Below are 56,052 nucleotides of genomic sequence, written 5' to 3'. Positions count from 1 at the left end.
CGAGGCCGGCTGGGGCGGCGTGGTCTGGAAGACCCTGGGCGAGGACCCGCACGTGGTCAACGTGAACGGCCCGCGCTATTCCACGCTCATGTCGCAGGACCGGCGCGTGATCGGCCTGAACAACATCGAGCTCATCACCGACCGGCCGCTGGCCGTGAACCTGGAGGAGATCCGCCGCGTCAAGCGCAACTGGCCCGACCGCGCCATGATCGTCTCGCTGATGGTGCCCTGCGTGGAAGAGAGCTGGAAGCGCATCCTGCCCATGGTGGAGGACACGGGCGCCGACGGCATCGAGCTGAACTTCGGCTGCCCGCACGGCATGAGCGAGCGCGGCATGGGCGCGGCCGTGGGCCAGGTGCCCGAATACATCCAGATGGTCACGCAGTGGTGCAAGCAGTACAGCCGCCTGCCGGTGATCGTGAAGCTCACGCCCAACATCACCGACGTGCGCCAGCCGGCGCGCGCGGCCAAGGCCGGCGGGGCGGACGCGGTCTCGCTCATCAACACCATCAACTCCATCATGGGCGTGGACCTGGAGCGCATGGCGATGAGCCCGCACACCGGCGGCTGGGGCTCGCACGGCGGCTACTGCGGCCCGGCCGTCAAGCCCATCGCGCTGAACATGGTGGCCGAGATCGCGCGCGACGCGCAGACCGCCGGCCTGCCCATCAGCGGCATCGGCGGCGTGACCACCTGGCGCGACGCGGCCGAATACATCGCCCTGGGCTGCGGCACGGTGCAGGTCTGCACGGCGGCCATGGTCTATGGCTTCAGGATCGTGCAGGACCTGTGCGACGGCCTCTCCAACTTCATGGACGCGCACGGCTACGAATGCATCGACGACTTCCGCGGCCAGGCGGTGCCCACCGTCAAGGACTGGAAGCAGCTCGACCTCAACCACATCGAGAAGGCCGTGATCGACCAGGACGCCTGCATCGGCTGCGGCCGCTGCCACGTGGTGTGCGAAGACACCTCGCACCAGGCCATCACCTTCGACAAGCAGGGCGGCGTGCGCCGCTTCGAGGTGAACGAGGCCGAGTGCGTGGGCTGCAACCTGTGCGCCTCGATCTGCCCGGTGCCCGAGTGCATCAGCATGCGCAGCCTGGCGCCGGGCGAGGTCGATGCGCGCACCGGCCGCACGGTGAGCGGCGAATACGCCAACTGGACCACGCATGCCAACAACCCGCAGCGCGTGCCGGCCTGAGCCTTGCTTGCCTGCCGTGCGTTCCGTCCTGCCCCTGCGTCTGCAACGTTGAGGAGAGCTTTCCATGAACAGCCTGCAAGCTCCTGGCTCCCACACCGAGCTATGGAATGAAGACCTCGCGCCCACCCAGGCGCACCAGCGCACCTGGCGCTGGTACCACTTCGCTGCCCTGTGGGTGGGCATGGTGATGTGCATACCGGCCTACACCCTGGCGGCCAGCCTGATCGAAAGCGGCATGTCCTGGGGCCAGGCCGTGGGCACGGTGTTCCTGGGCAACCTGATCGTGCTGGTGCCCATGCTGCTCATCGGCCATGCGGGCGCCAAGCACGGCATTCCCTACGCGGTGCTGGCGCGGGCCTCTTTCGGCACGCGCGGCGCCAGGCTGCCGGCGTTGCTGCGGGCCCTGGTGGCCTGCGGCTGGTACGGCATCCAGACCTGGTTCGGCGGGATGATGATCTACACCCTGGCGGGCGTGCTCATCGGCCACCCGCTGGAGGGCGAGAAGATCGCCGGCTTAGGGATCAACCTGGGCCAGCTTGTCTGCTTCCTGCTCTTCTGGGCGATCCAGTTCTACTTCGTGGTGCATGGCATCGAGTCCATCCGCAAGCTGGAGACCTGGACGGCCCCCATCAAGATCGTGATCTGTTTCGTGCTGCTCTGGTGGGCGTGGGACAAGGCCGGCGGCTTCGGGCCCATCCTGCACCAGCCCTCGCAGTTCGCGCCGGGCGGCCCGAAGGCCGGGCAGTTCCATGCCGTGTTCTGGCCCTCGCTCACCGCCATGGTGGGCTTCTGGGCCACGCTGGCCCTCAACATTCCCGACTTCACCCGCTTCGCCAAGTCGCAGCGTGACCAGGTGGTGGGACAGGCCATCGGCCTGCCCGTGCCCATGGGCCTGCTGGCCGCGCTGGCGGTGATCGTCACCTCCGCCACGGTGGTCATCTACGGCAAGGCGCTGTGGGACCCGGTGGACCTGGCCAGCCGCATGACCGGCGCGGCCGTGCTGGTCGGGCTCATCATCCTGCTGATCGACACGGTGAGCGTGAATCTCGCAGCCAACCTGGTCGGCCCGGCCTACGACTTTTCCGCGCTCAGCCCCTCGCGCATCAGCTACCGCACGGGCGGCTACATCACCGTGGGCATCGCCATCGCGATGATGCCCTGGAAGATCCTCGAATCCACCCAGGGCTACATCTTCACCTGGCTCATCGGCTATTCGGCGCTGCTGGGGCCGGTGGCCGGCATCCTGATGGTGGACTACTACCTCGTGCGCCGCACCGAGCTGGACGTGGATGCGCTCTATGCCGAAACCGGCCCCTACCGCTACAGCGGCGGCTGGAACTTCGTGGCCGTGGCGGCCTTCGTGCTGGGCGTGGCGCCCAACATCCCCGGCTTCCTGAACGCGGCCTTCCCGGCCACCTTCCCGGGCGTGGGCGAGGTCTTCAAGCAGATCTACGCCTATGCCTGGTTCATCGGCCTCGCCATCGCCGCCGTCGTGTACCGGCTGGGCATGGCGGGCCGCCGGCAGCCCGGGGCAGCCGCCGCGCTGCGCCGCGCATGACCCCACCCCCCCATTCCAGGAGACACGCCATGACCCAGACCCCTTCGCAAGCCCTGCTGATCCGCGGCGGCACCGTGGTGAATGCCGACCGCGAGGAGCGCGCCGACGTGCTCTGCGTGGATGGCCGCATCGCCGCCGTCGGCGAGGCCGCCGCAGCCCAGGCGCCCGCCGGCGCGCAAACGCTGGACGCGAGCGGCCAGTACGTGCTGCCCGGCGGCATCGATCCGCACACGCACATGCAGCTGCCCTTCATGGGCACCGTCACCATGGACGACTTCTTCACCGGCACGGCGGCGGGGCTTGCGGGCGGCACCACCAGCATCATCGACTTCGTCATTCCCGACCCGCAGGAGCCGCTGATGGACGCCTACCGCAAATGGCGCGGCTGGGCCGAGAAGTCGGCGGCCGACTACGGCTTCCACGTCGCCGTGACCTGGTGGAGCGAGCAGGTGCGCGCCGACATGGGCACGCTGGTGCAGCAGGAAGGCATCAACAGCTTCAAGCACTTCATGGCCTACAAGAACGCCATCATGTGCGACGACGAGACCCTGGTGAACAGCTTCAGGCGCGCGCTGGAGCTGGGCGCCATGCCCACCGTGCATGCCGAGAACGGCGAGCTGGTCTATCTGCTGCAGCAAGAGGTGGCCAAGATGGGCATCACCGGTCCCGAGGGCCACCCGCTGGCGCGCCCGCCCATGGTGGAGGCCGAGGCCGCCAACCGCGCCATCGCCATCGCCGACGTGCTGGGCGTGCCGATCTACGTGGTACACGTGAGCTGCGCCGAGGCGGCCGAGGCCATCGCCCGTGCCCGCGCGCGCGGCCAGCGCGTGTTCGGCGAGGTGCTGGCCGGCCACCTGCTGATCGACGACAGCGTCTACCGCGACCCCGACTTCGCCACCGCCGCCGCGCACGTCATGAGCCCGCCCTTCCGTCCGCGCTCGGGCGGCCACCAGGAGGCGCTGTGGCGCGGCCTGCAGGCCGGCCAGCTGCACACCACCGCCACCGACCACTGCACCTTCTGCGCCGCGCAGAAGGCCATGGGGCGCGACAACTTCGCCAAGATCCCCAACGGCACGGGCGGCGTGGAAGAGCGCATGGCGGCCATCTGGGACGGCGGCGTGAACACCGGCCGGCTGACGCCTTCGGAGTTCGTGGCGATCACCTCCGCCAACGCCGCCAAGTTGTTCAACATCTATCCGCGCAAGGGCTTCGTGGGCGCGGGCGCCGATGCCGACCTGGTGCTGTGGGACCCGGAGGGCACCAAGACCTTCTCGGCCAGGACCCAGCACAGCAAGGGCGACTTCAACATCTTCGAGGGCCGCACCGTGCGCGGCATTCCCAGCCACACCATCAGCCAGGGCCGCGTGGTCTATGCCCGGGGCGAGCTGCGCGCGGAGCAGGGCGCCGGCCGCTACGTGCCGCGCCCGGCCTTCGGTCCGCAGTTCCAGGCCCAGCAGCGCCGTACGCAGGATCTGGCGCCCACGGCGGTGGCGCGCTGACCGGCGGGCCTCGCCCATCCCCCATTTCCCAGACTCCGGAGAACACCATGGACACCAAAGTGAAGACCGACATCGGCCACCTGCGCATCGACGGCCAGCGCCTCTGGGATTCGCTCATGGAGCTGGCGCAGATCGGCGCCACGCCCAAGGGCGGCGTCTGCCGCCTCACGCTGACCGACCTGGACAAGCAGGGCCGCGACCTGGTCACCGGCTGGGCGCGCGAGGCCGGCATGTCGGTCACCATCGACAAGATCGGCAACGTCTTCATGCGCCGCCCGGGCCGCGACGACAGCCTGCCGCCCATCATGACCGGCAGCCACATCGACACCCAGCCCACGGGCGGCAAGTTCGACGGCAACTACGGCGTGCTCGCGGGCATCGAGGTCGTTCGCACGCTCAACGATCACGGTATCGAGACCGAGGCGCCCATCGAGGTCGCCTTCTGGACCAACGAGGAAGGCAGCCGCTTCGTGCCGGTGATGATGGGCTCGGGCGTCTTCGCCAAGGCCTTCACGCTGGAGCATGCCTATGCCGCCACGGACACCGAGGGCAAGACCGTCAAGGGCGAGCTGGAGCGCATCGGCTACATCGGCGAGCAGGAGCCGGGCGACCATCCCATCGGCGCGTATTTCGAGACGCACATCGAGCAGGGCCCGGTGCTGGAAGACAACGACAAGACCATCGGCGTGGTCAGCGGCGTGCTGGGCATCCGCTGGTTCGACTGCACCGTGACGGGCATGGAGGCCCATGCCGGCCCCACGCCCATGGCGTTGCGCAAGGATGCCCTGCTGGCCGCCACCCGCATCATGCAGGACGTGGTCGCCGCCGCCCACCGCCACCCGCCGCACGGCCGGGGCACGGTGGGCATGGTGCAGGTCTTCCCCAACAGCCGCAACGTCATTCCCGGCCGTGTCAAGTTCAGCATCGACCTGCGCAACAGCACGGACGAACTGGTCGATGCGATGGCCGCCGAGGTCAAGGCCCTGGCCGACCAGGTGGCCAGGGAGCACGGCGTGCAGGTGCAGATCGACCTCGTCTCCAGCTATCCCGCGCAGCAGTTCCATGCCGAATGCGTGGAGGCCGTGGGCCGCGCCGCCGCCAGCCTGGGCTATAGCCACATGCCCGCCGTGTCGGGGGCCGGGCACGACGCGGTGTACATGGCCAAGCTGGCGCCGGCGGGGATGATCTTCATCCCCTGCAAGGATGGCATCAGCCACAACGAGATCGAGGACGCCCAGCCCGCGCACATCGAGGCCGGCTGCAATGTGCTGCTGCACGCCATGCTGGAGCGGGCCGGGGTGGTGGCCGGCTGAAGGTCTGGCGCGCCAACCCCCGTTGACCCGCTCGCCCTGAGCCTGTCGAAGGGCTGCCATCCGGGCCCCTGGCTTCTACGGGCTCAGCCCCAACGGACCTCGCCTGACCGTGTTGCACCGGGCTGGCTGCCAGTGCTGCGGTCGTCAGCGCTGCGGCCGCGCTGCCTGAGCGGCGCTGCGCCAGGTCAGCAGCCGGAAGGGCAGCAACAGCAGCACGCCCACGGACAGCTTCACGCCCAGGTCGCCCAGCGCCCAGGTGATCCACGGGTCGCCCGAGCCCGCGAAGGCGATGCCCCAGAACACGGCGGTGTCCAGCGCTGCGGCCAGCACCGTGGCCAGCAGCGGCGCGCGCCACCAGGTGCCCTGGCGCAGCCGGTGGAAGATGCTGATGTCCAGGCACTGCGACACGATGAAGGCCGTGCCCGAGGCGATGGCGATGCGCGCGGGCGCCAGCGCCAGCGAGGCCGCCACCGCGACCGCGAAGCCCACCCAGGCCACGCGCCGCGCCGGCACCGGGCCGTGGCTGCGGTTGATGAGGTCGCTGACCAGGAAGGCCACGGGGTAGCTGAGCGCGCCCCAGGTCAGCCAGTCGTTGATGGGGTACTGCACCAGGATGTTGGAGGCCAGCACCACGCAGGCCATGGCCAGCGCCGCGCCCGCGAAGCGCAGCAGGGACGGGGGCGCGAAAGCCGCCGCGTCCAGCGGCCGTGCGGTGCCAGGGTGCCCGGTCATGCCGCCACCCCCAGGATGGCCCGGGCCACGGCTTCGCCCACCTTGATGCCGTCCACCCCGGCCGAGAGAATGCCGCCCGCGTAGCTGGCGCCTTCGCCGGCAGGGTAGAGGCCGGCGGTGTTGAGGCTCTGGAAGTCCTCGCCCCGGCCGATCTTGAGCGGCGAGGAGGTGCGCGTTTCCACCCCGGTCAGCACTGCGTCGTGCATGTCGTAGCCGCGGATCTTCTTGCCGAAGGCGGGCAGGGCCTCGCGCATGGCCTCGGTGGCGTAGGCGGGCAGGGCTTCCTGTAGATCGACCATGGTCACGCCGGGCTTGTAGGAAGGCTCCACCGCGCCCAGCTGCGTCGATGCGCGCCGCGCGAGGAAGTCGCCCACCAGCTGCGCCGGGGCGTTGTAGCTGCTGCCGCCCAGCACGTAGGCGCGGGATTCGAGCTGCCGCTGCAGCACGATGCCGGCCAGCGGATGGGCCTGGCCGGCGGGCAGCGATTCGATGCCGTGCGTGTCGCCCAGCGCGGCGGCGAAGGCCTCGGCATCGTGGGGGTAGTCGCTCGGGTCGATGGCTACCACCATGCCGGCGTTTGCGTTGCGCTCGTTGCGCGAATACTGGCTCATGCCGTTGGTGACCACGCGGCCGGGCTCGCTGGTGGCGGCCACCACCGTGCCGCCCGGGCACATGCAGAAGCTGTAGACCGCCCGGCCGTTGGCCGCGTGGTGGACCAGCTTGTAGTCGGCCGCGCCCAGCAGCGGGTGGCCGGCGTGGCGGCCCCAGCGCGCGCGGTCGATCACGCTCTGCGGGTGTTCGATGCGCACGCCCACCGAGAAGGGCTTGGCCTCCATGTGCACGCCGCGCCCGTGCAGCATGGCGAAGGTGTCGCGCGAGCTGTGGCCCAGCGCCATCACCACATGGTCGGCGCGCAGCGTGTGCTGCTGGCCGGTGGCCTGGTCCAGCACCTGCAGGCCGCGCAGGTGGCGCTGGCCGGAGGCGTCGGCCTCGACCACCACGTCGGTCACGCGCTGCTCGAAGCGCACCTCGCCGCCCAGGGCGATGATCTGCTCGCGCAGCGTCTCCACCACCTTGACCAGCTTGAAGGTGCCGATGTGCGGGTGCGCGGCGTAGAGGATCTCGGGCGGCGCGCCGGCCTGCACGAACTCTTCCATCACCTTGCGGCCCAGGTGGCGCGGGTCCTTGATCTGGCTGTAGAGCTTGCCGTCGCTGAAGGTGCCGGCACCGCCTTCGCCGAACTGCACGTTCGATTCGGGCGTGAGCGTGCGCTTGCGCCACAGGCCCCAGGTGTCCTTGGTGCGCTCGCGCACGGTCTTGCCGCGCTCCAGCACGATGGGCTTGAAGCCCATCTGCGCCAGCACCAGCGCGGCGAAGATGCCGCAGGGCCCGAAGCCCACCACCACCGGGCGGTGCGCCAGACCTTCGGGCGCGCGGCCCACGGGCTTCCAGGCCATGTCGGGCGTGGGCTGCACGTGCGGGCGACCTGCATGGCGCGCCAGCAGGGCCGGCTCCTGCGCCGGGTCGGCCAGCGTGATGTCGAGGATGTACACCGCCAGCAGGTCGGCCTTGCGCGCGTCGAAGCTGCGCTTGTGCACGTGCAGGTGGGCGATGGCGGCGGGCGGCACGCCCAGCACGGCGCAGGCCTGCTCGTGCAGGGCGGCGTGCGGATGGGTGTCGTTGTCGAGGGGGCTGGCGGGCAGGGCGGCCAGCGGCAGCTTGATTTCCGAGAGTCGGATCATGGCGTTCAGGCCCGTATCTATCGGGCGTGGGGCGTTTCGCGGGGCGGCAATCATACGGCAGCCCGGGTTTTCACGCACCGCATGGCGGCGTGCGCCGCTAACCGCTCCTTGTCGTTGCCGCGGCCGGCTGCCGCCGCTTCCAGAGCAGCTCGGTCGCCCCGAAGGCCAGCACCGCCACGCCCAGCGGCGCGAAGAAATAGAGCATGCGGTAGGCCAGCACGGCGGCCAGCGCCTGGGCGGGGGGCATGTAGGCCGAGAGCACGGCGGTGGCCACGGCCTCCAGCACGCCTAGGCCGGCGGGAATGCGCGAGATCAGCCCCGCGATGGCACCCAGCAGCACCGTGGCCAGCGCCGCCGCGTAGGGGGCCTGCCGCTGCGTCAGCATCCAGAGCGCGCCGGCCATCAGCATCCAGTTGAGGCACGAGGCCACCACCTGCAGCAGCCCGGCGCTCCAGTGCGGCAGCGGGAAGTCGTGCCCGCGCACGGTGATCGGCCGGCCGCCGCGCCCGATGCAGAGCGCCAGGTAGCCCGCGGTGATGGCGGCCAGGGCCAGGCCCATCCAGTGCAGCTGCGCGCCGCCCACGGCCCAGCCCGCGGGCAGCTGCGGCGTCCAGGCCCAGAACACGGCGCCGGCCAGCACGAAGTAGCCCAGCCAGTTGGTGATGATGGACAGCACCACGATCTGCCCGATGGCCGCCACGCCCACGCCCTGGCGGGAATAGAGCCGGTAGCGCGTGGTGGCGCCGCCGATGAGCGAGCCCAGGTTCAGCGTGAACGGGTAGGCGATCAGCGTGATGCCCAGGGTGCGTGGCACCGGCAGGCCGTGGCGCGTGTAGTAGCGCCCGAAGAGATCGAAGGTGGCGTAGAGCAGATGGCTGGACCAGGCCAGCGCCGCCGCCGGCGCCACCACGCCCAGGGGCAGGGCGCGCAGCGACTGCCACACGGCCGGCCAGTCCACGCGGCGGCCCTGGCTCCAGAGCAGGTAGAGCACGAAGGCCGCGAAGGCGCCCGTCACCGCGGTGATGAGCCAGGGCCACCAGGGCTGCCCGCGCAGCCGTGCCCAGCGGCTGTGCGGGGCAGGCACAGTGCCGGCGTCGGCGGTGGCTGCGGCGTTGCGGGCCATGCCGGCGCGGTGCGGCCGTTCAGCCGGCACCGGGCGCCGTCCGCTGCGGGGCGGCGGCATCCGGGGCGAGATCGCGGTCGCCCACCAGCGAGATTTCCGGCTCGTGCCGCGGCAGCCAGCCGGCCCAGGTGGGGAACCAGCGCATCAGGTGGAACACGCAGTAGCTGCGCAAGAGGCGCAGGCCTTCCCAGCGGCCCTTCGGTTCGGGCTGCACCTGCTTGCAGCTGTGCTCCATCAGCTGCGAGAGGCGCTGGTGCAACTGCGCGTTGAAGGCGGCATCGCGGATGATGACGTTGGCCTCCAGGTTCAGCGACAGGCTCAGGGGGTCGAGGTTGCTGGAGCCGACGGTGGACCATTCGCCATCCACCAGCGCCACCTTGCCGTGCAGGGGCCGGTCGCAGTATTCGTAGATGCGCACGCCCGCGCGCAGCAGGTGGTCGTAGAGCAGGCCGGCGGCGGTCTTCACGATGGGCATGTCGGGCTGGCCCTGCAGGATCAGCCGCACGTCCACCCCGCGCCGCGCCGCGCGCCGCAGCTCGCGGATGAAGCGGTAGCCCGGGAAGAAGTAGGCGTTGGCGATCACCACGCGCTCGCGCGCCGAGCGCAGTGCGATACGGTAGTGGCGTTCGATGTCGTTGGTGTGCAGGTGGTTGTCGCGGGTCACGAACAGCGCCTGCGCGGGGCCGGCCGGGGGCTGAGAAGCGGCGCTGCGCTGCCGGGGCCGCAGTTCCCAGCGGCGGCGGCGCTGCTTGAGCGGCAGCACGGCCTCCTGCACGAAGGCGTGCATCTGCGCCACCAGCGGGCCGCGCACCTGCACGGAATAGTCCTGCTTGGCCTCCGGGCCGAAGTCGGCCACATGGTCGGCCGAGTAGTTGATGCCGCCGATGAAGGCGTGCTCGCCGTCCACCACCACGATCTTGCGGTGCATGCGGCGCAGCACGTTGAGCCGCTGGCCGAAGAGCTGGCGGCCCGGGTCGAAGATGCGGAACTGCACGCCCGCCTCGACCAGCTCGCCGATGAAGCAGCGGGAGAGGTCGGGCGAGCCGAAGCCGTCCACCAGCACATGCACGCGGGCGCCGCGGCGCGCGGCCTCCAGCAGGGCGGCGTGCAGCTGCAGGCCGATCTTGTCCTCGAACAGGATGAAGGTCTCCAGCCAGACCTCGCGCTGCGCGGCGCGGATGGACTCGAACACGCGGGGGAAGAACTCCTCGCCGTTTTCCAGCAGCTCGAAGTCGTTGCCCTCGACCCAGCGGCTGCTGGCCTGGCGGCGGGCGGTGGTGGTGGCGGTACGTCCGAGGCTCATAGTGCGATCTCCGCGGCCAGGGGGGCATGGTCGGACAGGCGGCTCCAGGGCCGGCGCGGCAGCGGCACGGGCGTGAGCACGGCCGCGTTGCGCACGTAGATGCGGTCGAGCTGCAGCACCGGCAGCGATGCCGGGAAGGTGCGCCGCGCCTTGCCGCCGCCCTGCATGAAGACTTCCTGCAGACCGGCGCCCTCGCGCAGCACCTCGTGCGCGCGGCCGCGCCAGTCGTTGAAGTCACCGGCCAGCACCACCGGCTCGGCCGGATCGAAGGTGTTCACCAGGTCGCAGATGCGGCGCAGCTGGCGCTGGCGGTGCGCCTCCTGCAGGCCCAGGTGCACGCAGATGGCATGCACCGGCACGGCGCTGCCGGGCGGCTGCAGCACGCAGTGCAGCATGCCGCGCCGCTCGGGGCCGGTCACGGAGATGTCGTGGTTCTCGTAGTGCACGATGGGGAACTTGGACAGCAGCGCGTTGCCGTGGTGGCCGTTGTCGTACACCGCATTGCGGCCGTAGGCGTGCTGGTGCCAGATCGTGTCGGCCAGGAATTCGTAGTGCGGCTCCTGCGGGAAGTTCTCCACGCGCCCGGCGTGCTTCTGGTGGTTGCCCAGCACTTCCTGCAGGAACACCAGGTCGGCCGAGACGTCGCGCACCGCGTCGCGCAGTTCATGCAGCATGAAGCGGCGGTTGAAAGTGGTGAAGCCCTTGTGCACGTTCACGGTAAGGACCTTGAAGGCGACGGGCTGGGGGGAGGCTGTATCCATGGAGACGAACGGGCGGGAATCGGAGCCACTGGGGCGAGCGCCCATTGTTTTCAGGGGGCGATTCTGGCGCTGTAGGACGGCGGGCCGACTCCTTGAGATGCGCGGCCCGCACGCGATGCCCCGGCGGTGCGGGACGCGTCGCGCACCCACCCACCGACGTCCCGCGCCAAAGACCCCAGGCTGGCATGGATTGGCAACTTTGGTTTTAATAGATAGCAAGCTAACTATTGATTAATGCCATGGCGTCCAATCCCTATCCCGAAGGCATGCACCGGCAGGCGGCATTGATGGCCGTCGGCAGCGCGATCCCGGTGCTGCAGCGCGCCTACCGTGCTGCGGGCGACAAGGCCGTGGCCCATACGGGGGTGTCGCAGGCCCTGGCGTGGCCGCTGGTGATGATCGGGCGGCAGGGTGAGGGCGTGCGCCAGGGCGTGCTGGCGGAGTGGCTGGGCATCGAGGCGCCGTCCCTGGTGCGGTCGCTGGATCAGCTGGTCGATGCGGGCTTCATCAAGCGGCGCGAGGACGCCATGGACCGCCGCGCCAAGACGCTCCACCTGACGGCTGCGGGCGCGTCGGCCTGCGCCGAGATCGAGACCGCCCTGCAGGCGCTGCGCACCGAGGTCTATGAGGGCGTGCCCGATGAAGACATCGCGGCGTGCCTGCGGGTCTTCCGCGTGCTGGAGCAGCGGCTGGGCTGCCCGGTGATGTCCGTGCCGCGGGCGCGGGCCAGCGCGCCGGACGCCGACGCTGGCAAGCCCCGCGCGGCCAGGCGCTGACGCATGGCTTCGCTGACCCTGCCGCGCTTCACCCGCGCGGAGATCGTCTTTTCGCTGAAGAGCTTCGGCGCTGCGATGCTGGCCATGTACCTGGCCAGCCGCGCCGGGCTGCCGCGGCCGTTCTGGGCCCTGATGACGGCCTACATCGTGGCCCACCCGCTGGCGGGTGCCGTGCGGTCCAAGGCGCTTTTCCGGTTTCTGGGAACGCTGGTGGGCAGCACGGTCACGGTGCTGCTGGTGCCGCTGCTGTCCAACGCGCCGGAGCTGCTCACGCTGGCGCTGGCGCTGTGGGTGGGGCTGTGCCTGTTCATCTCGCTGCTGGACCGCACGCCGCGCGCCTACACCTTCATGCTGGCGGGCTACACCGCCGCGCTGATCGGCTTTCCATCGGTGGGGACGCCGCTGCAGCTCTTCGATACCGGCGTGGCGCGGGTCGAGGAGATCGGCCTGGGCATCCTGTGCGCGACGCTGGTGCACAGCCTGGTGCTGCCGACGGGGCTGGCATCGAGCGTGCTGGGCCTGCTGGACCGCGCGCTGAAGGATGCGCGGACGTGGATGGCCGATCTGCTGCAGCCGGAGCGCCGGAGTGCGCACGCGTCGCCGGACGCGCAGCCCGTATCGGCGGACCGCCGCCGGCTGGCCGTCGATGTGACGCAGTTGCGCGTGCTCTCGACCCACGTACCGTTCGACACCACCCATCTGCGCTGGACGGCCGGCGCCATACGCGCCATGCAGGACCGCGTCGCCGCGCTCACGCCCACGCTGTCGGCGGTGGAGGACCGGCTGCTGGCTCTGGAGGAGGCTGCTGGCGCCTTGCCGCCGGCGGTGGTGGCCGCGCTCGGCGCGGTCAACGCCTGGCTGCAGCAGACAGCCCGGGAGGAGGGCGCAGGCTCAGGCCCTGAGGCCGGCCCTGGAACGGAAGGCGTGCACGCCGCGCTGCGCGCGCTGGAAGAGCGCGCAGCCGGTGCCACCGACTGGGTGCATGCGCTGCAGATCGGCCTGGCGGCCCGCCTGCAGGAACTGGTGGACGGCTGGAGCGCCTGTACCCGCTTGCGGCGCGACATCGACGCCGGTCTGACCGGTGCGGCGGTGCCGCTGCGGCGCACGGCCGCGCTGGGGGACCGCGAGATGCACCGCGACTACGGCATGGCCCTGCTGTCGGCGCTGGCCGCCGTGCTGGCGGTGTGCCTGTGCGGTGTTTTCTGGATCCTGACCGGCTGGCCCTCGGGATCGGTCGCCGCCATGATGGCCGCGGTCTTCTGCTGCTTCTTCGCCACCATGGACGACCCGGTGCCGGCCATGCACGGGTTTCTCAAGTTCACGCTGTGGTCGGTGCCGATCTCGGCCCTGTATGTGCTGGTGCTGATGCCGGGCGTGCAGGACTTCGGCATGCTGGCGCTGATATGTGCGCCCACGTTCCTGCTGCTGGGCTGCTACATCGCGCGGCCGGCCAACGCCATGGGGGCGATGGCGTTCCTGTTCGGCGTTTCGGGGGCGCTGGCCCTGCACGACACGGCGAATGCCGACCTGGTGACCTTCGCGAACTCGATGATCGGCCAGGTGCTGGGCGTGGTGGCTGCGGCGCGCGTGACACGGCTGGTGCGTTCGGTGGGCGCGGACTGGAGTGCCCGGCGCATCCAGCGCGCCACCTGGCGCGAGCTGGCCGACATGGCCGCAGCGCCCCGGCTGCCGGATGCGGGCGATGCCTATGCCGTGCGCATGCTCGACCGCATCGGCCTGCTGGCACCGCGCATCGCGCAGGCTGGCGGATCGCTGGAGGGCGTCAGCGCCGCCGATGCCCTGCAGGACCTGCGCATGGGCGCGGACATCGTCGCCCTGCAGCGCATGCGCATCGACCTGCCTGCGGCGCCCTCGCGGGCCGTGTCTGCCTTGCTGGCGGCGGTAGCCGGTTTCTTCCGGGCCCGGGCCAGCGGCGCGGCCAGCCCGTCGCCCGAGGTGCTGGCGCGCATCGACACGGCCCTTTCGGTGGCTCTCGCGCAAGCCGCCGGGCAGAGCCTGCCAGACCGGCGCACCGCCGTGGCGGCGCTGGTGGGCCTGCGCCGCAATCTGTTTCCCTCCGCGCCCGCCGTGCTGGTCGCCGCGGGCCCGGAGGTCCAAGGAGCCATTCCATGATCGGTGAAGCGAGTTTCTACGGGCTGTACCTGCCCTGGCTGATGCTCTGGGCGCTGGCGGCTTGGCCGCTCACCTGGGGCCTGCGCCGCCTGCTGGCTGCGGCCGGCGTGTACCGCTGGGTGTGGCACCCGGCACTGTTCGATACCGCGCTGTACGTGGTGGTGCTCTATGGCATCAGCCGCATGGCGTCTCTTTTGCAGTGAGTCCTTCCATGAAAGTCCTGTCCATGAACCTCTTCCAACGGCCCCGCGTCCAGGCAGCCCTGCGCCTGCTGGTCACCGCGCTGGCGTTGTGCGCTGCGGCCTGGGCCGCCTGGCAGCTGTGGGATCACTATGAGCTGGCCCCGTGGACCCGCGACGGCCGCGTGCGCGCCAACGTCGTGCAGATCGCGCCCGACGTCTCGGGCCTGGTCACCGACGTGCCCATCCAGGACAACCAGTTCGTGGCGGCCGGGGCCCTGCTGTTCGCGGTGGACCACGCCCGCTACGCCTTGGCCCTGCGGCAGGCGCAGGCCGCGCTGGCGGGCCAGCGCACGGCGCTGGCCCAGGCGCAGCGCGAGGACGCCCGCAACGCCGGGCTGAGCGATCTCGTCTCGCGCGAGGCGCGCGAACAGACCCAGGCGCGCGTCGAGCAGGCACGGGCCGCCGTGGCCCAGGCCGAGGTGGCGCTCGACAGCGCCCGGCTGAACCTGGAGCGTGCCGACGTGCGCGCCCCGGCTGACGGCCAGGTGACCAACCTCGACCTGCGCCGCGGCAGCTATGCCACGGCCGGGCACCCCGCGCTGGCGCTGGTGGACGCCAAGTCGTTCTATGTGGAAGGCTACTTCGAGGAAACCAAGCTGCCCCGCATCCACCAGGGCGACAAGGTGCGCGTGACGCCCATGGGCGGCGCGGTGCTGACGGGCACCGTGGTGAGCATCGCCGCCGGCATCGCCGACCGCGACCGCACCACCAGCGCCAACCTGCTGCCCAGCGTGAACCCCACGTTCAACTGGGTGCGCCTGGCCCAGCGGATTCCGGTGCGCGTGCAGCTCGACCCGCTGCCCGCCGGTGCGCGGCTGGTGGCCGGGCAGACGGTGACGGTGCAGATCATCGAGACGGCCCCTGCCGCCGCGGCGGCGCCTGCGGCGCCTGCGGCCCCTGCGGCCCCGGCAGCGACGCAGGCCGGCTGACACGGGAGGGATGCACATGACGCGCACGAACGTTTCACGACCCCGGTGGCGGCTGCTGGCGCCGCTGGCAGCCGCCCTGGCGCTGGCCGCTTGCGGCACGTCGCCTGTAGGCCCGGACTACCAGGTGCCCGCCGACGCCGTGGCCCTCCAGCCGGCAGCGGGGCGGCCCTTCATGGGGGCCGGCGATGGGGTCTCCAGCGCTGCCGCCGTGTTTGCCGACGCACCGCTGCCGGACCACTGGTGGCGCCTCTACCACGATGCGCAGCTGGATGCGCTGGTGCAGCAGGCGCTGGAGCACAACACCGACCTGAGCCAGGCCATGGCCAACCTGGAACGCACGCAGGCCCTGGAAGACGAGGCGAACGGCGCCGCCCGCCCGGCGGTAGCCGTCAATGGCGGGCCTTCGTTCGGGCACGTCTCCGGCCTGTCGGTGCTGCACCCGGACTACGTGCCGCCCAACGCGTGGCACTACAGCGCGGGCGCCTCGCTGTCGTACCAGCTGGACCTGTTCGGCCAGATCCGCCGGGGCATCGAGGCGGCGCAGGCCGGCACCGCCAGCGCGCAGGCCGCGCTGGATCTGGTGCGCGTGAACGTCGCCGCCGGCACGGCGCGCGCCTATGCCGAGGTGTGCTCGATCGGGCTGCGCCTGCGCACATCGCAGGCGTCGGTCCGCATACAGTCCGACGCGCTGGAGGTCACCCGCCGCCTGCAGCAGGCCGGCCGGGCCGGAGTGATCGATACCTCGCGCGCCGAGGCGCAGCTGGGCCAGTTGCAGGCCGCCATCCCGCCGCTGCAGGCGCAGCGGCAGGCCGCGCTCTTCCGCCTGGCGACCTTGACCGGCCATCTGCCGCAGGACTTTCCACGCGGCCTGACGGACTGCGCCGTGCCGCCGCAGGTGGCGGGCGTGCTGCCCGTGGGCGACGGCGCCGCGCTGATCCGCCGCCGCCCCGACATCCGGCAGGCCGAGCGGGCGCTGGCCGAAGCCACGGCACGCATCGGCGTGGCCACGGCCGACCTGTACCCCAAGGTGTCGCTGGGTCTCTCCGCCGCGTCGGCAGGCACCCTGAGCGGGCTGGGCCGCAGCGACACGCTGAGCTGGAGCCTGGGCCCGCTGATCTCCTGGTCGATTCCCAACACCGGCACCGCGCGCGCCCGCATCGCGCAGGCCGAGGCCGGCACGCGCGCCGCGGCGGCGAAGTTCGACGGCACGGTGCTGACCGCCCTGCGCGAGACGGAAACGGCGCTGTCGGCCTACGCCCATGAACTGGACCGCCGCGCCCAGCTGCAGGCGGCCCGCGACGCCAGCGCGCAGGCCGCCGCACAGGCGCGGTCGCTCTATCGCAACGGCAAGACCGGCTATCTGGACACGCTGGACGCCGAACGCAACCTGGCCAGCAGCGAAGCGGCCCTGGCCGCCAGCGAGGCGCAGATCGCCGACGACCAGGTGACGCTCTTCCTGGCGCTGGGCGGGGGCTGGTAGGGCGCCGTGAAGCGAGTGCATCTGCTATGGTATTGATAGCTTCATGCGCTTTCCCTCTGATCGTTTCCGGGCTCAAGGCCCATGCCGTGCATTGGCTGCCCCAAAGAAAAAGGCCCCGTGAGGGGCCTTCGGCAGGGCACCGGGCAGTGCCGGGCGCTGGCGCCGGTCAGGCCGGCAGGAAACCGTCCACCGACAGGTAGCGCTCGCCCGTGTCGTAGTTGAAGCCCAGCACGCGCGCGCCGGCCGGCAGCTCGGGCAGCTTCTGCGCGATGGCCGCCAGTGTGGCGCCCGAGGAGATGCCGACCAGCAGGCCCTCTTCGCGCGCGGCGCGGCGGGCGTATTCGCGGGCCGGTTCGGCGTCCACCTGGATCACGCCGTCGAGCAGGGAGGTGTCCAGGTTGGCCGGGATGAAGCCCGCGCCGATGCCCTGGATGGGGTGCGGCGCAGGCTGGCCGCCCGAGATGACGGGCGAGGCGAGCGGCTCTACCGCTAACAGCTTGAGCTGCGGGAACTTGGCCTTGAGCACGCGGCCCACGCCGGTGATGTGGCCGCCCGTGCCCACGCCGGTGATGACCGCGTCAAGCCCTTCGGGGAAATCGGCCAGGATTTCCTGCGCCGTGGTGCGCACGTGGATATCGACGTTGGCGGGGTTCTCGAACTGCTGCGGCACCCAGGCGCCGGGCGTGCTGGCAGCCAGTTCCTGCGCGCGGGCGATGGCGCCCTTCATGCCCTTTTCCTTGGGCGTGAGATCGAACGTGGCGCCGTAGGCCAGCATCAGGCGGCGGCGCTCCAGGCTCATGCTCTCGGGCATCACCAGCACCAGCTTGTAGCCCTTGACGGCGGCGACCAGCGCCAGGCCGATGCCGGTGTTGCCCGAGGTGGGCTCGATGATGGTGCCGCCGGGCTTGAGCGCGCCGCTGCGCTCGGCGTCTTCCACCATCGCCAGCGCGATGCGGTCCTTGATCGAGCCGCCGGGGTTGCTGCGTTCCGATTTCACCCACACGTTGGCGCCTGCGCCGAACAGGCGGTTGATGCGCACATGGGGCGTGTTGCCGATGGTTTGCAGGATGTTCTGTACGGGCATGGCATCTCCGGGAGTTGGGTGGGACAAAAAGAGAGAGGAACGAACTGGGTTCCGGTTCATTGTGGTCCAGTCCTCCTGCCTTGCAGCAATAAGGTTATGCCGCGCCACCCGGTGGGATAATGCACCCCGTGAAGCACGCCAGACCGCCGCTGGTGCCATCGGGGAAACCTGGCACTGGAGGAACGTCCGGACTGCACAGGACAGCGTAGCAGCTAACGGCTGCCCACCGTGAGGTGAGGATCAGAGCAACAGAGACGAGTCGAAGCGGGCATCCATGCCAGGCCACCGACGGTGTTCTATCGGTCGCCCGCGCAAGCGGGCACGGCTGGCGCAAGCCAGACGGTTCGCGGCTTTCAAGCCGCGAAGACCATAGCCACCCAAAGCGGGCGGCGCCCGCTTTGGGTGAAACGGGCAATCTCTACGCGCAGCAATACCAAGTAGGCCAGCGTTGATGTGGTTCCGCAGAGCTGGCGGGTAGGTAGCACCGAGCCGTGGCGGCGACGCCCGGCCCAGATTAATGGCGGTCACGTTCGGGCAACCGAGCGCACAGAATCCGGCTTATCGGCGCGCTTCACACTTTCTTCCCCGAAGACGGCAGGCTCCAGGGGCCTGCCGCTTTCCATCGCATCCCCCGTCCCCCCCAAAAAAAACCGCGTGCGTCAGCCTTCTTCGCTGCCGCCCGGCTTGCGCCTGGCGCGCGGGTGGGCCGCGTCGTACACCTTGGCCAGGTGCTGGAAGTCGAGCCGCGTATAGACCTGGGTGGTAGTGATGTTGGCGTGGCCCAGCAGCTCCTGCACGGCGCGCAGGTCGCCGCTGGACTGCAGCAGGTGGCTGGCGAACGAGTGGCGCAGCATGTGCGGATGCACGGGCGTGGTGAGGCCCGCCTGCTGGCTGCGCTGGCGCAGGCGCAGCCAGGCCGACTGCGCCGTGAGCCGCGCCCCGCGCTGGCCCACGAAGAGCGCCGCATCCAGCCGGGGCGATGCGTCGCCGCCGAAGGGCTGGGCGCGCTGGGCCAGCCAGGCCTGCAGCGCGGCCAGCGCGGCGCGGCCCACCGGCACGCTGCGGCGCTTGGAGCCCTTGCCGAAGACATGCGCCTCGCCCGCCTGCAGGTCGATCCAGCCGCGCCCCTGGCGCTGCGTCTCGGGGCCGGGCACGGCGTCCAGGCCCACCAGTTCGCCCACGCGCAGGCCGCAGCCGTAGAGCAGCTCGACCATGGCGGCGTCGCGCGCTTCCAGCCACGGGTCGGCGCCCGCATGCTCGTGTTCGGCCAGGCGCACGGCATCGTCCACCGGCAGGGCCTTCGGGAGCGGCTTGGGGGACTTGGGCGCGCGCACGTCCAGCACCGGGTTGTGCGGCACCAGGCCCTGGCGCGCGGCCCAGGCGTAGAAGCCGCGCCAGCCCGAGAGGATGAGCGCGATGCCGCGCCCGCTGCGGCCGCCGGAATGCATCTGCGCGACGAAGCGGCGGATGTGGCCGCTGCTCAGCTGCAGCAGCGGCAGGCCGGTGGGCTCGGCCAGCCGCACCAGGCGTTCGAGATCGAGCGCGTAGAGCGTGAGCGTGCGGGCCGCGAGGCGCTTTTCGACGCGCACGTGCTCCAGGTAGCGCAGCGCCTCGGGCGGCAGCGGCGGTGGGGATGGGGGTGGCGATGCCGCAGGCGTGCCGGCGTCGCCGCTCGTCGCCGCCGCGTTCGCCATGGCTTCAGCGCAGGCGCGAGAGCGCCGCGCTCGCCAGCTCGGCGATGCGCGCGAGGAAGTCCGTGCCCATGTCGGCCTGGAAGCGCTGTGCATCGGGCGAGCCCAGCACCAGCAGGCCGAAGGCCGGGCCGGAGCCGTCCACCGTGCCTTCGCGCAGCGGCAGCAGGGCCAGCGACTGCACCTGGTAGGCCTGGTGCAGCCAGGCCGTGGGCTCGAAGCCCAGGTTGGCGCCGCAGAACGGGGCGGTGAGCGACGAGGCGAAGGCACGGGCATCGGCGCTTGCGCCCTGGGTGAAGGCAGCGCCCTGGAAGGGGGCGGCCACGTCCCACACGCGCAGCGCGGCCTGGGGCACGTCGAACAGGCGCTGCAGGCCGCCGGTGACGGCGGCGGGCAGGTCCTGCGCCTGGGGCACGGCGGCCAGCTCGCACGACCACGTGTGGATCTTCTGCGCGATGCCGGTGTTCTCGCTGCCGTTGCGGATGATCTCCATCACGCGCTGTTCCAGGCCCTTGATCTTCTCGCGCAGCATCTCGGCCTGGCGTTCCTGCAGGCTCACGGTGCGCTGGCTGTGCGGGCTGGTGAAGGTGACGCTGGCCAGCACTTCGGCATGGCGCTCGAAGAAGCCGGGCGTGTTGAGCAGGAACTCGGCGATGTCTTCCTCGGTGATGGGCGGCACGGAAGAGGAGGCGGGGGGCGTGGGCAGGTGTTGGGTCATGGTGTGTCGGGAATCTCGATCTGGCCTTCGAAGACGGTGGTGGCCGGGCCGGTCATGAAGACCGCGTCCTCGGCGCCGCCGGCCCAGGCGATGGTGAGCAGGCCGCCGCGCGTGTGGACGTCCACCCGTGCGTCGAGCAGCCCCAGGCGGATGCCCGTGGCCACGGCGGCGCAGGCGCCCGAGCCGCAGGCCAGCGTCTCGCCGGAGCCGCGCTCGAAGACGCGCAGGCGCACTTGGCCGCGGTTCACGATCTGCAGGAAGCCGGCGTTCACGCCCTGCGGGAAGCGCGCATGGCGCTCGATCAGCGGGCCGGTGGCGGCGACGGGCGCGGTGTCCACGTCGTCCACCAGCTGCACCGCGTGCGGGTTGCCCATGGAGGCGATTGCTATCAAAACGGGAGCTGCATGCCCAGGCACATCGAGCGCGAGCGGCCATTGTTCGCCCTGGCCCCGCGGCACGGGCTGCAGGCCGGCGGCGTCGAACGGCACCTCGGACGGTGCGAAGCGCGGGCGGCCCATGTCCACCGTCACGCGGCCATCGGGGGTGAGCTGCGGCGCGATCACGCCCTTCATGGTCTGCACGCGCAGCAGGTCCTTGCCGGTCAGGCCCTTGTCGCGCACGTAGCGGGCGAAGCAGCGCGCGCCGTTGCCGCATTGCTCCACCTCGCGGCCGTCGGCGTTGTGGATCACGTATTCGAAGTCGATGCCCTCGGCCGGCGACGGGCGCACGGTGAGGATCTGGTCGGCGCCCACGCCGAAGTGGCGGTCGGCCAGGAAGCGGTACTGCGCGGGCGTGAGGCCCAGGCGGCCTTGCGTCTCGTCGAGCACGACGAAGTCGTTGCCCGCGCCCTGCATCTTGGTGAAGCGGATGTGCATGGCCGAATTATCCTCGCTCCCTCTGGCCGGTGCCCGCCCGTCCGGGTATTGCGATGGGCGCCCGCGTTCCGACTCCGCGCTTACCTACACTGGCGCCCCCGGCCAACGCCTCTCTTGACCCCGCCATGCTCGCTTCCCACGTCACCATCTGGGCCATCGCCGCCGCCGCCACGGCCGGCGTGCTGGTCCGGCCCTTCAAACTGCCCGAGGCCATCTGGGCCGTGGCCGGCGCCGCGCTGGTCGCCCTGCTCGGCCTGCTGCCGATGCACGAGGTCCTGGCCGCCGTCGCCAAGGGCAACGACGTCTATCTCTTCCTCATCGGCATGATGCTGCTGTCCGAGACGGCGCGGCGCGAGGGCCTTTTCGACTGGGTGGCGAGCCACGCCGTCAACCTGGCCGGCGGCTCCCGGATGCGGCTCTTCACGCTGATCTATGCCATCGGCGCGGTCATCACCACCTTCCTGTCCAACGACGCGACGGCCGTGGTGCTGACCCCGGCCGTCTTCGCCGCGGCCCGCAAGGCCCGCACGCCGGCCCTGCCGTACCTCTTCATCTGCGCCTTCATCGCCAATGCGGCGAGCTTCGTGCTGCCCATCTCCAACCCGGCCAACCTGGTGATGTACGGCGCGCACGTGCCCTCGCTGCTGCCCTGGATCAAGAGCTTCGGCCTGCCCTCGCTGCTGGCCATCGCGGCCACCTATGTCTGCCTGCGCCTGGCCCTGCGCGGCGAGCTCGCGGGCCGGTGCGAGCCGCGCGTCGAGGTCTCGCCCCTGCATGCCGGCGGCATGACGGCGCTGGGCGCGCTGGTGGTCACGGCCGTCGTGCTGATGACGGTGTCGGCCAAGGGCATCGAGCTGGGCCTGCCGACCTGCATCATGGGCGTGCTGACCACGGCCGTGGTGCTGCTGCGCGACAAGGCCAATCCGTGGCCCGTGATCAAGGACGTCTCCTGGAGCGTGCTGCCCCTCGTGGCCGGCCTCTTCGTGCTGGTCGAGGCGCTGCACCAGACGGGCGTGATCGGCACCCTGGCCGGCTGGCTCACCAGCGGCGTGCAGGCGAACGCCGCCGGCACTGCGGCGGCGGCCGGCGCCGTGGTGGCCGTGGGCTCCAACGTGGTCAACAACCTGCCGGCCGGCCTGGTCGCCAGCACCGTGCTGCAGCAGGCCACGCCGCCGCAGCTGGTGGTGGACGCCATGCTGATCGGCGTGGACCTGGGGCCCAACCTGTCGATCACCGGCTCGCTGGCCACCATCCTGTGGCTGTCGGCGCTGCGGCGCGAGGGCGCCGATGTCGGCTTCCTGCGCTTCCTCAAGCTGGGCGTGCTGGTGATGCCGCCGGCGCTGATCCTGGCCGTGGGCGCCCGGCTGCTCATCGGCTGAGCGCGGTGCCTGACTCCGTCCGCCAGCGTTGCCGGCGGTGGCGAGTCTTGCGGGGGCAGGGCAGGGGTGAAGCGCAGGCGACCCCCGCGATGCCGCCCGGCTGCCCATAATCCCCCAATGCCCCGCTCCAGCCAACAACTCCACCCCCACCGCGAGCCCGTCGCCACGCGGGCCGCCGCCACCGTGCTGCTGCTGCGCGATGCGCCCGCGCCCGGCGGCGATGGCGGCGATGGCCGCGTGCTCGAAGTGCTGATGACGCGCCGCTCGCCGCATGCCAGCTTCGCGCCCGGGGCCTACGTCTTTCCCGGCGGCGCCATCGACGCGCTGGATGCCGCGCCCGCCACGCATGCGGCCGCGCAGCGCCGTCCCGGGCAGAGCGATCTGCGGCTCACGCAGGCCATCGCCGCCATCCGCGAGAGCTTCGAAGAGCTGGGTGTGCTGCTGGCCCGCCATGCCGACGGGCGCTTCGCCGATGCCGCCGACATCGCCGCGCTGGACCGCGCCGCGCCCTTCGCGCCGCAGTGCCAGGCGCGCGGCCTTGCGCTGGCCGCCGATGCCGTCTTCGTGCTGGCCCACTGGACGGCCGACCGCGACCTGCCCAAGCGCTTCGACGTGCCGTTTCTCGTCGCCCGCATGCCCGAGGGGCAGGAACCGGTGGCCGATGAATCCGAGCAGTTCGAGCCCGTCTGGGTGCGCCCGGCCGACGCGCTGGCGCGGCATGCGGCGGGACAGTTCTTCATGATCTTCCCCACCGTGCGCACGCTGGAACGGCTGGCCGCCTTCGGCAGCGCCGGCGCCGTGCTGGAGGCCGTCGCGCAGCAGCAGGACGAGGCGCCGCTCTGGTCCAGCTGCCCGCGCAGCGGCCTGCTCGCGGGCCAGGAGGCGCGCTACATGGAGCACGAGCCGCCCTTCGGCGAGCTGGCCCTGGTCTGCCCCGACGGCCAGATGCTGCACGCGCTGGACTGGCAGACCGAGCGGCCGGTGCCCCTGCTGAAGAACGTGCAGCGCCTGACCGCGCCCAACCCCGGCGTGATGACCGGCCCCGGCACCAACAGCTACCTGGTGGGCGACCCGGACACGGGCTACATCGCCATCGACCCCGGCCCGGAGGACGAAGAGCACCTGGAGCGCCTCTGGCGCGCCGCGGGCGGCGACATCCGCGCCATCGTCTGCACGCATTCGCACCCCGACCATTCCCCGGGCGCCGCGCCGCTCGCCGCCCGCGTGGCCGCGCACGGCCGGCCGCGCCCGCCGGTGCTGGGCCTGCCCTCGGCGCCCACGGCCCGCGCCGCGAGCCGCTTCACGCCCGACCGGGTGCTATCGAATGGAGAGCTGCTCACGCTCGCCCCTTCTGCGCCATCGCCGGAAAACACCCATACACTGGAGGCGATCCACACGCCCGGCCATGCGGCCAACCATGTCTGCCTGCTGCTGCGCGAAGACGGCCTGCTCTTCAGCGGCGACCACATCCTGAACGGCAGCACCACGGTGGTGGACCCGCCCGATGGCAACATGGCCGACTACCTCGATTCGCTGGACCGGCTGGACGCCCTGTGCGCGCTGCATGGCGCCGACTTCATCCTGCCCGCGCACGGCTACGTGCTGGGCGATGCGCGCGGCGCCATCGCCCGCCTGAAGGCCCACCGGCTGGCCCGCGAGGCCAAGGTGCTGGCCGCCATGCAGGCGCTGCCCCAGAGCAGCACGCACGACTGGGTGCGCCACGCCTATGGCGACGTGCCCGAGCGGCTCTGGCCGGTGGCCGAACGCTCGCTGCTGGCGCATGTCGAGCGCATCCGGGCGATGGAGCCCGGCAATTTCTGAACTGGAAGACCTTCTTGCAACCGAACTCCCTCACCCCACCGCCCGCCCATGTGCGCCTGGCCAAGCGCCTGGCCGAACAGCTGAGCTGCTCGCGCACCACGGCCGAGCAATACATCGAAGGCGGCTGGGTCAGCGTCGATGGCCGCGTGGTCGAGGCGCCCGGCGCCCGCGTCTCGCCCGGCCAGACCGTGGCGCTCTCGCCCGACGCCAACCTGATGGAGCTGACCCCCGTCACCCTGCTGCTGCACAAGCCCGCCGGCTACGAGGCCGGGCTGGGCGGCGCGGCGCAGGCCCCTGCGGGCCCGGGCTCCGGCCACCAGAGCCACGGCAGCCGCAGCCAGGGCGCGCCCCAGGCCGTCACGCTGCTGCGCGCCGACACCCATGCCGCCGAGGATGCGAGCGGCGTGCGCGTGCTGCAGCGCCACTTCCGCCTGCTCGAATGCTTCACCCCGCTGCCCACCGAGGCCAGCGGCCTCGTCGTCTATACGCAGGATCGCCGCGTGGCGCGCAAGCTGGCCGAAGACATCGAGTCGCTGGAGCAGGAATGCATCGTCACCGTGTCGGGCCAGATCGCCGAGCGCGGGCTGGAGCGCCTGTGCCACGGCCTCTCGTTCAACGGCCGGCCGCTGCCGCCCATCAAGGTCAGCTGGCAGAACGAGAACCGCCTGCGCTTCGCCCTCAAGGGCATCCGCCCGGGCCAGATCCCGTCGATGTGCGAGGCCGTGGGCCTGCGCGTGGAAGCCATCAAGCGCATCCGCATCGGCCGCGTGCCGCTGGCGAAGGTGCCGGAAGGGGAGTGGCGGTTCCTGCAGGGGTGGGAGAGGTTTTGAGGCTCCAGCCACGGGTTCCGCTATTAGAAAGATAGCTGACAGCGCATCACGCCATGATCCATAAAGAACGCGTCACCGGAGTGCTGGAGGGGGAATTCGTCGTTTTCCTCATCGGCATGCGCATCAACAAGCCTCTTGCCGTCAACAAGTGGGTTCCGGTCGCGCGTGCCATGCCTCGCATGATCCAAGAGCTCTATCGGCAGCCAGAACTCGGCTTCCTGCACGCCGAGATGTGGTTTGGGCGCACGACGATCATGGTGCAGTACTGGCGTTCGATGGGCCAATTGCTGGATTATGCGAAGAGCCGAAGCTCGGAGCATTTGCCGGCATGGCGCGCTTTCAACAAGTCCATCGGCACCGATGGGTCCGTCGGCATCTGGCACGAAACATATTCCGTGTCGCCAGGAACTTTCGAAAACATCTACGTCAACATGCCTGCATTTGGCTTGGGCAAGGCTGGAAGGTTGGTGTCGGTTTCCGGTGCGAAGAACTCTGCTGCTGGCAGGCTGGGCATCGACAGGGATTGACCGCTTTGGTCGGACTTGCGGGAGGGCCCGAAGTGGCCCTTCTAGCGTTTCCAGGCCATCCAAACTGCCAAGCCGCATGCGAGCCAGACGCACACCACCAGCACGATGCCGAACGGACTGCGCGGCTTTCGCCCCTGTGCCTGCATCCACTCGTCTGCCTGGCGGCGGCAGTCGGCCAATACCGGTGCGGGAAGCAATCTCACCGCAAGCCAGATCAATGCAGGCAGTAGTAGGACATCATCCAGATAGCCCAGTACCGGGATGAAGTCGGGGATGAGGTCGATCGGGCTCAGCGCATAGGCGACCACGAAGAAGCCCAGTGCCTTGGCATGCCAGGGAGTCGCTGGGTGTTTGCCCGCGAACCGGAGCGTCACGCCATCGCGCTTGATGTGGCGGGCCCTGCCTTTCAATGTCTCGCCGAACTTCTGCATGCGGGTCTCCGTACCACGACCAACCCACGGTCAAAATCCACGTCCTTGACTCGCAAGCGCAGGCCTTCCATCAGTCGCATGCCGGTACCGCACAGCAGGCGGCCAGCAAGTCCATATCGGTCCTCAGCGCCGATAGCAGAGCAGCCACCTCGGCCACCGTCAAAACCGAGGGAATGCGCTTGGGCGTGCGCGGGTGCTGCACGCCATCGAGCCATGGCAGGTCCATGCCCGACACCTCGCGGTAGAGGAATGGCAATGCAATCAACGCTTGGTTATGTGTGGCAGCCGCCACCCGCCGCTCGTTAGGCCAACATGGCTAGAAAACCTTCGATTTCCAGCTACCCCATGTCTCGTGGATCCCGCAAGCCGTGCCATTTCACGAACATGCGCACCCATTGCACGTAGGCCTGCTCTGTGCGCAGGCTATAGTGTTTATAACGGATTCGCTCACGGATCTGGTCCAACAACCGTGTGGCGCGCAACACAGGGGGGAGGCGGGTTTCATGGCTGAATTTATTACTGTATATTCATACAGAATACGCGCCGTCAAGCCAAGCTATAAGCCCCTTTCCGCGTTTTTGTCGCACCAATTTAGACCGCAAGTGCCAGATATGGCCTGCGGTTTGGTGCGGTCTACATTACGTTAGGCATCTCGTTCAACTATGGATCTGTATCACGGCACAAAGAATTCAGACGCTGCCCTAATATTGGCTGGCTTGATCGATATCACAAAAGGTGGCGGAGAACTCGGGATGGGGTTCTACACCGGAGAGTACCTTTGGGTTGCCAAGTCTTGGGCGAGGAACGTGCACAAGGCGGACGCTGCAGTCGTCGAACTGAGTGTCCCAGATGACGACTACTTCAAACTCGATCCGCTGCTGCTATCCCGAACCGAGGCACTTTCCGAGCGAAACAAGATCAAGGCTGCGTCTGCAACCCGAACACACACATTCGGTTCAAACGTTGTGTGGTCCCCGATAGTGGGCACTACGCGGGTTGACGCTGACCAACACAAGTTCGAAAGCAAGGCCGCCGAGACACTACTTAACGATCGCAAGACGCCACGAAATTCGGTCTAAATGAAGAAAGTACTCTACCTTTGCAGGGCAAGCGAGAACTCAGACGGCCTGTTGTTCGCCCCTGAGCTACCAGAGAATTACTATGCACCAGGCCAATTTGTCATTGAAGCCATGAGTGCAAGTGGGCAACTTCACAAGCTCTACAAATTTTCCGCGATGCAAGGAGATCAGGAGCTTGAGCTTGATCTCAAGCCTACTGAGCGCGGCCGATCCTATGCCGTAGACGCGGGCAGCAATGGCAAGTTCTTCTTTAAAGTCGTAGCAATGAGTCGCGACACACGGTATGCCGGGCAAAGCATTCTAGAGTTTGAGGGCATGCCGCTATACCGTCTTGAACCCGCCAACATGCAGCAATTGGAGCAAGCCTGCCGAAGACGCGACTTCTATTTCATCGGCAACTCTGGAGGTGCTGGTGCCTAACCCTTCGGTCAAGCGGACGCCTAGCGGCGCTGCTTACCTCCGACGTTAAGCGCCCGCTTTCACCTGCCACCACCGACTGCTAGTGTCCGATAGCAGCCGCTGAGTATGGGAGCCGATCCATTCACAGCTTCTGACCAGATCAGTGAGGCACATCTTCAACGTCAATGACCGATTCACGACAGTCAGTGTCGTGTGTTGAAGCCAGGCCGGTGAGTTGCAGCCGGTGAAAATCCTTGCAACATCAATGAGGGCCCGGATTCCGCAACCTGTGGAACCGGCCAGCGTACCACCCGTTCAGGCTCAGAACGTCACCCCCGCCACCAGCACCACGTTGGCGTAGGGCGTGCATTCGCCGGTACGCACCATCACGCGCGCCTGGGCCGTGAGGCGCTTGAAGTCGTCGTGCGGCAGCTGTTCCGGCGTGACCGGCAGCACGCACCAGGCGGGCAGGTCGCCGCCTTCGCGGGCCACGGCTTCGGTGGCAATCACGGCGCGTTCGACCTGCATCTCGGACAGCACGGCGCGCAGCACGTCGGCCACGGCGGGGATGCCGGGCGTCAGGGCCAGGTCGATGCGGCGGGGCCCCGGCGGGATGGGCAGGCCCACGTCGCCGATGACCAGCATGTCGCCATGGCCCAGGCTGGCGATGGCGTGCGAGAGTTCTGCGTGCAGCAGGGCGGTGCGTTTCATGGCAGGGCGGTCCAGGCAGGGGCGGGCAGGCTTTGCAGCACCGTTTCGCGGGTGGGGATGGAGGGCTGTGCGCCGGGCTGGGTCACGCACAGGGCTGCGGCGCGCATGCCGTCGCCCACGGCCTCGTCCAGCGTGTCGCCGCGCGCCAGGGCCACGGCCAGCGCGCCCAGGAAGGTGTCGCCCGCGGCGGTGGTATCCACGGCGCGCACGCGCAGGCCGGGGTGGTGGCGGCAGCCGGCCGCGTCGGCGGCCACGGCGCCGGCAGCGCCGAGCGTGACCACGACCTGCGCCGGGCCGCGCGCGCGCAGAGCCTGGGCGGCAGCGGCGGCCTCTTCGGGCGTGGCGACGGGCTGGCCGGCGAGCGCGGCGGCTTCGCCTTCGTTGACGACCAGCGTGTCCACCAGCGGCCAGAGCGCGTCGGGCAGGGGCTGGATTGGCGAGGGGTTGAGCCGCACCGGGCAGCCGGCGGCGCGCGCCTGGTGGGCGGCGGCCAGCACTTCGGCGAGCGGGCATTCGAACTGCAGCACCAGGCCGCCGGCGCCATGCAGCGCGGCGCCGAGCAGGCCGGCGTCCAGCGTGAAGCGGCCGTTGGCGCCGGGCACCACCACGATGCGGTTCTGGCCGGTCGATTCGACGGTGATGGCGGCCACGCCCGTGGGCTCGGCGTGGTCGTTCAGCACGCCGCTGTGGTCGATGCCGTCGGCATCCAGCGCGGCGCGCAGTGCGCGGCCGTTGTCGTCGTCGCCCACGCGGCCGAAGAGCGATACCCGGGCGCCCTGGCGCGCGCAGGCCACGGCCTGGTTGCCGCCCTTGCCGCCGGGCACGAGCCGCAGGCTCTGGGCCAGCACGGTTTCGCCGCCTTGCGGGGCATGTTCGACCTGGAGCACCAGGTCCATGTTGAGGCTGCCGACGACGGCAATGCGGGGCGCGGTCACGCGGTCTTTCATGAAAGGACGGGGTTCGTTGTTGTGGTCGGTGTCGGGATGGCCGCTGCGGTGGCCGCGCCGGGCTGGCGGGCGGCGGTGGAGGCGCGCACGCGCAGCTCCGGCTGCAGCATGACCTGGCGCGCGGCCTGCCGGCGGCCTTCGATGCGTTCCATCAGCATGTCCACGGCCAGTGCGCCGATGCGCTGCTTGGGCTGGGCCACGGTGGTGAGCGGCGGGCTGGTGAAGGCGGCCAGTTCGATGTCGTCGAAGCCGACGAGCGAGAGCGCCTCGGGCACGCGCAGGCCGCGCTCGTGCGCGGCGCAGAGCGCGCCCATGGCCATGAGGTCGTTGCAGACGAAGACGGCGGTGGGCGGCACGGGGCTGCGCAGCAGCGCGTGCATGGCTTCGTAGCCGCCCTGGCTGGTGAAGTGGCCGTGCCAGAGCAGCGCCTCGCTACCTGCGAGCACGCTGGCGCCGGCCTCGGCCAGCGCGGCGCGCCAGCCGGCGATGCGCTGTTCGCTGGGCGCCAGGCCCTCCTGCCCGCCGATGCAGGCGATGCGCCGGTGGCCCAGCGACAGCAGGTGGCGGGTGGCCAGCAGGCCGCCCTGGTGGTGGGCGGTCTCCACCATGTCGCCGGGCTGCTCGCCGATGGCGATCTCGCGGTCCACCAGCACGGTCGGCACGGTCAGGCCGGCCAGCTGCGTGGGCAGGGTGGCGTCATGGCCGGTGGAGACGACGATCAGCCCGTCGATGCGCCGCTCGGCCAGCACCTGCAGGTAGCTGCCCTGGCGGTGCGGCTCGTCGTTGGTGTTGCAGAGGATGACGTTGTAGCCGGCACCGAAGGCCCGGTCTTCCACCGCATGCACGATCTCGGCGAAGTAGGGGTTGGAGCTGTTGGGGATCAGCATGCCCAGCGTGCGCGTGTTGTTGCGCTTCAAGCTGCGGGCGATGGCGCTGGGCACGTAGCCCAGCGTGCGGATGGCCTCTTCGACACGGGCGCGCCCCGCGGCGCTGACGTGGCGCGTGCCGTTGAGCACGTGCGACACCGTGGTGACCGACACCTGGGCGTGCTGGGCGACGTCCTTGATCGTGGCCATGGTGGGCGGCTGTGCGTGGCGTGGGGCGGTGCGTCAGGCGGCCGCGCGGCGCTGGCGCAGCGTGTCGATGATGACGGCGGCCACGATCACGCAGCCGGTGATGATGCGCTTGGAAGGCTCGCTCGCGCCGATCTGCGCCAGGCCCGCGCCCAGCACGGCGATGATGAGCACGCCGAAGGCGGTGGTCACGACCGAGCCGCGCCCGCCCATCAGGCTGGTGCCGCCGATCACCACGGCGGCGATCACCTGCAGTTCCATGCCGCTGCCGGCGTTGGGGTCGGCTGCTTCCAGCCGGGCCGACTGCATCAGGCCCGCCAGGCCCGCCAGCAGGCCGGTGACTGCGAAGACGATGATGCGCACCGGGCGCGGGTCCACGCCCGCCAGGCGCATGGCTTCTTCATTGGTGCCGATGCCCACCACGCTGCGGCCGAACACCGTGCGCGTGAGCACCAGCTGCGCGACCACCACCAGCACGGCGGCGATCAGGAAGGCGACCGAGACGCCGCCCACCATGGGCGCGGCCAGCCAGGAGATGGCGTCGCCCACGTACTGCGTGCGCGAGTCGGTGACCAGGTAGGCGCTGCCGCGCACGGCTTCGAGCATGCCCAGCGACACGATGAAGGACGGCAGCCGCCAGGCGACCGAGACGGCGCCGGTGATGGTGCCGCACACCAGCCCGGTGGCCAGTGCCAGCGCGGCGGCGGCCGGCACGGGCCAGCCCCATTGCAGGATGGCGGCGGCCGAGGTGGCGGCCGACAGCGCCATCACCGAGCCCACCGACAGGTCGATGCCCGCGATGATGAGCACGAAGGTCATGCCCACGGCGACCACGGCCAGCGCCGGGATCTCATTGGCGATGGTCACAAAGGTGTCCACGCTCCAGAAGTATTCGGACATCCAGGAGAACAGGCCCACCATGCCGGCCAGCACGGCGGCCAGGCCCAGGTAGGTGCCCAGCTGGGTGCGCCAGAGCGGCGTGGCGGCGCGCTGCGCGGGGGCGGCTGCGGGGGCGGCGGAAGGAGTGGGCTGGGCGTTCATGCGGAGTCGGATGAAGAAGCGGGAAGAAAAAGGGGGGAGCGGTCAGGCGGCGGAGGCGGCAGCGGCCGCCTGCGGTGCGGCGGCATCGGCGGTGGCCGGCCGGCCTGCGGATTCGGAGAAGGCGGCGGCGAGCAGGGCCTGTTCGGACCACTGGCCGCGCTCGAACACGGCGACCAGGCGGCCGGCGCTCATCACGCCGATGCGGTCGGCCATGGCCATCAGCTCGCGCAGGTCGGACGAGACCATCAGCAGCGCGCGGCCCTCGCTGGCCATGCGGTCCAGCTCGGCGTAGATCTCGGCGCGGGCGCCCACGTCCACGCCGCGGGTGGGCTCGTCGAGCAGCAGCACCTGCACCGGGCGGTGCAGCCAGCGGGCGAACACCACCTTCTGCTGGTTGCCGCCCGAAAGCTCGCCCACCGGCTGCTCGCCGCTGGTGCAGCGGATGCGCAGCGTGCGGATGAAGCCCTGCACCAGCTCGTGCTCGCGCAGGCCGCGCAGCCAGCCGCCGCGCGAGACGGCGGGCAGGTCCGACAGCGTGGCGTTGATGCGGATGGGCTGGCCCAGCAGCAGGCCTTGCGACTTGCGGTCTTCGGTCACCAGGCCCACGCCGGCGGCGATCGCCTGCAGCGGCGAGGCGAAGCCCCGCAGCCAGGTCTTGAATTTCGAGTTTGCTATTGTTTTGGTAGCGGGTTGCCCAGGTGCAGCCTGCGCTGCAGCCTGATAGGCCGCGGTATCCAGCGGCGCCAGGGCGATGCTGCCCCGGTCCGCGCGGTCGGCGCCGAAGAGCAGCCGCACCAGCTCGGTCCGGCCCGAGCCGACCAGGCCGGCGATGCCGAAGACCTCGCCGGCGCGCAGCTCCAGGCTCACGTCCTGCACGGCCTGGCCGCGGCCGATGCCCTCCACCTGCATCAGCACCGGGCCGGCCTTGCGGCGCGCGCGGTGCTCCAGGTCGTTGACCGACCGGCCCACCATGCGGCGCACCAGGTCGTCTTCCGACAGGCCCGCCATGGGGCTGGTGTCCACCAGCCGGCCGTCGCGCAGCACGGCGGCGCGGTCGGCGATGCGGCGCAGCTCTTCGAGCCGGTGCGACACATAGACGATGGCCACGCCCCGCGCCGTGAGGCGGGCGATCTGCTCGAAGAGGTAGCTGGTCTCGCGTGCGGTGAGCATCGCGGTGGGCTCGTCCAGCACCAGGATGCGCGTGTCGTCCTGCAAATTGCGGGCGATCTCCACCATCTGCTGCTGGCCGATGCCCAGGCGCGACACCGGCGTGGCCGGGTCGATGGATTCGAGCCCGATCTTGGCCAGCTGCGCGCGCGCCGCGGCGTGCAGTTCGCTGCGGCGCAGCCAGCCGCCCCGGTGGGGCATGCGGCCGAGCAGCAGGTTCTCGGCCACGGTCAGCGTGGGCACCAGGCTCAGCTCCTGCAGCACCATGCGCACGCCCTGGCGTTCGGCGTCCTGGCGCGAGGCGGGCTCGAACGGCTGGCCCGCCAGCCGCATGCCGCCGCGCGTGGCGGGCGTGAGCCCGCACATGATCTTCGAGAGCGTGCTCTTGCCCGCGCCGTTCTCGCCGGTCAGCGCCAGCACCTCGCCCGCGTTCAGGGCCAGCGTCACATCGTTCAGCACCGTGGTGCCGTGATAGTCCTTGCCCACCGCGTCGATGTGCAGGACGGGAGTGCGCAGGGGCGTGCTGCTGAAAGGCTGGGACATGGCGTGGGATTCGTGCGATGGGAGGGGGCAAAGGCGCCCCCGCAGGACGCGCGGGGGCGGGCTACAGGCTTACTTGCTGCCCTTGGTGACCAGCACCACTTCGGTCTTCACCTCGGCGGGCAGCTGGGCCTGCGGCGTCTTGGAGGCCAGGGCCTTCAGGGCCAGTTCGATGCCGAACACGGCCTGCTTGGCGGCGTACTGGTCGGCGGTGGCCAGCACGCGGCCATCGGCCAGCATGGGCTTGATGGCCTGGATGTTGTCGTAGCCCACCACTTGCACCTTGCCGGTCTTGCCGGCGGCCTTGACGGCGGCGACCACGCCCAGCGCCATGCTGTCGTTGCCGGCCAGCAGGGCCGTCAGGTCGGGGTGCTCGCGCAGCATGCCGGCGGCCACGGTGTTGCCCTTCTCGATTTCCCACTGGCCGGACTGCACGCCGACCACGTTCATGCCGGCGGCCTTCATGGCGTCCTGGTAGCCCAGGGTGCGCTGCTGCGCGTTGAAGGTGGTGGAAACGCCTTCGATGATGCCGACCTTGTCGCCAGCCTTCAGGTGCTTGGCCAGGTAGTCGCCCACCAGCTTGGCGCCGGCACGGTTGTCGGGGCCGACGAAGGGCACGTTGATGTTCTTTTCCTTCAGCGCGGCGGCATCGAGGCGGTTGTCGATGTTCACCACGATCACGCCCTTGTCGATGGCGGCCTTGACGACGGGCACCAGGGCCTTGGAGTCGGCCGGGGCCAGCACGATGGCGGTGGCCTTCTGGGCCACGGCCTGCTCGACCATCTTGATCTGCTCGGCGGTGTCGGTCTCGTTCTTGATGCCGTTGGCCACCAGCGTGTATTCGCCGGCGTGGGCCTTTTGGTGCGCCTTGGCGCCGTCTTCCATAGTGCGGAAGAACTCGTTGGCGAGCGACTTCATCACCAGCGCGACCTTGGGCTTGTCCTGGGCCCAGGCGGGGCTGGCCAGCAGGCTGCCCAGGACGGCGATGGCGGCGGCGGTCTGTACGGAACGGCGGGTAAAGCGCATGTTGTCTCCGGTATAGGAAGAAGGAGGGCGGGAACGGGGAAGAAAAAACCCGTCTGCCGGGCAGGCCGGGCGGGGCGCGCGCACGCGCCAAAAAAGGCCGGTCCAGCGGATCGAGGCGCGGATATTAACGGTGTAAAACGTTTGCGCAAACGTTTTCGTCTGTGTTTTTGCCTGGGGTTATCCCTGTCAGCGCACCGCCGGGGCTGGCCTCTGCGCACTTCGCGCAGCGCTGCATGTACCTCCGATGTAACCGGGTAACTCTGGGCAGGGGCCGGTCAGCGGACGCTCGCCGCGCGCAGCGGCTGTAACCAGATCACGTCGCGGCGGCACGGCAAGCCGCGTGGCGCCGCTGCGACGCAGCGAAGGCAGCCGGCGCCTCTGCGTGCAGGCGGGGCCGTCCGGAGGGCTGCACCGGCATGCGTCAGAATGCCCCGGGCACCGCGATGCCTGCCGGCGTGCCGATGGGCGGCGGCCGGCGGGCTTTTCCTGAATGAAAGGGCATGAGGCATGACGAATGCGCGCTGGCAGCGCTGGATGGTCTGGAGCTCCCTGCTGCTGACCGTGGCCTGGGTGGCCTGGCAATGGTCCTCTTCGCCGCTGGCCGCGCTGGCCGGCCTGGCGCTGGCATGGCTGGCCACGCGGCTCATGATGGCGCTGCAGTTCGTGGCGATGGCCTGGGCCAATCGGGCCGAGCCGCTGCCCCGGCCCGGGTTCGGTCGGATGGTGCGCGCCTGGTGGGCCGAGGCCGGCTGGGCCTCGGTCATCTTCGGCTGGTGGCAGCCCTTTCGCCGCGGCGCCATTCCCGACTGGCTGCCCGCGCGCGCCGCGGGTGGTTCCGATACGCACGCGGCGGCCCCGCGCGGCGTGGTGCTGGTGCACGGCTTCCTGTGCAACCGCGGTTTCTGGACGCCCTGGCTGCCGCTGCTGCGCGCCCGGGGCCACGCCTTCGTGGCGGTGGACCTGGAGCCGCCCTTCGGCTCCATCGACGGCTATGCCGCCCAGATCGACGCCGCCGTGCGCCGCGTGACCGAAGCCACCGGCCGCGCCCCGGTGGTCATCGGCCACAGCATGGGCGGCGTGGCCGCACGCGCCTGGCTGCGCGCCTGCGATGCCGGCCGCGCCGAGACCTGCGCCCACCGCGTCATCACGCTGGGCGCGCCCCATGCGGGCACCTGGCCGGCGCGCTTCAGCCATGCGGTCAACGGCCGCCAGATGGCGCTGGAAGGGCCCTGGGTGCGGGCCCTGCGGCAGGCCGAGCCGGCGGGCCGTGCGGCCCGCTTCACCTGCTTTTATTCCAACTGCGACAACATCGTCTTTCCGGCGCGCACGGCCACGCTGCCCGGCGCCGACAACCGCCTGGTCGAGAACGTGGCCCACGTGCAGCTGGCGTTCCACCCGCCGGTGGTGCAGGCGTGCCTGGACCTTCTGGGGGATTGAGCGCCCGCCGGGCGGGGCTGCCGCATCGCTGCTAGATTGGCTCCACAGCCTGGGGATGCGGCGATGCCGCGCCCGGGCATCTTCCCTGACCACCGGACTGGAGAGATCGAAGAGATGAAGCAGCACCGTTATCGCGTGACCGTCGAGCACCTGGCCCTGCCGGACGGCAGTGCGCCGCCCACGCCCCGCACGCTGAGCTTCGAGGCGGGCAACCATGACGACATCCTCGCCATCGTGGACCGCCTGCGCGGGCGCGGCGATCTGCGCGAGGCGGACGCGACCTCGCTGGCCGTCGGGCTCAAGCTGTTCAGCGAAGTGATGCTGGAGAACCGCAGCCACGTGCTCTTCGAGGAATTCGCCCCGCACTTCAAGGCGTTCATGCAGACGCTCAAGAAAGGCCCGGTGGGCCCGGCCGAGTGATGAACCTGGCGCGCCGCTAGCCGGCCTGCAGCGCGAGGCCGCTCTCGATCTCGGGCAGGGCCGCCAGCTGCGGGTAGAGCGGCGCGAAGTCCGGTGCCGTCATGTCGAAGAGCTGCTGGAAGCTGTCGATCACGAAATAGGTCCGCTGGAAGCTGTCGATCTGGTAGCGGGTGCGCATGGTGCGCTCCAGCTGCAGCGGAAGGCGCTGCGGCACGGGGCTGCGCACGCTGTAGGGCAGCTCGCCCGATGAGCTGAGGATGCCCGCGCCGTAGGCCCGCAGGCCTTCCGGCTGGCGGATCAGGCCGAACTCGATCGTGTACCAGTACAGGCGCGAGAGCATCTCGCACGCGCCCAGCGCCTGCGCCTTCAGGCCGCCCTGGCCGTAGCGCTGCACGTAGTCGGCGAACACCGGGTCGAAGAGCAGCGGCACATGGCCGAACAGGTCGTGGAAGAGGTCCGGCTCGACGATGTAGTCGAACTCCTCGGGCGTGCGGATCCAGTCCGTCACCGGGAACTTGCGGTTTGCCAGCAGCGTGAAGAACGGCACTTCGGGGATCAGGCCGGGCACGGCCACTATCTCCCAGCGCGTGGCGCGCCAGAGCCGTTCGTTGATCTCGTCGAAGCGCGGAATGCGGTCCTTCGCGCCCAGCGAGGGCAGGGCGGCGATGAAGACATCGCTCGCCAAGCCGGGCAGCAGCGCCGACTGGCGCGCGTAGAGGCGCCGGTAGGTGTCGTGGTCGGCCTCGCTGTAGGCGCTGAAGTTCTGGGCGCAGGTGTAGTCCGTATGGCAGCGGGCGTAGTCCCCGCGCGGCGGACGGCTGGACTGGCCGTACACGGCCGGTGCGGCTCCGGTGGTTCCCATGGCTTGTCTCCTGTGGGCGGTGTGTCGTCCGCTCCCGGCGCCCGCCCGTCTTCGCGGGCATGGCGCCGGGGGGGCCTTGGGGCCGGTCAGGCCTTTTCCAGCACGCCCCGGCGCATCTGGTCGAGCTCGATGCTTTCGAACAGCGCCTTGAAGTTGCCGTTGCCGAAGCCGTCGTCGCCCTTGCGCTGGATGAACTCGAAGAAGATCGGGCCCAGCTGGTTCTCGCTGAAGATCTGCAGCAGGATGGCGTCCTTCTTGCCGTCGATCAGGATCTGGCGGCGGTGCAGTTCCTCCACGCTTTCGCCGTGGCCGGGAATGCGCTGGTCCACCAGCTCGTAATAGGTGTCGATGGTGTCCAGCAGGCGCACGCCCGAGGCGCGCAGCGCGTCCACCGTGGCGTAGAGGTCGTCCGAGCCCATGGCGATGTGCTGGATGCCCTCGCCGTTGTACTTGTCCAGGTACTCCTGGATCTGGCCGGCCTTTTCCTTGCCCTCTTCGTTGATCGGGATGCGGATCTTTCCGCAGGGGCTGGTCATGGCCTTGCTCTTGACGCCGGTGACCTGGCCTTCGATGTCGAAGTAGCGGATCTCGCGGAAGTTGAAGAGGCGCTCGTAGAAGTCCGCCCATTCGGCCATGCGGCCGCGGTGCACGTTGTGCGTCAGGTGGTCGATGTAGGTCAGGCCGTGGCCCTTGGGGTTCAGCGCCTCTTCGCCGGCCACGCCGGGCAGGGGCTCGAAATCGACGTCGAAGAAGCCGATGTTGCCGATGTCGCCCGGCTGAGCGCCGTTCTTGCCGCGCCAGCGGTCCACCAGATAGATCAGGCTGTCGCCGATGCCCTTGATGGCGGGAATGTTCAGCTCGCCCGGGCCGGCCTGTCCGGCGTAGCCCCAGGCGCCCAGGTTCAGGGCGCGCTCGTAGGCGGCCTTGGCGTCCTGCACGCGGAAGGCGATGGCGCAGACGCTGGGGCCATGCAGGCGGGCGAAGCGCTGCGCGAAGCTGTCGGGCTCGGCGTTGATGATGAAGTTGATCTGGCCCTGGCGGTAGAGCGTCACGTCCTTGTGGCGGTGGCGCGCCACGGGCTTGAAGCCCATGCCCTCGAAGACGCGGCCCATGGCCTGCGGATCGGGCGCGGCGTATTCGATGAATTCGAAGCCGTCGGTGCCCATGGGGTTCTCCCAGGCAGCGGCGTCCTGGGCGGCGGTCTGGGGCAGGGGGGTGTTCATGCGCTTGTCTCCGTACGTTGTGTTGATGTCGGTCAACGCACTGTAGGCGCAAGGGTGTGGATGTTTTTGGCGAAAGCCTTGCCTTATCTCCTGCATGGCGCAGGAATGCTGCGTTGGTTGGCGTCTCGGCGCTATCGCCGAGCGCCGGAGCGCGCCCCGTTCAGCCGCCGCCCTGCCGGGTGCCGCCGGCGGCGCCGCGCAGGGCCAGGGCGGCGTCCACGCGCAGCCGTTCCTCGGGCGAGAAGAGCTGCTGGCGCAGCTGCTGCAGCGCCGGGCCGTCGCCGTTCGCGGCGCGGGCCTGCTGGTACTGGTCCAGCCGCTGCTGCCACTGGCGTTCTTCCGTGTCGCGCGCGGCCAGCGCCTGGGCGGCGGCCTCGCCGTAGCGGGCGCTGCGCTCGGCATAGCGGGTGGCGTCGTCGGCGTTGCGCGCATCGAGGGCGGCGGTCTGCTGCGCCACGCCCAGCTGCGCGGTGGCGGCTTCGCGCTGGGCGCGCAGGGCCGGCGGCAGGGCCTCTTCGGCGGCGCGCAGGGCCTGGGTGCGCTGTTCGGGCGTGAGGCTGCGGTCGGCGTCGATGTCCAGCCGCGCCAGGGTGAGACGGTCGAGCGCGGCTTCGTCGGCGAAGAGCGCGTCGTATTCGGCGCGACCGAAGAACTGCTGGCGGACGCCGTCGCGCGCCTGCATGGCTTCGCGCACGGCCTTCGCGTCGGACAGGTCCGCCGGCGGCTCGATGCGGGCGAGTGCGGTGCGGTAGTCCACGTAGCGCAGCGCGAGGGCCAGGGCGCGTTCGCGCACGTCGGCGCCGAAGTGCTGGTCCACCAGAGCCCGCAGGCGGCGCTTGAGCTCGGCCGGGTCGCTGGTGTCGCCGGCCTGCAGGGCGGCGTTGAGCAGCTCGTCCATGGCGTAGCGCAGGCCGGGGCGCAGCAGCGGATCGGCCAGGGGGCCTTCCTGCGGGCCTGCGGAGGGCGGCGTCATGAACGGATCGGCGGAGCCGCGCGCCACGGGCTGACCGGCGGCGGTGCTCCAGGGCGCTGGTGCTGCGGCTCCCGGGGCGCTGCCGCCCGCGTCCGGGGAGCGGGTGGCCAGCCAGGCGCCCGCGCCCAGCACGAGCGCTGCCAGCAGCGCCAGGGCCATGCGGGTGCGCGGGGCGGCCATGGCGTCAGAGCCCTTGCGTCTTCAGGCGGTTGGCCTGCTGGCGGTAGAGCGTGACCGGGTCGATGGAGAACAGGTCGCGCAGGCCGACGAACTGGTTGATCTCGTCCAGGTGGTTCTGGCGGTAGTCGCCCAGATGCTTGCCCAGCCGCGAGGAGCAGGCGGAGACCAGGCCGTCGTTGGCCTCGCCGAAGACGCGCGAGAGCAGCAGCAGCGGGCCGTCGCTCGGGTCCAGCGGGTTGGTCAGGGGCTGCGTGCCGGTCCAGGAGTAGTAGCGCACGCCGTTGACCACCGAGGCGCCGTCGCCGCAGCCGTCGGGGATGCCCTGCGGGAAGCGGCGGTTGAAGTCGGCCGCGCCGGCGGTGGAGAGCGAATCCAGCGCCGCCTTGGGCTGCTGCGGCTGGTCGCGGGGCGAGCCGGCCAGCAGCGCCAGGAACTGCGCGAAGCCCTTGACGGCCTCGTTGGCGACGGTTTCCTGCACCGAGCCGGGCGGCAGCGCGCCGCGCACCAGATCGGCCACGCGCGAGCCCCGGTTGACGCCGCCCACCGTGGTGACCGAGGCCACCAACTGCGGCGCCACGCCGGCCACGTAGCGGGCGGTGGGGCCGCCGTGCGAATGGCCGATCAGGTTGACCTTGGCCGCGCCGGTGATCGCCAGGATGTCCTTGACCTGCGCGAGCAGCTGCTCGCCGCGCACCTCGGTGCTGTTGGCGGCCGAGACCTCGGCCACGAAGACCCGGGCGCCGTCGCGCTGCAGCGCCTGCGGAATGCCATAGAACATGTCCACGCCCGCCAGCGACTTGAAGCCGAAGAGGCCATGCACCAGCACGATGGGGTAGCGCGTCTGCGTGTAGCCCGAGCCGGTGCCGGCCTGCTGTGCCTGCGCGGCGGGTGCGCCCGCCAGGGACAGGGTGGCTGCGAGCGCGGCGCCCGCCGCCAGGGTTCCGAGCCGCCCGCAGCGGCGAAGGATTGCGTGCATGGTGTTGTCTCCGTTGTTGGTCATTGGCACAAAAAAGAACGGTCGTTCTTTTTTGTGCAGCCCATTATTTCCCGTGGGGCTGGCCAGTCGCATTGGGGACAAACCCGAGGGCTGCCGGAGCGCGGCGGTGCGTGCGGCCCCCGCGTTCGTAGAATCCTGCGCCATGGACGCTCCCCACGCATTGGACCGGCTCGACCGCGCCATCCTGCGCTGCCTGCAGGCGAATGGCCGCGAAACCTACGACCTCATCGGCGAGCAGGTGGGCCTGTCGCCCAGCGCCGTGCTGCGCCGCGTCAAGCGCCTGGAAGACGCGGGCGTGATCGACCGCTACGTGGCCCTGGTGCAGCCCGAGGCGGTGGGGCTGGGCCTCACGGCCTACCTCAACGTGCGGCTGGAAAAGCACACCGAGAGCCACAAGCGCAACCCCATGGACCTGTTCCGCGCCAGCGTGCAGACCTGGCCCGAGGTGGTCGAATGCGCCGCGCTGACGGGCGAGATGGACTATCTGCTGCGCGTGGTGGTGGCCGACATGGCGCACTACAGCCGCTTCATCATGGACACGCTGCTCAAGCACCCCAGCGTGCAGGACTGCAAGACCAGCTTCGTGCTCGACCGGGTCAAGGCGACCACGGCCGTGCCGCTGTAGTTGGACGTCCTTTTCGCGGCTTTCCTGAGGGCGGGTGGGCTGGCGGCGCCATCGGCCTGACGCATGGGCGACAACCTTTCACAACGATTTGCTCTGCTTTCAATAGCTGAATGTGCAATCCAGCAGCGGGCTGGAGCCTTGAAAGATGCATGGTGGCTAGGGCGGGCGACGGCTGTGGCATTGCGGCACAGCCCGCGCCGGAAATCAGGGAAAACCCTAAAATACGCCCACCATGCCGACCCCCTTCGATCTGCTTCGCGTCACCTGGCGCCGTGTCCGCAGCCTGCTGCGAACCACGCGCCCCGGCGTCACCGCGCCATCGGGCGTGGCCGTGCCGATCCGGTCGCTGGGCCCGCAGCACCGCGAGCGCATCGCCCAGCACCTGCTGCAGCTGCTGCCGCCCGACCGCTACCTGCGCTTCGGCTATGCCGCGAGCGACGAGCAGGTGCGCCGCTACGTCGATCAGCTGGACTTCGTGCGCGACGAGATCTTCGGCATCTTCAACCGCCGCCTGCAGCTGATCGCCACGGCGCATCTGGCCTTCATGCACCGGCCGGCGCCCCAGGCGCGTGCCGAATTCGGCGTCTCGGTGCTGCCGCATGCGCGCGGCCGGCGCCTGGGCGCGAGCCTCTTCGAGCGCGCGGTGATGCATGCGCGCACGGCCGGCGTGAACGAGGTGCTGATCCATGCGCTCTCGGAGAACACGGCCATGCTGCGCATCGCCCGCAATGCCGGCGCCACCGTGCGGCGCGACGGCTCCGAATCCGAGGCCTACCTGCAGCTGCATCCGCCCGGCTGGAAGACCCGCCTGGCCGAGCGGGCGACGCGCCACTACGGCGAGATGAACTACCGCTTCAAGAAGCAGCTGCGCCAGTGGGGCGCGCTGCGCGCGGCCCTGCAGGGCGGCCGCTCGGCGGGCTAGAACACGGGCGGGGAGCGGGCGCCGAGGAAGCGTCAGGGTGATCCGCTATCCTTGCAGCTTGTCCAACGACCGCACGTCCTGCACTCCGAGACCGTGTCCGACCCCTACCCGGGACGCCCTTCCGACAAGGAAGACAAGCGCACCTTCCTGCAGAAGCTCGTCGAATTCATCCATCCCGGCCCCGATTCGACCGATGAACTGATCGCCACCCTGGCCGAGGCCGAAACCAACGACGTCATCAACGCCGACGCCCGCGTCATGCTCGAACGCGTGATCCGCATGGCCGAGATGACCGCCAGCGACGTGATGGTGCCCGCCACGCGCATGGACCTGCTCGACATCGGCGCGCCGCTCGAAACCCTGGTCAACCAGGTGATCGACACCGCGCACTCGCGCTTTCCGGTCTATCAGGACGAGCGCGAGAACATCATCGGCATCCTGCTGGCCAAGGACCTGCTCAAGCTGCGCCGCGCGCCCGAGCTGAACATCCGCGCCCTGCTGCGCACGGCGGTGTTCGTGCCAGAGAGCAAGGGCCTGAACGACCTGCTGCGCGACTTCCGCAGCACGCGCAGCCACATGGCGGTGGTGATCGACGAATTCGGCCGCGTGGCCGGCCTGGTCACCATCGAAGACGTGCTCGAGCAGATCGTCGGCGAGATCGAGGACGAGTTCGACATTCCCGAAGACGAGGGCGACATCTTCGGCCTGGCCGACCAGACCTGGCGCGTGAGCGGCGACACCCCCGTCGAGCGCGTGGCCGAGGCCTTCGGCGTGACGCTGCACAGCAGCGATCCGGACGAGGAATTCGACACCATCGGCGGACTGATCACGCACGAGCTGGGCCACACGCCCCACAAGGGCGAGCAGGCCGTGCTGGGCGGCCTGCAGTTCGTGGTGCTGCATGCCAAGGGCGGCGCGGTGCGCTGGTTCAAGGTGTCTCCGGCGGCCGAAGGCGCCGTGCCCGCCGCCTGATGGGCGCGGCCGCCGCTCCGCTGCACGGCGAGGCCGTGCCGCCTGCTCCGTCCGCGCCGCCCGGCCCGCTCTGGCGGCGCGCGCTGCCCTGGCTGCTGGCGGCCCTGGCCGGGCTGGCGCAGGCCGGCTCCATCGCCTGGCCCTGGGGCGGGCAGCCGCTCTGGTGGCTGCAGATCCTGTCGCTGGCCGTGCTCGGCCGGCTGCTGCTGGCAGCGCGCACGCCACGCCGCGCCGCGGCGCTGGGCTGGCTCTTCGCCACGGCCTGGCTGGCGGCCACGTTCTGGTGGCTCTTCATCTCCATGCATACCTATGGCGGCCTGGCCGCGCCGCTGGCCGTGCTGGCGGTGCTGGGGCTGGCGGCCTTCCTGGGCAGCTACTACGCCGTGGTTGCGGGGTGTTTTCGGCGGGTAGCGCCCGCCAATAGAGCGCTCTCTGCTATCGTTTTCGCAGCATTCTGGCTGCTGGCCGAGCTGGCCCGCGGCGTCTGGTGGACGGGCTTTCCGTGGGGCGCCGGCGGCTACGCGCACGTCGAAGGGCCGCTGGCCGTGCTGGCGCGCAGCGTGGGCGTCTATGGCGTGGGCTTCGTCGCCGCGGCGGCGGCCATGGGCCTCGCGCTCCTGCGCCGGGCCGATGCGCGCCGCCGGGGCGTGTGGGCGCTGGCCACCGCGTCGGTGCTGGTGTGGGCGGCGCTCTCGGCGCAGCGCCATTGCGCGGTGGAGCAGTGCGCACCCGGTGCCGCGCCGCACCCGGGCCTTTCGCTCGCGCTGCTGCAGGGCAACATCCCGCAGGACGAGAAATTCCAGCCCGGCAGCGGCGTGCCGCTGGCCCTGCGCTGGTATGCCGGGCAGCTCAAGAGCGCCACGGCCTCGCTGGTGGTGGCGCCGGAAACCGCCATTCCGCTGCTGCCGCAGCAGCTGATGCCCGGCTATCTGGAAAGCCTGGCCGACCATTTCACGGCCGGCCGGCAGGCGGCGCTGATCGGCATTCCGCTGGGCAATGCGGACCTGGGCTACACCAACTCGGTGCTCGGCTTCGCGCCGGGCCAGGCCGCGCCCTACCGCTACGACAAGCACCACCTGGTGCCCTTCGGCGAATTCATTCCGCCCTTCTTCCGCTGGTTCACCGAGATGATGAACATCCCGCTGGGCGACTTCAACCGCGGCGCGCTGGGGCAGCCTTCCTTCGACTGGCAGGGCGAGCGCATCGCCCCCAACATCTGCTATGAGGACTTGTTCGGCGAAGAGCTGGGCACGCGCTTCGCCGATGCCGCCACGGCGCCGACCATCATGGTGAACCTGAGCAACATCGGCTGGTTCGGCGACAGCGTGGCCATCGACCAGCATCTGGCCATCAGCCGCATGCGGGCGCTGGAATTCGAGCGGCCCATGGTGCGCGCCACCAACACCGGCGCTACGGCCGTCATCGACCACCGGGGCATCGTCACGGCCGAACTGGCGCCGCACACGCGCGGCGTGCTGCTGGCCGAGGTGGAAGGCCGCAGCGGCGCGGTGACGCCTTTCGCCTGGTGGGTCTCGCGCTGGGGGCTCTGGCCGCTCTGGGCGCTGGGACTGGCCGTGGCGGGCGCGGCCTGGAGCGCGGCCCGGCGCCGCCGCCGGGGCTGACCGCCGCGAGCGTCGGGGTTTCGCCCGCCGGGCCTGCGCGGGCGACTACGATACGCCACCCGCGGCCCACAAGGCGGCGGGCATGAACGTTGCGTGCAAGCCCCCGAGCCCGTGGGCCGCGCAGCAGCGTGTTCCATACCTACAACGACTCGGAGATTTCCTGCTCATGTTTTCGCCTCTGAACCTCAAGCGCCTGCTGGCCGGCGCCGCCTTCGCCGCCTGGGCCATCGTCTCGCCCGCCCAGCAGCTGGCCCCCGCCGCGCAGCCCGCCGCCGCAACCGCTGCAGCGCCCAAGCCCCAGGTGGTGGTGCTGGCCACCGGCGGCACCATCGCCGGCGCCGGCGCCACGGCGGCCAACAGCGCCTCCTACGCCGCGGCCAAGGTGCCGGTGGACAAGCTGCTGGCCGGCCTGCCCGAGCTGGCCAACGTCGCCAACGTGCGCGGCGAGCAGGTCTTCCAGATCGCCTCCGAGAGCTTCACCAACGCCCAGCTGCTGCAGCTGGGCAAGCGCGTGTCGGCCTTGGCCAAGCAGCCCGACGTGGACGGCATCGTCGTCACCCACGGCACCGACACGCTCGAAGAGACCGCCTACTTCCTGAACCTGGTCGTGCACACCGACAAGCCCATCGTGGTGGTCGGCTCCATGCGCCCCGGCACGGCCCTCTCGGCCGACGGCGCGCTGAACCTGCTGGATGCGGTCACGGTCGCCGCCAGCAAGGAATCGGCCGGCAAGGGCGTGCTGGTGACCATGAGCGACGAGATCCAGAGCGGCCGCGACGTGACCAAGGGCGTCAACATCAAGACCCAGGCGTTCCGCAGCCAGTGGGGCCCGCTGGGCATGGTGGTGGAAGGCAAGAGCTACTGGTTCCGCGCCCCGGTCAAGCGCCACACGATGCAGTCGGAGTTCAACATCGACGACATCACGGCCCTCGCGCCCGTGGACATCGTCTATGGCTACGGCAACGTGCCGCGTTCGCTCGTCGATACCGTGGCCGTTTCGGGCGTGAAGGCGCTGATCCACGCCGGCACCGGCAACGGCTCGGTGGCCGACCGCATCGTGCCCGCGCTGCAGGAAGCGCGCAGCAAGGGCGTGCAGATCGTGCGTTCCTCGCGCGTGGCCGATGGCTTCGTGCTGCGCAACGCCGAGCAGCCCGACGACAAGTACGACTGGGTGGTCGCGCATGACCTGAACCCGCAGAAGGCCCGCATCCTGGCCGCCGTGGCGCTGACCCGCCCGCAGACCAGCCAGGAACTGCAGCGCATCTTCTGGCAGTATTGATCGCTGGGAAGCACCGATCCGCAGGCCGCCGGCCTGCGTGCCGGGTGCCCGGCACCCCTGGAAAAGCTCCTTCGGGAGCTTTTTGCGTTGCCGGGCTGGCAAAAAAATGTCATGCGGGCAGGGCAGGATAGGCAAAGTCCCTTGGCCCTGTCGAACGATCCGCCGGCCGCGACACAGGATAATGGTGGGCCGTGGCACCGGCACAATGCGGTGCGTACCGGTTTCTGATAGTTTCCGTTTTTCTCTTTCCGTTCCTCTTTCCCACCCACTCCCCCCCGCGACGGCAAGGCGCCGATCTGGAGCACGACTGACAATGGCTGATTCCTTTTCCTATGAACAACTGATCGCCTCGGGTGAAGGCCGGCTGTTCACCCCCGACAGCGGCCGCCTGCCGCTGCCGCCCATGCTGATGTTCGACCGCATCACGCACATCGATGCCGACGGCGGCGCCCATGGGCTGGGAAAGATTCGTGCCGAACTCGACGTCAAGCCCGACCTGTGGTTCTTCGACTGCCACTTCCAGGGCGACCCGGTCATGCCCGGCTGCCTGGGGCTGGACGCCATGTGGCAGCTCATCGGCTTCTACCTGACCTGGCTGCAACTGCCCGGCCGCGGCCGCGCGCTGGGCGCGGGCGAGGTCAAGTTCACGGGCGAAGTCGGCCCCAATGTGAAGCTGGTCACTTACGAGATCGATATCAAGCGCGTCATCAAGCGCAAGCTGGTCATGGCCATCGGCGATGCCCGCCTGCTGGCTGACGGCCAGGAAATCTACGTGGCCAACGACCTCCGTGTGGGCCTGTTCAAGCGCGAAGAAGGCGGGAAGGACGGAGCACCCGCAACGGGAGCATCGGCATGACCAGCAAGAAGCGCGTCGTCATCACGGGTGCGGGCATCGTCTCGTGCATCGGCAATGACCAGCAGGCCGTGGTCCAGTCCCTGCGCCAGGGCACGTCCGGCATCCGCGCCATGCCCGAGTTCAAGGAACTCGGCCTGCGCAGCCAGGTGGCGGGCATTCCCCAGATCGATCTGGACGCGCTCATCGACCGCAAGCTGCGCCGCTTCATGGGCGATGCGGCGGCCTACGCCTATCTGTCGCTGAAGGACGCCATCGCCCAGTCGGGCCTGGCGCCCGAACAGGTCTCGAACCCGCGCACCGGCCTCATCATGGGCTCGGGCGGCGGCTCGCCGGCCCACCAGATCGAGGCGGCCGACACGCTGCGCTCCAAGGGCATCCGCCGCGTCGGGCCCTACCAGGTCACGCGCTGCATGGGCTCGACCGTGTCGGCCAACCTGTCCACGGCCTTCGCCATCAAGGGCATCAACTTCTCGATCACCTCGGCCTGCAGCACTTCCGCGCACTGCGTGGGCATGGCGGCCCAGCAGATCGCCTTCGGCCTGCAGGACGTGATGTTCGCGGGCGGCGGCGAGGAGCTCTCCTGGGGCCTGGCCACGCTGTTCGACGGCATGGGCGCCATGTCCGCCAAGTTCAACGACACGCCCGAGAAGGCCTCGCGCCCCTACGACGTGGACCGCGACGGCTTCGTGATCGCAGGTGGCGGCGGCGCGCTGGTGCTGGAAAGCCTGGAGCACGCCCAGGCGCGCGGCGCCAACATTCTGGGCGAGATCGTGGGCTTCGGCCTCTCGTCGGATGGCGAGGACATGGTCGCTCCCTCGGGCGACGGCGCCATCGCCTGCATGCGCCAGGCCGTGGCCGAAGCCGGTGGCGGCCCCATCGATTACGTGAACACGCACGGCACCTCCACCCCGGTGGGCGACCTGCCCGAGCTGCGCGCGCTGCGCGAGGTGTTCGGCGACGCGGTGCCGCCGTTCTCGTCCACCAAGTCGCTCACCGGCCACTCGCAGGGCGCGACCGGCGTGCAGGAAGCCATCTACTGCCTCTACATGCTGCAGGAAGGCTTCATCGCCGGCTCGGCCCACATCGAGAACCTGGACCCGGCGGCCGAGGGCATGCCCCTGGTGCGCGAGTCGCGCGACGCCGCGCTGACCACCGTGCTGTCCAACAGCTTCGGCTTCGGCGGCACCAATGCCAGCCTGGTGCTGCGCCGCTGGCAGGCTTGATCCAGCGCTGGTGCGCTGAATCCCCAGGTGCTACCGAAAAGATAGCTGCCAGTGCCCTTCCCAGGCGCGCTGGCAGCTGTTTTCGTTTGAAAGCCGGCGAGGCGGCGTGCCGCCTGCCGCGGCCCGGCGCCCCGGCCCTCGGGGCGCGCGGGGTGCGGCTCGTAGAATCGCCCGTTCCGCGCGCCGTGGCGCGCTGCCCCTTTGTCTCCGTATTTCCATGCATGGCCTGGCCATGCCACACACACGCATGTTGACCTTCCAGCAAATCATTCTGAAGCTGCAGTCGTACTGGGCTGAACAGGGCTGCGCACTGCTGCAGCCCTACGACATGGAAGTGGGTGCCGGCACCTCGCACACCGCCACGTTCCTGCGCGCCATCGGCCCCGAGCCCTGGAAGGCCGCCTACGTGCAGCCCAGCCGCCGCCCCAAGGACGGCCGCTACGGCGAGAACCCCAACCGCCTGCAGCACTACTACCAGTTCCAGGTGGTGCTCAAGCCCGCGCCGGCCAACATCCTGGAGCTGTACCTGGGCTCGCTCGAAGCCCTGGGCTTCGATCTGAAGAAGAACGACATCCGCTTCGTGGAAGACGACTGGGAGAACCCCACGCTGGGCGCCTGGGGCCTGGGCTGGGAGGTCTGGCTCAACGGCATGGAGGTGACGCAGTTCACCTATTTCCAGCAGGTCGGCGGCATCGACTGCAAGCCCGCCACCGGCGAGATCACCTACGGCCTGGAGCGCCTGGCCATGTACCTGCAGGGCGTGGACAACGTCTACAACCTGACCTGGACCGAAGGCCTCAGCTACGGCGACGTGTACAAGCAGAACGAGGTGGAGCAGTCCACCTACAACTTCGAGCATTCCGACGCCGACTTCCTCTTCACCGCCTTCAACGCGCATGAACGCCAAGCCCAGCACCTGATGGAGCAGCAGCTGGCGCTGCCCGCCTACGAGCAGGTGCTGAAGGCCGCGCACAGCTTCAACCTGCTGGATGCGCGCGGCGCCATCAGCGTGACCGAGCGCGCCGCCTTCATCGGCCGCATCCGCAATCTGGCGCGTGCGGTGGCCAAGAGCTATCTGGACAGCCGTGCGCGGCTGGGCTTTCCGATGGCGCCCAAGGACTGGGCCACCGAAGTGCTGGCCGATCTGGCCAAGGCCGAGCAGCAGCAGAACAACAAGAAGGCGGCCTGAGGCACGGGCACGCAGCAGGAATACAGACCACCATGACCCATCCCAACCTCCTCGTCGAACTCTTCGTCGAAGAACTGCCCCCCAAGGCCCTGCAGAAGCTGGGCGATGCCTTCGCCGGCGTGCTGTTCGAGCAGCTCAAGGCCCAGGGCCTGACCTCGGCCGGCTCGCGCCTGACCGCCTACGCCTCGCCGCGCCGGCTGGCCGCGCACATCACCGAAGTGGCGCCCGCCGCCGATGACAAGGCCGTCTCGCACAAGCTCATGCCCGTGTCCGTGGGCCTGGCCGCCGACGGCGCCGCCACCCCCGCGCTGCTGAAGAAGCTCGCCGCCTTGGGCGCCGACGCCTCGGCCGTGCCGCAGCTCGCCCGCGTCAACGACGGCAAGGCCGACGTGCTCTTCTACAACAGCACGGCCCGCGGCGCGACGCTGCCCGACGGCCTGCAGAAGGCGCTGCACGAAGCCATCGCCAAGCTGCCCATCCCTAAGGTGATGCGCTACCAGCTGGCCGACGGCTGGAGCAGCGTGAACTTCGTGCGCCCCGCGCACGGCCTGGTCGCGCTGCACGGCACCGAGGTGCTGCTGTCGGTGAAGGCCCTGGGCCTCGCCGCCGGCAACACCACGCTGGGCCACCGCTTCGAGGCGGCCGTGCAGCCGGTGGTGATCCAGAACGCCGACGGCTACGCGCAGCAGCTGCGCGAAGAGGGCGCCGTGATCGCCAGCTTCGCCGAGCGCCGCGCCGAGATCGCCCGCCAGCTGCAGGCTGCGGCCGAGCGCGTGGGCGGCGGCGTGCGCCCGATCGACGACGACGCGCTGCTCGATGAAGTGACGGCCCTGGTCGAGCGCCCCAACGTGCTGGTCTGCGAATTCGAGAAGGAATTCCTGGGCGTTCCGCAGGAATGCCTGATCCTCACGATGAAGGCCAACCAGAAGTACTTCCCGCTGCTGGACGCCGAAGGCCGGCTGACGAACCAGTTCCTAGTGGTCAGCAACATCAGCCCGCAGGATGCCAGCGCCGTCATCGGCGGCAACGAGCGCGTGGTGCGCCCGCGCCTGGCCGACGCCAAGTTCTTCTTCGACCAGGACCGCAAGAAGACCCTGCATTCGCGCGTCGAAGCGCTGGGCAAGGTCGTCTATCACAACAAGCTGGGCACGCAGGGCGAGCGGGTGGAGCGCGTGCGCGCCATCGCGCGTGCCATCGCCGAGCAGCTCTTCGCCGGCATCGGCGCGCAGAACCCCGAGCTGGATTCGCTCGACGGCGAGATCGCCCGCGACTATCTGCTCTCGTGCGTTGACACCGCCGCGCTGCTGGCCAAGACCGATCTGGTCACCGACATGGTGGGTGAATTCCCCGAGCTGCAGGGCATCATGGGTGGCTACTACGCCGCCAACGACGGCCTGGCGCACGAGGTGGCCCACGCCATCGAAGACCACTACAAGCCGCGCTTCGCGGGCGACGAGCTGCCGCGCGAGAACGTGGGCGTGATCGTGGCCCTGGCCGACAAGCTGGAAACCCTGGTCGGCATGTTCGGCATCGGCAACCTGCCCACCGGCGACCGCGACCCGTTCGCGCTGCGCCGCCATGCGCTGGGCGTGATCCGCATGCTGGTCGAAAAGGAGCTGCCGCTCGACCTGCAGGCCCTGCTGGCCGGCGCCGTGCCGGCCTTCGGCGACAAGATCCAGGACGCCAGCGGCGCCCTGGCCGACTTCATCTACGACCGCCTGGCCGGCAGCCTGCGCGAGCAGGGCTATAGCGCGCAGGAGGTCGATGCCGTCATCGCCCTGCGCCCGCAGCGCCTGTCGCTGGTGCAAAAGCAGCTGGCGGCGGTGCGCGCCTTCTCCGCGCTGCCCGAGGCCCCGGCCCTGGCCGCGGCCAACAAGCGCGTGGGCAACATCCTGAAGAAGGCCGAGGCCGAAGGCGCGGTGGACCCGCACGTCAACCCCGAGCTGCTGCAGGAAAAGGCCGAGCAGGACCTGTTCGCCGCGCTGCAGCGCTTCGTGCCCGAGGCCGACGCGCAGTTCGATGCCGGCGACTACACCGCCAGCCTGCAGACCCTGGCCGTGCTGCGCGCCCCGGTCGATGCCTTCTTCGACGACGTGATGGTCAACGCCGAGGCGCTGGACCTGCGCCTCAATCGCCAGGGCCTGCTCAAGCGCCTGCACGTGGCGATGAACCGCGTGGCCGACCTCTCGCGCCTCGCGGCCTGATTCGCCCCGGCGCCAGCCACCACCACCTCCACCCACGCCCCGCCGCACCATGCTGAAGATCGCCATCCTCGACCGTGACGGCACGCTCAACGTGCTGGGCGACGGCTTCATCGCCACCCCCGACGACTGGGTGCCCGTGCCGGGCGCCGTGGAAGCGGTGGCCCGGCTCAACCGCGCCGGCTGGCATGTGGTGATCGCCACCAACCAGCCCGGCCTGGGCCGGGGCCTTTTCGACGCGCAGGCGCTCAACGCCATCCACGCCAAGATGCAGCGGCTGGTGGCGGTGGCGGGCGGGCGCATCGACGCGGTGTTCTACTGCCCGCATGCCGACAGCGAGCCCTGCACCTGCCGCAAGCCTTCGCCGGGCCTCATGGAGCAGATCCGCGACCGCTACGGCGTGGAGGGCGCGGATGTGGTGGCCATCGGCAGCTGCGCGGCCCACCTGCAGGCGGCGGCCGCCATCGGCGCACGGCAGCTGCATGCCGTGTGCACCGGCCATTCCGAGCACCTCTTGCCCGATCAGCCCCTGCCCGAAGGCTGGCCGCCCGGCACCCGCCTGCATGCCGGCCTGGATGCGCTGGTCGATACATTGCTGCTGGACCCTGCGGTGCCGCGCCCCGGCGCCGGGCCCGATGCGGGCGGCCTGGCGATCGCGGTCTGAGCCGTGCCCGCCCGGATGCACCCACCCGCGTGCGCCCGGCCTGCCGCCGCCAGCGCATCGTTTGCTATTGAAAGAATAGCTGCATGCGCTTGATGCATGCGCGCCAGACGGCTGAAAGCACCTGAAGAATCTTCTGCCCCGGAAACCTCGCCATGGCCTTCCTCCGCTCGCTGCTCCATCTGCTCTTCATGGCCGTCACCGTCGTGCCGTACACCCTGGCCATCCTGCTGGTGCGGCTGGCCGGCGGTGGCGTTCCCGCGCGCTACCGCATCGCGCGCACCTGGCTGCGGCTCAGCGTGGATGCGGCGCGCGTCTGCATCGGCATCCGCACCCGCGTGAGCGGCATGGAGAACCTGCCCACCGACCCCGGCCAGGGCGTGGTGCTGCTGGTCAAGCACCAGTCCACGTACGAGACCTTCCTGATGCCGGCCATGCTGCCCCGCCCGCTGGCCTACGTGTTCAAGAAGGAACTGCTGCACATCCCGTTCTTCGGCTGGTCCATCGGCAGCCTGGACATGATCCACATCGACCGCAGCCAGCGCGCCCAGGCCTTCGCCCGCGTGCTGCACCAGGGCCGGCGGCTGCTGGCCCAGGGCACCTGGGTCATCATCTTCCCGGAAGGCACGCGCGCGCCGCGCGGCCAGCGCGGGCAGTACAAGAGCGGCGGCGCCCGGCTGGCCATCGAGACCGGCGTGCCGGTGGTGCCCATCGCCGTCACCTCGGCCAAGGTCTGGCCGCGCAAGGCCTTCGTGAAGCGGCCCGGCACGGTGGATGTGTCCATCGGCCGGCCCATCGCCAGCACCGGCCGCTCTCCCGACGAGCTGATGCGCGAGGTGGAGGAATGGATCGAGGCCGAGATGCACCGCCTGGACCCGGAGGCCTATGCGGCCGCCCCGCTGGCCGCTCCCGCTGCCGCGTCGATGGATCAGGCGCGAGGCTGACTGAGCGATGCAGCGTTTGGTGCAGTTGGCGCTGGATCTATGGGGCGGCCCCGCCGCGGGCGATCGGGCTGCGCCGGAGAAGCGGCCTGAGGTGCCGAAGCGGCCTCCAGCGCTTGATTTCCAAGGGCAGGTTGCTATCGAAAAAGTAGCGCAAGGCCCCGCGCCCCGGCCTGCCGCACCGGCACCTTCCGCGCCCCCTGCCGACACCCCGGCGCCCCCGCTGGGCACGCTGCTTTCGCCCGCGCTTTTCCGTCCCCCGCAGGCGCAGCGCGAGGTGCTGCTGGGCGATGTCCTCGTCGGCTATGCGCTGCAGCGCGCGCGCCGGCGCAGCATCGGCTTCACCGTGGGGCCGGACGGACTTGCGGTGCGCGCGCCGGGTTGGGTCACCATCGCGGGCATCGAGCAGGCGCTGCAGGAAAAGTCCGGCTGGATCCTGCGCAAGCTGGGCGAGGCCCAGGCCCGGCTGGACCGGCAGGCCAGCGGCCGCATCGCGTGGCGCGACGGCGCCGTGCTGCCCTTTCTGGGCGAGCCGCTGACCGTGGTGCTGGACCCGACGCACGGCTTTTCCGGCAAGGGCGCCGCCATGCTGCAGGACGCCGCCAGCGGCCAGCGGACGCTGCATGTGGGCCTCTCGCGCAGCGCCGCGCCCACGCAGATCCGCGACGCCGTGCAGGCCTGGCTGATGCGCGAGGCGCGCAGCCATTTCACGCGCCGGCTGGAGCACTTCGCGCCGCAGTTGGGCGTGCGCTGGACCAGCCTGCGCCTGTCCAGCGCCAACACGCGCTGGGGCAGCGCCAAGTCCGACGGCTCTATCCGCCTCAACTGGCGGCTGCTGCACTACCGGCCCGCCGTCATCGACTACGTGGTGGCGCACGAACTCTCCCACCTGCGCGTGATGGACCACAGCCCGCGCTTCTGGGACACGGTCGCCAGTGTCATGCCCGACTACGCCGGCCTACGCAACCAGCTGCGCGACGAGCCGGCGCCGCTCTGGGAATAGGGGCGGGGCAGGGCGGCGGGCGCTCTGCCAGAATGCCCGCATGACCTCGAACCCTTCTTCCTCCACCTCCACCGACGCCCCGACGCCTGCCGAAGGCTATGCCGGCGACGTGAGCCCCCAGCTCGCCTGGCAATGGGTGCAGTCCGGCCAGGCCGTGCTGGTCGACGTGCGTACCGATGCCGAACGCGACTGGGTCGGCTACGTGCCGGGCGCCGTCGCCATCCCCTGGAAGCACTGGCCCGGCATGGTGCCCAACCCCGCGTTCGACGCCACCGTGCAGGCCGCCGTGCCGCCCGGCGGCCGGGCCGTGCTGCTGTGCCGCAGCGGCGTGCGCTCGGTGGCAGCCGCCCGCCGCGCTGCGGAACTGGGCCTGGAGGCCTACAACATCCTCGAAGGCTTCGAGGGCGATGCCGACGAGAACGGCCATCGCAACCGGCGCGGCGGCTGGCGTTTTCGCGGCCTGCCCTGGCGCCAGGGCTGATCCCCGCAGGGCTCCGGCCTGACCCACGCCCGGAGCAGACATGAAAAACGGGCCCGAAGGCCCGTAGATGCGTGTCTGTGCGTTGGCATCAGAGCGGCGGAATGCGCAGTTTCTGGCCGGGGTAGATCTTGTCGGGGTGCGTCAGCATGGGCTTGTTGGCCTCGAAGATCACCGGGTACTTGTTGGCGTCGCCGTAGAACTTCTTGGCGATCGCCGAGAGCGTGTCGCCGCTCACCACGTCGTGGTACTGGGCTTCGGGCTCGGGGTTGGTCACCGTCATCTGGTTGTCCACGCTCGTCACGGTGGACACGTTGCCGCAGCACAGCGTGATCTTCTCCTTGGCCGCCTGGGTGGGGGCCGTGCCTTGCACGATGACCTTGCCTTCGGGGCCCTGGAAGGTGACCTTCACGTCGGTGGCGCCCAGGTTCTGCGTGGCGATGTAGGTCTCGATGGCCTTGCCTGCGCGGGCGTTGAGCTCTTCCTGCGTCGGGGCTGCGGCCGCTTCAGCGTGCGCTTCCTTGCCTCCGAACAGTTTCTCGCCGGCTTCCTTGATGAAGTTGAAAAGTCCCATGGGGATGGCTCCTCGGTTGGTGTTGGACAAGCGTTGCAATGTAGCGGGGTCCGGTGACGCCCGGCTGTCGGAAGGCACGCCGAAGAGCATTCTTCACATTTGGGCCGTCGCCGCAGCTTCGTTCCGGCGGTATATGCATCGGAGACAGGCCGGCAGGTAAAACTCGTGATAATTCGAATATGACTTTTCTGGCCATCGACGTGGGGAACACCCGTCTCAAGTGGGCGCTGTTCGATGCTCCGCATCCTGGCGCTTCGGTGCGGGCGCACGGCGCGGAGTTCCTGGACAACATCGAACGTCTGGCCGAGGGCGCCTGGGCGGGCCTGCCGGCGCCGACCCACATGCTGGGCTGCATCGTCGCGGGCGACGCGGTCAAGCGTCGCGTGGTCGAGCAGATGGAGCTCTGGGACGTGCCGGCGCGCTGGGTGGTCTCATCGGCCCAGGAGGCCGGCCTCGTCAACGGCTACGACCATCCCTCGCGTCTGGGTTCCGACCGTTGGGTGGCGATGATCGGCGCACGCCACCGCATGCTCGCCCAGGGGCCGGCGCGCCCGCTCATCGTGGTGATGGTGGGTACGGCAGTGACGGTGGAGGCGATCGATGCCGAGGGCCGTTTCCTCGGCGGCCTCATCCTGCCCGGCCACGGCATCATGCTGCGCGCGCTCGAGACCGGCACGGCGGGCCTGCACGTGCCGACGGGCGAGGTGCGCCTTTTCCCCACCAACACCAGCGACGCGCTGACCAGCGGCGGCACCTATGCCATCGCTGGCGCGGTCGAGCGCATGGTGCAGCACGTCATCCAGCATTGCGGCGAGCCCCCCGCCTGCATGATGACCGGCGGTGCGGGCTGGAAGATGGCGCCCAGCATGACTCGTCCCTTCGAACTGATCGAGAACCTGATCTTCGACGGCCTGCTGGAGATCGCGTCGCGGCGCTTTGCCGCGCAGCCGGTCTAGCTGTGAACCGTCAAGAGGTTATTTGCAGATTTGAGCCTGGACATCGGAGCGATGTGACCAATGCCGCTGTGTGGCCTGTGCCAGTTGTAGTGGTGCTGCCAGCTCGCCAGGGCAGTGATCCGCTCGGCTGAGTTCTGGTACGTCCAGCCGTAAGCCCACTCTCGCAACGCCGACTGGATGAACCGCTCGGCTTTGCCATTGGTCTGCGGCCGGTATGGCCTGGTGAACTTGTGCTGCACTCCCAAGGCTTTGCAGGCAGCCGCAAACTCCTTGGACCGGAAGGCCGCTCCGTTGTCCGTCAGCAACCGTTTGACGTGCACGCCC

At 70.1% G+C, this 56,052-nt stretch carries 53 protein-coding genes, 1 other RNA gene and 1 pseudogene (1 of these 55 only partly in view); 31 read left to right on the top strand and 24 right to left on the bottom strand.

Annotation, left to right across the window (positions count from 1 at the left end; genetic code table 11):
* The 4 genes from preA to BM070_RS13210 all read left to right on the top strand — a co-directional run.
* Positions 1–1,204, top strand: partial view of an NAD-dependent dihydropyrimidine dehydrogenase subunit PreA gene (gene preA, locus BM070_RS13225; RefSeq protein ID WP_092939880.1) — the 3' portion only. 104 nt of this gene lie to the left of the window's left edge; the window shows 1,204 of its 1,308 coding nt (coding positions 105–1,308); its start codon lies beyond the left edge, outside the window; it ends in the stop codon at positions 1,202–1,204.
* A 64-nt stretch (positions 1,205–1,268) separates the two neighbouring features.
* Positions 1,269–2,762 (top strand): NCS1 family nucleobase:cation symporter-1, encoded by a 1,494-nt coding sequence (locus tag BM070_RS13220; protein ID WP_092939879.1) that lies wholly within the window; start codon positions 1,269–1,271, stop codon positions 2,760–2,762.
* A 29-nt stretch (positions 2,763–2,791) separates the two neighbouring features.
* Positions 2,792–4,261, top strand: a complete 1,470-nt coding sequence (gene hydA, locus BM070_RS13215; protein ID WP_092939878.1) for a dihydropyrimidinase — start codon at positions 2,792–2,794, stop codon at positions 4,259–4,261.
* A gap of 47 nt (positions 4,262–4,308) precedes the next feature.
* Positions 4,309–5,574 carry a Zn-dependent hydrolase gene (locus BM070_RS13210; RefSeq protein WP_092939877.1) on the top strand — a complete coding sequence of 422 codons (1,266 nt, stop codon included), beginning with the start codon at positions 4,309–4,311 and terminating at the stop codon, positions 5,572–5,574.
* 144 nt (positions 5,575–5,718) lie between these two features.
* Here BM070_RS13210 and BM070_RS13205 read toward each other — a convergent pair whose 3' ends face one another.
* From BM070_RS13205 to BM070_RS13185, 5 genes are all read right to left on the bottom strand, one after another.
* Positions 5,719–6,216: a VUT family protein gene (locus BM070_RS13205; protein WP_092940000.1), complete on the bottom strand. Its 498-nt coding sequence runs from the start codon at positions 6,214–6,216 to the stop codon at positions 5,719–5,721.
* A gap of 86 nt (positions 6,217–6,302) precedes the next feature.
* Positions 6,303–8,048: an NAD(P)/FAD-dependent oxidoreductase gene (locus tag BM070_RS13200; protein ID WP_092939876.1), complete on the bottom strand. Its 1,746-nt coding sequence runs from the start codon at positions 8,046–8,048 to the stop codon at positions 6,303–6,305.
* Between the two features lie 97 nt (positions 8,049–8,145).
* A complete protein-coding gene (locus BM070_RS13195) occupies positions 8,146–9,171 on the bottom strand; it encodes a lysylphosphatidylglycerol synthase transmembrane domain-containing protein (protein ID WP_092939999.1) in 1,026 nt (341 codons plus the stop codon).
* A 19-nt stretch (positions 9,172–9,190) separates the two neighbouring features.
* Positions 9,191–10,474 carry a cardiolipin synthase ClsB gene (gene clsB / locus BM070_RS13190; RefSeq protein ID WP_092939875.1) on the bottom strand — a complete coding sequence of 428 codons (1,284 nt, stop codon included), beginning with the start codon at positions 10,472–10,474 and terminating at the stop codon, positions 9,191–9,193.
* Complete coding sequence (locus BM070_RS13185; RefSeq protein ID WP_092939874.1) at positions 10,471–11,235, bottom strand: endonuclease/exonuclease/phosphatase family protein; 765 nt, start codon at positions 11,233–11,235, stop codon at positions 10,471–10,473. The genes clsB and BM070_RS13185 overlap by 4 nt, the downstream gene beginning before the upstream one ends.
* Positions 11,236–11,474: 239 nt before the next feature.
* On the opposite strand from BM070_RS13185, the gene BM070_RS13180 reads away from it, so the two are divergent.
* From BM070_RS13180 to BM070_RS13160, 5 genes are read left to right on the top strand one after another with little or no spacing between them, the layout of a single operon-like run.
* Positions 11,475–12,011 carry a MarR family winged helix-turn-helix transcriptional regulator gene (locus BM070_RS13180; protein ID WP_245785214.1) on the top strand — a complete coding sequence of 179 codons (537 nt, stop codon included), beginning with the start codon at positions 11,475–11,477 and terminating at the stop codon, positions 12,009–12,011.
* 3 nt (positions 12,012–12,014) lie between these two features.
* Positions 12,015–14,144 carry an FUSC family protein gene (locus BM070_RS13175; RefSeq protein ID WP_092939873.1) on the top strand — a complete coding sequence of 710 codons (2,130 nt, stop codon included), beginning with the start codon at positions 12,015–12,017 and terminating at the stop codon, positions 14,142–14,144.
* On the top strand, positions 14,141–14,347 hold the full coding sequence (locus tag BM070_RS13170; RefSeq protein WP_092939872.1) for a DUF1656 domain-containing protein: 207 nt from the start codon (positions 14,141–14,143) through the stop codon (positions 14,345–14,347). Before BM070_RS13175 ends, BM070_RS13170 begins: the two co-directional genes overlap by 4 nt.
* Positions 14,348–14,355: 8 nt before the next feature.
* Positions 14,356–15,315: an efflux RND transporter periplasmic adaptor subunit gene (locus tag BM070_RS13165; RefSeq protein WP_245785213.1), complete on the top strand. Its 960-nt coding sequence runs from the start codon at positions 14,356–14,358 to the stop codon at positions 15,313–15,315.
* Between the two features lie 16 nt (positions 15,316–15,331).
* The gene (locus BM070_RS13160) at positions 15,332–16,795 is read left to right on the top strand and encodes an efflux transporter outer membrane subunit (protein WP_092939997.1); all 1,464 of its coding nucleotides are present in this window, start codon (positions 15,332–15,334) and stop codon (positions 16,793–16,795) included.
* 166 nt (positions 16,796–16,961) lie between these two features.
* On the opposite strand, the gene cysK is transcribed toward BM070_RS13160, so the two are convergent.
* A complete protein-coding gene (gene cysK / locus BM070_RS13155) occupies positions 16,962–17,879 on the bottom strand; it encodes a cysteine synthase A (protein ID WP_092939870.1) in 918 nt (305 codons plus the stop codon).
* Positions 17,880–18,009: 130 nt separating this feature from the next.
* On the opposite strand from cysK, the gene rnpB reads away from it, so the two are divergent.
* Positions 18,010–18,456: RNase P RNA component class A (rnpB, locus tag BM070_RS13150), an RNA gene on the top strand.
* A gap of 82 nt (positions 18,457–18,538) precedes the next feature.
* Here rnpB and BM070_RS13145 read toward each other — a convergent pair.
* The 3 genes from BM070_RS13145 to dapF are packed head-to-tail and all read right to left on the bottom strand — an operon-like array spanning position 18,539 to position 21,163.
* A complete protein-coding gene (locus BM070_RS13145; RefSeq protein WP_092939869.1) occupies positions 18,539–19,573 on the bottom strand; it encodes a tyrosine-type recombinase/integrase in 1,035 nt (344 codons plus the stop codon).
* A gap of 4 nt (positions 19,574–19,577) precedes the next feature.
* The gene (locus BM070_RS13140) at positions 19,578–20,288 is read right to left on the bottom strand and encodes a DUF484 family protein (protein ID WP_092939868.1); all 711 of its coding nucleotides are present in this window, start codon (positions 20,286–20,288) and stop codon (positions 19,578–19,580) included.
* The gene (gene dapF / locus BM070_RS13135) at positions 20,285–21,163 is read right to left on the bottom strand and encodes a diaminopimelate epimerase (protein WP_092939867.1); all 879 of its coding nucleotides are present in this window, start codon (positions 21,161–21,163) and stop codon (positions 20,285–20,287) included. Before dapF ends, BM070_RS13140 begins: the two co-directional genes overlap by 4 nt.
* 125 nt (positions 21,164–21,288) lie before the next feature.
* Between dapF and BM070_RS13130 the strand changes: the two genes are divergently transcribed.
* The 4 genes from BM070_RS13130 (at position 21,289) to BM070_RS13115 (ending at position 25,720) form a co-directional block, all read left to right on the top strand.
* Entirely contained in the window at positions 21,289–22,542 is a 1,254-nt protein-coding gene (locus BM070_RS13130; protein ID WP_092939866.1) for an arsenic transporter, read from the top strand.
* Positions 22,543–22,659: 117 nt separating this feature from the next.
* Entirely contained in the window at positions 22,660–24,363 is a 1,704-nt protein-coding gene (locus tag BM070_RS13125) for an MBL fold metallo-hydrolase (protein ID WP_092939865.1), read from the top strand.
* A gap of 14 nt (positions 24,364–24,377) precedes the next feature.
* Entirely contained in the window at positions 24,378–25,193 is an 816-nt protein-coding gene (locus BM070_RS13120; RefSeq protein ID WP_092939864.1) for an rRNA pseudouridine synthase, read from the top strand.
* 53 nt (positions 25,194–25,246) lie between these two features.
* Positions 25,247–25,720, top strand: coding sequence for a DUF4188 domain-containing protein (locus BM070_RS13115; protein WP_092939863.1), 474 nt, complete (start codon positions 25,247–25,249; stop codon positions 25,718–25,720).
* A 41-nt stretch (positions 25,721–25,761) separates the two neighbouring features.
* On the opposite strand, the gene BM070_RS13110 is transcribed toward BM070_RS13115, so the two are convergent.
* The 3 genes from BM070_RS13110 to BM070_RS24800 form a co-directional block, all read right to left on the bottom strand.
* Positions 25,762–26,151, bottom strand: a complete 390-nt coding sequence (locus BM070_RS13110; protein WP_092939862.1) for a YkvA family protein — start codon at positions 26,149–26,151, stop codon at positions 25,762–25,764.
* A 70-nt stretch (positions 26,152–26,221) separates the two neighbouring features.
* The gene (locus tag BM070_RS24805; RefSeq protein WP_175518489.1) at positions 26,222–26,416 is read right to left on the bottom strand and encodes a hypothetical protein; all 195 of its coding nucleotides are present in this window, start codon (positions 26,414–26,416) and stop codon (positions 26,222–26,224) included.
* A gap of 73 nt (positions 26,417–26,489) precedes the next feature.
* Positions 26,490–26,636, bottom strand: coding sequence for a phage integrase N-terminal SAM-like domain-containing protein (locus BM070_RS24800; RefSeq protein ID WP_245785212.1), 147 nt, complete (start codon positions 26,634–26,636; stop codon positions 26,490–26,492).
* 594 nt (positions 26,637–27,230) lie between these two features.
* Here BM070_RS24800 and BM070_RS24250 point away from each other — a divergent pair.
* On the top strand, positions 27,231–27,650 hold the full coding sequence (locus BM070_RS24250) for a hypothetical protein (RefSeq protein ID WP_139222828.1): 420 nt from the start codon (positions 27,231–27,233) through the stop codon (positions 27,648–27,650).
* Positions 27,651–27,950: 300 nt separating this feature from the next.
* Here BM070_RS24250 and rbsD read toward each other — a convergent pair whose 3' ends face one another.
* From rbsD to BM070_RS13070, 6 genes are all read right to left on the bottom strand, one after another.
* Positions 27,951–28,340 carry a D-ribose pyranase gene (rbsD, locus tag BM070_RS13095; RefSeq protein ID WP_092939860.1) on the bottom strand — a complete coding sequence of 130 codons (390 nt, stop codon included), beginning with the start codon at positions 28,338–28,340 and terminating at the stop codon, positions 27,951–27,953.
* On the bottom strand, positions 28,337–29,287 hold the full coding sequence (rbsK, locus tag BM070_RS13090; protein ID WP_092939859.1) for a ribokinase: 951 nt from the start codon (positions 29,285–29,287) through the stop codon (positions 28,337–28,339). The genes rbsD and rbsK overlap by 4 nt, the downstream gene beginning before the upstream one ends.
* The gene (locus BM070_RS13085) at positions 29,284–30,363 is read right to left on the bottom strand and encodes a LacI family DNA-binding transcriptional regulator (RefSeq protein ID WP_092939858.1); all 1,080 of its coding nucleotides are present in this window, start codon (positions 30,361–30,363) and stop codon (positions 29,284–29,286) included. Before BM070_RS13085 ends, rbsK begins: the two co-directional genes overlap by 4 nt.
* 33 nt (positions 30,364–30,396) lie before the next feature.
* Positions 30,397–31,401 (bottom strand): ABC transporter permease, encoded by a 1,005-nt coding sequence (locus BM070_RS13080; protein ID WP_092939857.1) that lies wholly within the window; start codon positions 31,399–31,401, stop codon positions 30,397–30,399.
* 42 nt (positions 31,402–31,443) lie between these two features.
* Positions 31,444–33,111, bottom strand: a complete 1,668-nt coding sequence (locus BM070_RS13075; protein WP_092939856.1) for a sugar ABC transporter ATP-binding protein — start codon at positions 33,109–33,111, stop codon at positions 31,444–31,446.
* Positions 33,112–33,180: 69 nt separating this feature from the next.
* Positions 33,181–34,134 (bottom strand): sugar ABC transporter substrate-binding protein, encoded by a 954-nt coding sequence (locus BM070_RS13070; protein ID WP_092939855.1) that lies wholly within the window; start codon positions 34,132–34,134, stop codon positions 33,181–33,183.
* A gap of 507 nt (positions 34,135–34,641) precedes the next feature.
* Here BM070_RS13070 and BM070_RS13065 point away from each other — a divergent pair.
* Positions 34,642–35,571 carry an esterase/lipase family protein gene (locus BM070_RS13065; protein ID WP_092939854.1) on the top strand — a complete coding sequence of 310 codons (930 nt, stop codon included), beginning with the start codon at positions 34,642–34,644 and terminating at the stop codon, positions 35,569–35,571.
* A 114-nt stretch (positions 35,572–35,685) separates the two neighbouring features.
* Entirely contained in the window at positions 35,686–35,991 is a 306-nt protein-coding gene (locus tag BM070_RS13060) for a DUF3861 domain-containing protein (RefSeq protein ID WP_092939853.1), read from the top strand.
* 16 nt (positions 35,992–36,007) lie between these two features.
* Here BM070_RS13060 and phhA read toward each other — a convergent pair whose 3' ends face one another.
* The 4 genes from phhA to BM070_RS13040 all read right to left on the bottom strand — a co-directional run bounded on the left by phhA (position 36,008) and on the right by BM070_RS13040 (position 40,205).
* Positions 36,008–36,853 carry a phenylalanine 4-monooxygenase gene (gene phhA, locus BM070_RS13055; RefSeq protein WP_092939852.1) on the bottom strand — a complete coding sequence of 282 codons (846 nt, stop codon included), beginning with the start codon at positions 36,851–36,853 and terminating at the stop codon, positions 36,008–36,010.
* Between the two features lie 86 nt (positions 36,854–36,939).
* Positions 36,940–38,076 (bottom strand): 4-hydroxyphenylpyruvate dioxygenase, encoded by a 1,137-nt coding sequence (gene hppD, locus BM070_RS13050; protein WP_092939851.1) that lies wholly within the window; start codon positions 38,074–38,076, stop codon positions 36,940–36,942.
* Between the two features lie 160 nt (positions 38,077–38,236).
* A complete protein-coding gene (locus BM070_RS13045; RefSeq protein WP_092939850.1) occupies positions 38,237–39,229 on the bottom strand; it encodes a lipase secretion chaperone in 993 nt (330 codons plus the stop codon).
* A gap of 4 nt (positions 39,230–39,233) precedes the next feature.
* A complete protein-coding gene (locus BM070_RS13040) occupies positions 39,234–40,205 on the bottom strand; it encodes a triacylglycerol lipase (RefSeq protein WP_092939996.1) in 972 nt (323 codons plus the stop codon).
* A 163-nt stretch (positions 40,206–40,368) separates the two neighbouring features.
* On the opposite strand from BM070_RS13040, the gene BM070_RS13035 reads away from it, so the two are divergent.
* The 13 genes and pseudogenes from BM070_RS13035 to BM070_RS12975 all read left to right on the top strand — a co-directional run bounded on the left by BM070_RS13035 (position 40,369) and on the right by BM070_RS12975 (position 54,201).
* Positions 40,369–40,851, top strand: a complete 483-nt coding sequence (locus BM070_RS13035; RefSeq protein ID WP_092939849.1) for an Lrp/AsnC family transcriptional regulator — start codon at positions 40,369–40,371, stop codon at positions 40,849–40,851.
* Between the two features lie 232 nt (positions 40,852–41,083).
* A pseudogene (locus BM070_RS13030) lies at positions 41,084–41,814 on the top strand (GNAT family N-acetyltransferase).
* A gap of 52 nt (positions 41,815–41,866) precedes the next feature.
* A complete protein-coding gene (locus BM070_RS13025; RefSeq protein WP_092939848.1) occupies positions 41,867–42,745 on the top strand; it encodes a CorC family transporter in 879 nt (292 codons plus the stop codon).
* Entirely contained in the window at positions 42,745–44,367 is a 1,623-nt protein-coding gene (gene lnt, locus BM070_RS13020; protein WP_092939847.1) for an apolipoprotein N-acyltransferase, read from the top strand. Before BM070_RS13025 ends, lnt begins: the two co-directional genes overlap by 1 nt.
* A 166-nt stretch (positions 44,368–44,533) precedes the next feature.
* The gene (locus BM070_RS13015) at positions 44,534–45,646 is read left to right on the top strand and encodes a type II asparaginase (protein ID WP_092939846.1); all 1,113 of its coding nucleotides are present in this window, start codon (positions 44,534–44,536) and stop codon (positions 45,644–45,646) included.
* 313 nt (positions 45,647–45,959) lie between these two features.
* Positions 45,960–46,502 carry a 3-hydroxyacyl-[acyl-carrier-protein] dehydratase FabA gene (fabA, locus tag BM070_RS13010; protein WP_092939845.1) on the top strand — a complete coding sequence of 181 codons (543 nt, stop codon included), beginning with the start codon at positions 45,960–45,962 and terminating at the stop codon, positions 46,500–46,502.
* Positions 46,499–47,725, top strand: coding sequence for a beta-ketoacyl-ACP synthase I (gene fabB / locus BM070_RS13005; protein ID WP_092939844.1), 1,227 nt, complete (start codon positions 46,499–46,501; stop codon positions 47,723–47,725). The genes fabA and fabB overlap by 4 nt, the downstream gene beginning before the upstream one ends.
* Before the next feature lie 247 nt (positions 47,726–47,972).
* On the top strand, positions 47,973–48,914 hold the full coding sequence (gene glyQ / locus BM070_RS13000; protein ID WP_092939994.1) for a glycine--tRNA ligase subunit alpha: 942 nt from the start codon (positions 47,973–47,975) through the stop codon (positions 48,912–48,914).
* Positions 48,915–48,946: 32 nt separating this feature from the next.
* Positions 48,947–51,118: a glycine--tRNA ligase subunit beta gene (glyS, locus tag BM070_RS12995; protein WP_092939843.1), complete on the top strand. Its 2,172-nt coding sequence runs from the start codon at positions 48,947–48,949 to the stop codon at positions 51,116–51,118.
* A 52-nt stretch (positions 51,119–51,170) separates the two neighbouring features.
* Entirely contained in the window at positions 51,171–51,779 is a 609-nt protein-coding gene (gene gmhB, locus BM070_RS12990; protein WP_092939993.1) for a D-glycero-beta-D-manno-heptose 1,7-bisphosphate 7-phosphatase, read from the top strand.
* A 152-nt stretch (positions 51,780–51,931) separates the two neighbouring features.
* Positions 51,932–52,720 (top strand): lysophospholipid acyltransferase family protein, encoded by a 789-nt coding sequence (locus tag BM070_RS12985; protein WP_092939842.1) that lies wholly within the window; start codon positions 51,932–51,934, stop codon positions 52,718–52,720.
* Positions 52,721–52,727: 7 nt separating this feature from the next.
* Entirely contained in the window at positions 52,728–53,720 is a 993-nt protein-coding gene (locus BM070_RS12980) for a M48 family metallopeptidase (protein WP_092939841.1), read from the top strand.
* A 40-nt stretch (positions 53,721–53,760) separates the two neighbouring features.
* A complete protein-coding gene (locus BM070_RS12975; protein WP_092939840.1) occupies positions 53,761–54,201 on the top strand; it encodes a rhodanese-like domain-containing protein in 441 nt (146 codons plus the stop codon).
* Between the two features lie 88 nt (positions 54,202–54,289).
* Here the strand turns inward: BM070_RS12975 and lysM are convergent, their stop codons facing one another.
* On the bottom strand, positions 54,290–54,772 hold the full coding sequence (gene lysM, locus BM070_RS12970) for a peptidoglycan-binding protein LysM (RefSeq protein ID WP_092939839.1): 483 nt from the start codon (positions 54,770–54,772) through the stop codon (positions 54,290–54,292).
* Positions 54,773–54,951: 179 nt separating this feature from the next.
* On the opposite strand from lysM, the gene BM070_RS12965 reads away from it, so the two are divergent.
* Complete coding sequence (locus BM070_RS12965; protein WP_092939838.1) at positions 54,952–55,728, top strand: type III pantothenate kinase; 777 nt, start codon at positions 54,952–54,954, stop codon at positions 55,726–55,728.
* Here the strand turns inward: BM070_RS12965 and BM070_RS12960 are convergent.
* The coding region (locus BM070_RS12960) for an integrase core domain-containing protein (RefSeq protein WP_139222826.1) at positions 55,725–56,052 on the bottom strand (328 nt) is incomplete at its 5' end. The two genes, BM070_RS12965 and BM070_RS12960, sit on opposite strands and share 4 nt — an antisense overlap.

Origin of the sequence: Paracidovorax wautersii (genome assembly GCF_900113035.1) — a bacterium.
Lineage (GTDB): Bacteria > Pseudomonadota > Gammaproteobacteria > Burkholderiales > Burkholderiaceae_C > Paracidovorax > Paracidovorax wautersii.
This window is presented reverse-complemented; position numbering and strand designations above follow the sequence as displayed.

Coding starts and splice junctions, on each gene's coding strand:
- BM070_RS13220 (WP_092939879.1), top strand. CDS start 1,269: ATGAACAGCCTGCAAGCTCCTGGCTCCCACACCGAGCTATGGAATGAA.
- hydA (WP_092939878.1), top strand. CDS start 2,792: ATGACCCAGACCCCTTCGCAAGCCCTGCTGATCCGCGGCGGCACCGTG.
- BM070_RS13210 (WP_092939877.1), top strand. CDS start 4,309: ATGGACACCAAAGTGAAGACCGACATCGGCCACCTGCGCATCGACGGC.
- BM070_RS13205 (WP_092940000.1), bottom strand. CDS start 6,216: ATGGCCTGCGTGGTGCTGGCCTCCAACATCCTGGTGCAGTACCCCATC.
- BM070_RS13200 (WP_092939876.1), bottom strand. CDS start 8,048: ATGATCCGACTCTCGGAAATCAAGCTGCCGCTGGCCGCCCTGCCCGCC.
- BM070_RS13195 (WP_092939999.1), bottom strand. CDS start 9,171: ATGGCCCGCAACGCCGCAGCCACCGCCGACGCCGGCACTGTGCCTGCC.
- clsB (WP_092939875.1), bottom strand. CDS start 10,474: ATGAGCCTCGGACGTACCGCCACCACCACCGCCCGCCGCCAGGCCAGC.
- BM070_RS13185 (WP_092939874.1), bottom strand. CDS start 11,235: ATGGATACAGCCTCCCCCCAGCCCGTCGCCTTCAAGGTCCTTACCGTG.
- BM070_RS13180 (WP_245785214.1), top strand. CDS start 11,475: ATGGCGTCCAATCCCTATCCCGAAGGCATGCACCGGCAGGCGGCATTG.
- BM070_RS13175 (WP_092939873.1), top strand. CDS start 12,015: ATGGCTTCGCTGACCCTGCCGCGCTTCACCCGCGCGGAGATCGTCTTT.
- BM070_RS13170 (WP_092939872.1), top strand. CDS start 14,141: ATGATCGGTGAAGCGAGTTTCTACGGGCTGTACCTGCCCTGGCTGATG.
- BM070_RS13165 (WP_245785213.1), top strand. CDS start 14,356: ATGAAAGTCCTGTCCATGAACCTCTTCCAACGGCCCCGCGTCCAGGCA.
- BM070_RS13160 (WP_092939997.1), top strand. CDS start 15,332: ATGACGCGCACGAACGTTTCACGACCCCGGTGGCGGCTGCTGGCGCCG.
- cysK (WP_092939870.1), bottom strand. CDS start 17,879: ATGCCCGTACAGAACATCCTGCAAACCATCGGCAACACGCCCCATGTG.
- BM070_RS13145 (WP_092939869.1), bottom strand. CDS start 19,573: ATGGCGAACGCGGCGGCGACGAGCGGCGACGCCGGCACGCCTGCGGCA.
- BM070_RS13140 (WP_092939868.1), bottom strand. CDS start 20,288: ATGACCCAACACCTGCCCACGCCCCCCGCCTCCTCTTCCGTGCCGCCC.
- dapF (WP_092939867.1), bottom strand. CDS start 21,163: ATGCACATCCGCTTCACCAAGATGCAGGGCGCGGGCAACGACTTCGTC.
- BM070_RS13130 (WP_092939866.1), top strand. CDS start 21,289: ATGCTCGCTTCCCACGTCACCATCTGGGCCATCGCCGCCGCCGCCACG.
- BM070_RS13125 (WP_092939865.1), top strand. CDS start 22,660: ATGCCCCGCTCCAGCCAACAACTCCACCCCCACCGCGAGCCCGTCGCC.
- BM070_RS13115 (WP_092939863.1), top strand. CDS start 25,247: ATGATCCATAAAGAACGCGTCACCGGAGTGCTGGAGGGGGAATTCGTC.
- BM070_RS13110 (WP_092939862.1), bottom strand. CDS start 26,151: ATGCAGAAGTTCGGCGAGACATTGAAAGGCAGGGCCCGCCACATCAAG.
- BM070_RS24250 (WP_139222828.1), top strand. CDS start 27,231: ATGAAGAAAGTACTCTACCTTTGCAGGGCAAGCGAGAACTCAGACGGC.
- rbsD (WP_092939860.1), bottom strand. CDS start 28,340: ATGAAACGCACCGCCCTGCTGCACGCAGAACTCTCGCACGCCATCGCC.
- rbsK (WP_092939859.1), bottom strand. CDS start 29,287: ATGAAAGACCGCGTGACCGCGCCCCGCATTGCCGTCGTCGGCAGCCTC.
- BM070_RS13085 (WP_092939858.1), bottom strand. CDS start 30,363: ATGGCCACGATCAAGGACGTCGCCCAGCACGCCCAGGTGTCGGTCACC.
- BM070_RS13080 (WP_092939857.1), bottom strand. CDS start 31,401: ATGAACGCCCAGCCCACTCCTTCCGCCGCCCCCGCAGCCGCCCCCGCG.
- BM070_RS13075 (WP_092939856.1), bottom strand. CDS start 33,111: ATGTCCCAGCCTTTCAGCAGCACGCCCCTGCGCACTCCCGTCCTGCAC.
- BM070_RS13070 (WP_092939855.1), bottom strand. CDS start 34,134: ATGCGCTTTACCCGCCGTTCCGTACAGACCGCCGCCGCCATCGCCGTC.
- BM070_RS13065 (WP_092939854.1), top strand. CDS start 34,642: ATGACGAATGCGCGCTGGCAGCGCTGGATGGTCTGGAGCTCCCTGCTG.
- BM070_RS13060 (WP_092939853.1), top strand. CDS start 35,686: ATGAAGCAGCACCGTTATCGCGTGACCGTCGAGCACCTGGCCCTGCCG.
- phhA (WP_092939852.1), bottom strand. CDS start 36,853: ATGGGAACCACCGGAGCCGCACCGGCCGTGTACGGCCAGTCCAGCCGT.
- hppD (WP_092939851.1), bottom strand. CDS start 38,076: ATGAACACCCCCCTGCCCCAGACCGCCGCCCAGGACGCCGCTGCCTGG.
- BM070_RS13045 (WP_092939850.1), bottom strand. CDS start 39,229: ATGGCCGCCCCGCGCACCCGCATGGCCCTGGCGCTGCTGGCAGCGCTC.
- BM070_RS13040 (WP_092939996.1), bottom strand. CDS start 40,205: ATGCACGCAATCCTTCGCCGCTGCGGGCGGCTCGGAACCCTGGCGGCG.
- BM070_RS13035 (WP_092939849.1), top strand. CDS start 40,369: ATGGACGCTCCCCACGCATTGGACCGGCTCGACCGCGCCATCCTGCGC.
- lnt (WP_092939847.1), top strand. CDS start 42,745: ATGGGCGCGGCCGCCGCTCCGCTGCACGGCGAGGCCGTGCCGCCTGCT.
- BM070_RS13015 (WP_092939846.1), top strand. CDS start 44,534: ATGTTTTCGCCTCTGAACCTCAAGCGCCTGCTGGCCGGCGCCGCCTTC.
- fabA (WP_092939845.1), top strand. CDS start 45,960: ATGGCTGATTCCTTTTCCTATGAACAACTGATCGCCTCGGGTGAAGGC.
- fabB (WP_092939844.1), top strand. CDS start 46,499: ATGACCAGCAAGAAGCGCGTCGTCATCACGGGTGCGGGCATCGTCTCG.
- glyQ (WP_092939994.1), top strand. CDS start 47,973: ATGTTGACCTTCCAGCAAATCATTCTGAAGCTGCAGTCGTACTGGGCT.
- glyS (WP_092939843.1), top strand. CDS start 48,947: ATGACCCATCCCAACCTCCTCGTCGAACTCTTCGTCGAAGAACTGCCC.
- BM070_RS12985 (WP_092939842.1), top strand. CDS start 51,932: ATGGCCTTCCTCCGCTCGCTGCTCCATCTGCTCTTCATGGCCGTCACC.
- BM070_RS12980 (WP_092939841.1), top strand. CDS start 52,728: ATGCAGCGTTTGGTGCAGTTGGCGCTGGATCTATGGGGCGGCCCCGCC.
- BM070_RS12975 (WP_092939840.1), top strand. CDS start 53,761: ATGACCTCGAACCCTTCTTCCTCCACCTCCACCGACGCCCCGACGCCT.
- lysM (WP_092939839.1), bottom strand. CDS start 54,772: ATGGGACTTTTCAACTTCATCAAGGAAGCCGGCGAGAAACTGTTCGGA.
- BM070_RS12965 (WP_092939838.1), top strand. CDS start 54,952: ATGACTTTTCTGGCCATCGACGTGGGGAACACCCGTCTCAAGTGGGCG.